Annotated in this window: 54 protein-coding genes and 1 riboswitch (1 of these 55 only partly in view); of the genes, 24 read left to right on the top strand and 30 right to left on the bottom strand. The window is 74.2% G+C overall.

The window, feature by feature from the left end; genetic code table 11:
• Positions 1-515, top strand: partial view of an IclR family transcriptional regulator gene (locus tag ACI79D_RS20765; RefSeq protein WP_456920386.1) — the 3' portion only. It extends 241 nt beyond the left edge of the window; the window shows 515 of its 756 coding nt (coding positions 242-756); its start codon lies beyond the left edge, outside the window; the stop codon is at positions 513-515.
• A gap of 114 nt (positions 516-629) precedes the next feature.
• On the opposite strand, the gene glnA is transcribed toward ACI79D_RS20765, so the two are convergent.
• Entirely contained in the window at positions 630-2,063 is a 1,434-nt protein-coding gene (gene glnA, locus ACI79D_RS20760) for a type I glutamate--ammonia ligase (RefSeq protein ID WP_456920385.1), read from the bottom strand.
• Between the two features lie 166 nt (positions 2,064-2,229).
• On the opposite strand from glnA, the gene ACI79D_RS20755 reads away from it, so the two are divergent.
• Entirely contained in the window at positions 2,230-2,829 is a 600-nt protein-coding gene (locus tag ACI79D_RS20755; protein WP_456920384.1) for an RDD family protein, read from the top strand.
• Here the strand turns inward: ACI79D_RS20755 and ACI79D_RS20750 are convergent.
• The 3 genes from ACI79D_RS20750 to ACI79D_RS20740 form a co-directional block, all read right to left on the bottom strand.
• On the bottom strand, positions 2,711-3,544 hold the full coding sequence (locus ACI79D_RS20750; RefSeq protein WP_456920383.1) for a DUF4191 domain-containing protein: 834 nt from the start codon (positions 3,542-3,544) through the stop codon (positions 2,711-2,713). The two genes, ACI79D_RS20755 and ACI79D_RS20750, sit on opposite strands and share 119 nt — an antisense overlap.
• A 58-nt stretch (positions 3,545-3,602) precedes the next feature.
• Entirely contained in the window at positions 3,603-4,577 is a 975-nt protein-coding gene (gene lipA, locus ACI79D_RS20745) for a lipoyl synthase (RefSeq protein ID WP_456920382.1), read from the bottom strand.
• Between the two features lie 75 nt (positions 4,578-4,652).
• On the bottom strand, positions 4,653-5,759 hold the full coding sequence (locus ACI79D_RS20740) for a hypothetical protein (protein ID WP_456920381.1): 1,107 nt from the start codon (positions 5,757-5,759) through the stop codon (positions 4,653-4,655).
• An 80-nt stretch (positions 5,760-5,839) separates the two neighbouring features.
• On the opposite strand from ACI79D_RS20740, the gene ACI79D_RS20735 reads away from it, so the two are divergent.
• Complete coding sequence (locus tag ACI79D_RS20735) at positions 5,840-6,769, top strand: LLM class F420-dependent oxidoreductase (RefSeq protein ID WP_456920380.1); 930 nt, start codon at positions 5,840-5,842, stop codon at positions 6,767-6,769.
• 190 nt (positions 6,770-6,959) lie between these two features.
• On the top strand, positions 6,960-8,618 hold the full coding sequence (locus tag ACI79D_RS20730; protein WP_456920379.1) for a glycoside hydrolase family 5 protein: 1,659 nt from the start codon (positions 6,960-6,962) through the stop codon (positions 8,616-8,618).
• A 15-nt stretch (positions 8,619-8,633) separates the two neighbouring features.
• On the opposite strand, the gene ACI79D_RS20725 is transcribed toward ACI79D_RS20730, so the two are convergent.
• Complete coding sequence (locus tag ACI79D_RS20725) at positions 8,634-9,149, bottom strand: diguanylate cyclase domain-containing protein (protein ID WP_456920378.1); 516 nt, start codon at positions 9,147-9,149, stop codon at positions 8,634-8,636.
• A 520-nt stretch (positions 9,150-9,669) separates the two neighbouring features.
• Between ACI79D_RS20725 and leuS the strand changes: the two genes are divergently transcribed.
• Positions 9,670-12,561 carry a leucine--tRNA ligase gene (gene leuS / locus ACI79D_RS20720; RefSeq protein ID WP_456920377.1) on the top strand — a complete coding sequence of 964 codons (2,892 nt, stop codon included), beginning with the start codon at positions 9,670-9,672 and terminating at the stop codon, positions 12,559-12,561.
• A gap of 97 nt (positions 12,562-12,658) precedes the next feature.
• Complete coding sequence (locus ACI79D_RS20715; RefSeq protein WP_456920376.1) at positions 12,659-13,687, top strand: GNAT family N-acetyltransferase; 1,029 nt, start codon at positions 12,659-12,661, stop codon at positions 13,685-13,687.
• 94 nt (positions 13,688-13,781) lie between these two features.
• Here ACI79D_RS20715 and lipB read toward each other — a convergent pair whose 3' ends face one another.
• A complete protein-coding gene (gene lipB / locus ACI79D_RS20710) occupies positions 13,782-14,429 on the bottom strand; it encodes a lipoyl(octanoyl) transferase LipB (RefSeq protein ID WP_456920375.1) in 648 nt (215 codons plus the stop codon).
• A 78-nt stretch (positions 14,430-14,507) separates the two neighbouring features.
• Positions 14,508-15,242 (bottom strand): Type 1 glutamine amidotransferase-like domain-containing protein, encoded by a 735-nt coding sequence (locus ACI79D_RS20705; RefSeq protein WP_456920374.1) that lies wholly within the window; start codon positions 15,240-15,242, stop codon positions 14,508-14,510.
• 158 nt (positions 15,243-15,400) lie between these two features.
• On the opposite strand from ACI79D_RS20705, the gene ACI79D_RS20700 reads away from it, so the two are divergent.
• Positions 15,401-17,023 carry a protein kinase domain-containing protein gene (locus ACI79D_RS20700; protein ID WP_456920372.1) on the top strand — a complete coding sequence of 541 codons (1,623 nt, stop codon included), beginning with the start codon at positions 15,401-15,403 and terminating at the stop codon, positions 17,021-17,023.
• A gap of 2 nt (positions 17,024-17,025) precedes the next feature.
• Here ACI79D_RS20700 and ACI79D_RS20695 read toward each other — a convergent pair whose 3' ends face one another.
• The 3 genes from ACI79D_RS20695 to lpdA all read right to left on the bottom strand — a co-directional run bounded on the left by ACI79D_RS20695 (position 17,026) and on the right by lpdA (position 21,270).
• Positions 17,026-17,934, bottom strand: a complete 909-nt coding sequence (locus tag ACI79D_RS20695; protein WP_456920371.1) for a TIGR01777 family oxidoreductase — start codon at positions 17,932-17,934, stop codon at positions 17,026-17,028.
• Positions 17,935-18,006: 72 nt separating this feature from the next.
• Entirely contained in the window at positions 18,007-19,842 is a 1,836-nt protein-coding gene (gene sucB, locus ACI79D_RS20690; RefSeq protein ID WP_456920370.1) for a 2-oxoglutarate dehydrogenase, E2 component, dihydrolipoamide succinyltransferase, read from the bottom strand.
• Between the two features lie 48 nt (positions 19,843-19,890).
• On the bottom strand, positions 19,891-21,270 hold the full coding sequence (gene lpdA, locus ACI79D_RS20685) for a dihydrolipoyl dehydrogenase (RefSeq protein ID WP_456920369.1): 1,380 nt from the start codon (positions 21,268-21,270) through the stop codon (positions 19,891-19,893).
• A gap of 155 nt (positions 21,271-21,425) precedes the next feature.
• Here lpdA and ACI79D_RS20680 point away from each other — a divergent pair, with 155 nt between their 5' ends.
• The gene (locus tag ACI79D_RS20680; RefSeq protein ID WP_456920368.1) at positions 21,426-21,770 is read left to right on the top strand and encodes an oxidoreductase; all 345 of its coding nucleotides are present in this window, start codon (positions 21,426-21,428) and stop codon (positions 21,768-21,770) included.
• Between the two features lie 64 nt (positions 21,771-21,834).
• Here ACI79D_RS20680 and ACI79D_RS20675 read toward each other — a convergent pair whose 3' ends face one another.
• Positions 21,835-23,343 (bottom strand): leucyl aminopeptidase, encoded by a 1,509-nt coding sequence (locus tag ACI79D_RS20675; protein WP_456920366.1) that lies wholly within the window; start codon positions 23,341-23,343, stop codon positions 21,835-21,837.
• Between the two features lie 205 nt (positions 23,344-23,548).
• On the opposite strand from ACI79D_RS20675, the gene gcvT reads away from it, so the two are divergent.
• The gene (gene gcvT / locus ACI79D_RS20670) at positions 23,549-24,667 is read left to right on the top strand and encodes a glycine cleavage system aminomethyltransferase GcvT (RefSeq protein ID WP_456920365.1); all 1,119 of its coding nucleotides are present in this window, start codon (positions 23,549-23,551) and stop codon (positions 24,665-24,667) included.
• Positions 24,668-24,705: 38 nt separating this feature from the next.
• On the opposite strand, the gene ACI79D_RS20665 is transcribed toward gcvT, so the two are convergent.
• From ACI79D_RS20665 to ACI79D_RS20650, 4 genes are read right to left on the bottom strand one after another with little or no spacing between them, the layout of a single operon-like run.
• Positions 24,706-25,860 carry a YihY/virulence factor BrkB family protein gene (locus ACI79D_RS20665; RefSeq protein ID WP_456920364.1) on the bottom strand — a complete coding sequence of 385 codons (1,155 nt, stop codon included), beginning with the start codon at positions 25,858-25,860 and terminating at the stop codon, positions 24,706-24,708.
• A gap of 1 nt (position 25,861) precedes the next feature.
• Positions 25,862-26,137 carry a DUF4235 domain-containing protein gene (locus ACI79D_RS20660; RefSeq protein ID WP_456920363.1) on the bottom strand — a complete coding sequence of 92 codons (276 nt, stop codon included), beginning with the start codon at positions 26,135-26,137 and terminating at the stop codon, positions 25,862-25,864.
• The gene (locus ACI79D_RS20655; protein ID WP_456920362.1) at positions 26,134-26,601 is read right to left on the bottom strand and encodes a DUF3618 domain-containing protein; all 468 of its coding nucleotides are present in this window, start codon (positions 26,599-26,601) and stop codon (positions 26,134-26,136) included. The genes ACI79D_RS20660 and ACI79D_RS20655 overlap by 4 nt, the downstream gene beginning before the upstream one ends.
• Positions 26,598-27,035, bottom strand: coding sequence for a phage holin family protein (locus ACI79D_RS20650; protein ID WP_456920361.1), 438 nt, complete (start codon positions 27,033-27,035; stop codon positions 26,598-26,600). Before ACI79D_RS20650 ends, ACI79D_RS20655 begins: the two co-directional genes overlap by 4 nt.
• Positions 27,036-27,154: 119 nt before the next feature.
• Between ACI79D_RS20650 and ACI79D_RS20645 the strand changes: the two genes are divergently transcribed.
• Positions 27,155-27,367 (top strand): hypothetical protein, encoded by a 213-nt coding sequence (locus ACI79D_RS20645; RefSeq protein WP_456920360.1) that lies wholly within the window; start codon positions 27,155-27,157, stop codon positions 27,365-27,367.
• A gap of 50 nt (positions 27,368-27,417) precedes the next feature.
• Here the strand turns inward: ACI79D_RS20645 and ACI79D_RS20640 are convergent, their stop codons facing one another.
• Both ACI79D_RS20640 and ACI79D_RS20635 read right to left on the bottom strand, forming a co-directional pair.
• Positions 27,418-28,401: an aldo/keto reductase family protein gene (locus ACI79D_RS20640; RefSeq protein WP_456920359.1), complete on the bottom strand. Its 984-nt coding sequence runs from the start codon at positions 28,399-28,401 to the stop codon at positions 27,418-27,420.
• Positions 28,402-28,472: 71 nt separating this feature from the next.
• Entirely contained in the window at positions 28,473-29,081 is a 609-nt protein-coding gene (locus tag ACI79D_RS20635; RefSeq protein ID WP_456920358.1) for a DUF3043 domain-containing protein, read from the bottom strand.
• A gap of 145 nt (positions 29,082-29,226) precedes the next feature.
• Between ACI79D_RS20635 and ACI79D_RS20630 the strand changes: the two genes are divergently transcribed.
• Positions 29,227-29,574 carry a HesB/IscA family protein gene (locus ACI79D_RS20630; protein WP_456920357.1) on the top strand — a complete coding sequence of 116 codons (348 nt, stop codon included), beginning with the start codon at positions 29,227-29,229 and terminating at the stop codon, positions 29,572-29,574.
• Between the two features lie 59 nt (positions 29,575-29,633).
• Here the strand turns inward: ACI79D_RS20630 and asnB are convergent, their stop codons facing one another.
• From asnB to ACI79D_RS20615, 3 genes are read right to left on the bottom strand one after another with little or no spacing between them, the layout of a single operon-like run.
• Positions 29,634-31,583 carry an asparagine synthase (glutamine-hydrolyzing) gene (asnB, locus tag ACI79D_RS20625; protein ID WP_456920356.1) on the bottom strand — a complete coding sequence of 650 codons (1,950 nt, stop codon included), beginning with the start codon at positions 31,581-31,583 and terminating at the stop codon, positions 29,634-29,636.
• A gap of 55 nt (positions 31,584-31,638) precedes the next feature.
• Positions 31,639-32,013, bottom strand: coding sequence for a DUF3817 domain-containing protein (locus ACI79D_RS20620; RefSeq protein ID WP_456920355.1), 375 nt, complete (start codon positions 32,011-32,013; stop codon positions 31,639-31,641).
• Positions 32,003-32,368, bottom strand: coding sequence for a metalloprotease (locus tag ACI79D_RS20615; RefSeq protein WP_456920353.1), 366 nt, complete (start codon positions 32,366-32,368; stop codon positions 32,003-32,005). Before ACI79D_RS20615 ends, ACI79D_RS20620 begins: the two co-directional genes overlap by 11 nt.
• A 281-nt stretch (positions 32,369-32,649) precedes the next feature.
• Here ACI79D_RS20615 and ctaC point away from each other — a divergent pair, with 281 nt between their 5' ends.
• Together ctaC and ACI79D_RS20605 are read left to right on the top strand one after the other, a co-directional pair.
• Positions 32,650-33,519, top strand: coding sequence for an aa3-type cytochrome oxidase subunit II (gene ctaC, locus ACI79D_RS20610; RefSeq protein ID WP_456920352.1), 870 nt, complete (start codon positions 32,650-32,652; stop codon positions 33,517-33,519).
• 45 nt (positions 33,520-33,564) lie between these two features.
• Positions 33,565-33,966: a cytochrome c oxidase subunit 4 gene (locus ACI79D_RS20605; RefSeq protein ID WP_456920351.1), complete on the top strand. Its 402-nt coding sequence runs from the start codon at positions 33,565-33,567 to the stop codon at positions 33,964-33,966.
• 610 nt (positions 33,967-34,576) lie between these two features.
• Here ACI79D_RS20605 and qcrB read toward each other — a convergent pair.
• The 4 genes from qcrB to ctaE all read right to left on the bottom strand — a co-directional run bounded on the left by qcrB (position 34,577) and on the right by ctaE (position 38,957).
• Positions 34,577-36,241, bottom strand: coding sequence for a cytochrome bc1 complex cytochrome b subunit (qcrB, locus tag ACI79D_RS20600; RefSeq protein ID WP_456920350.1), 1,665 nt, complete (start codon positions 36,239-36,241; stop codon positions 34,577-34,579).
• Complete coding sequence (qcrA, locus tag ACI79D_RS20595; RefSeq protein WP_456920348.1) at positions 36,241-37,353, bottom strand: cytochrome bc1 complex Rieske iron-sulfur subunit; 1,113 nt, start codon at positions 37,351-37,353, stop codon at positions 36,241-36,243. The genes qcrB and qcrA overlap by 1 nt, the downstream gene beginning before the upstream one ends.
• A gap of 94 nt (positions 37,354-37,447) precedes the next feature.
• Entirely contained in the window at positions 37,448-38,335 is an 888-nt protein-coding gene (gene qcrC, locus ACI79D_RS20590) for a cytochrome bc1 complex diheme cytochrome c subunit (RefSeq protein WP_456920347.1), read from the bottom strand.
• Positions 38,336-38,342: 7 nt separating this feature from the next.
• Positions 38,343-38,957 carry an aa3-type cytochrome oxidase subunit III gene (ctaE, locus tag ACI79D_RS20585; protein ID WP_456920346.1) on the bottom strand — a complete coding sequence of 205 codons (615 nt, stop codon included), beginning with the start codon at positions 38,955-38,957 and terminating at the stop codon, positions 38,343-38,345.
• Positions 38,958-39,086: 129 nt separating this feature from the next.
• On the opposite strand from ctaE, the gene ACI79D_RS20580 reads away from it, so the two are divergent.
• Entirely contained in the window at positions 39,087-39,503 is a 417-nt protein-coding gene (locus tag ACI79D_RS20580; RefSeq protein ID WP_456920345.1) for a hypothetical protein, read from the top strand.
• Positions 39,500-40,546 (top strand): anthranilate phosphoribosyltransferase, encoded by a 1,047-nt coding sequence (trpD, locus tag ACI79D_RS20575; RefSeq protein WP_456920344.1) that lies wholly within the window; start codon positions 39,500-39,502, stop codon positions 40,544-40,546. The genes ACI79D_RS20580 and trpD overlap by 4 nt, the downstream gene beginning before the upstream one ends.
• A 5-nt stretch (positions 40,547-40,551) precedes the next feature.
• Here trpD and ACI79D_RS20570 read toward each other — a convergent pair whose 3' ends face one another.
• Both ACI79D_RS20570 and ACI79D_RS20565 read right to left on the bottom strand, forming a co-directional pair.
• Positions 40,552-40,839 carry an Lrp/AsnC family transcriptional regulator gene (locus ACI79D_RS20570; RefSeq protein WP_456920343.1) on the bottom strand — a complete coding sequence of 96 codons (288 nt, stop codon included), beginning with the start codon at positions 40,837-40,839 and terminating at the stop codon, positions 40,552-40,554.
• Positions 40,836-42,722: a DEDD exonuclease domain-containing protein gene (locus ACI79D_RS20565; RefSeq protein WP_456920342.1), complete on the bottom strand. Its 1,887-nt coding sequence runs from the start codon at positions 42,720-42,722 to the stop codon at positions 40,836-40,838. Before ACI79D_RS20565 ends, ACI79D_RS20570 begins: the two co-directional genes overlap by 4 nt.
• Positions 42,723-42,928: 206 nt before the next feature.
• Here ACI79D_RS20565 and ACI79D_RS20560 point away from each other — a divergent pair, with 206 nt between their 5' ends.
• The 4 genes from ACI79D_RS20560 to ACI79D_RS20545 all read left to right on the top strand — a co-directional run bounded on the left by ACI79D_RS20560 (position 42,929) and on the right by ACI79D_RS20545 (position 47,343).
• Complete coding sequence (locus ACI79D_RS20560; RefSeq protein ID WP_456920341.1) at positions 42,929-43,243, top strand: hypothetical protein; 315 nt, start codon at positions 42,929-42,931, stop codon at positions 43,241-43,243.
• Between the two features lie 209 nt (positions 43,244-43,452).
• Positions 43,453-43,623: riboswitch (cyclic di-AMP (ydaO/yuaA leader) on the top strand.
• A gap of 16 nt (positions 43,624-43,639) precedes the next feature.
• Positions 43,640-44,725: a C40 family peptidase gene (locus tag ACI79D_RS20555; protein ID WP_456920339.1), complete on the top strand. Its 1,086-nt coding sequence runs from the start codon at positions 43,640-43,642 to the stop codon at positions 44,723-44,725.
• Between the two features lie 222 nt (positions 44,726-44,947).
• Positions 44,948-46,216 carry a M48 family metallopeptidase gene (locus ACI79D_RS20550; protein WP_456920338.1) on the top strand — a complete coding sequence of 423 codons (1,269 nt, stop codon included), beginning with the start codon at positions 44,948-44,950 and terminating at the stop codon, positions 46,214-46,216.
• Positions 46,213-47,343 (top strand): glycosyltransferase family 4 protein, encoded by a 1,131-nt coding sequence (locus ACI79D_RS20545; RefSeq protein ID WP_456920337.1) that lies wholly within the window; start codon positions 46,213-46,215, stop codon positions 47,341-47,343. Before ACI79D_RS20550 ends, ACI79D_RS20545 begins: the two co-directional genes overlap by 4 nt.
• 39 nt (positions 47,344-47,382) lie before the next feature.
• On the opposite strand, the gene ACI79D_RS20540 is transcribed toward ACI79D_RS20545, so the two are convergent.
• Positions 47,383-49,176 (bottom strand): AMP-dependent synthetase/ligase, encoded by a 1,794-nt coding sequence (locus ACI79D_RS20540; RefSeq protein ID WP_456920336.1) that lies wholly within the window; start codon positions 49,174-49,176, stop codon positions 47,383-47,385.
• A gap of 153 nt (positions 49,177-49,329) precedes the next feature.
• On the opposite strand from ACI79D_RS20540, the gene ACI79D_RS20535 reads away from it, so the two are divergent.
• From ACI79D_RS20535 to ACI79D_RS20520, 4 genes are read left to right on the top strand one after another with little or no spacing between them, the layout of a single operon-like run.
• Positions 49,330-49,761 carry an SRPBCC family protein gene (locus tag ACI79D_RS20535; protein WP_456920334.1) on the top strand — a complete coding sequence of 144 codons (432 nt, stop codon included), beginning with the start codon at positions 49,330-49,332 and terminating at the stop codon, positions 49,759-49,761.
• Between the two features lie 7 nt (positions 49,762-49,768).
• Complete coding sequence (locus tag ACI79D_RS20530) at positions 49,769-50,929, top strand: ArsA-related P-loop ATPase (RefSeq protein ID WP_456920333.1); 1,161 nt, start codon at positions 49,769-49,771, stop codon at positions 50,927-50,929.
• Positions 50,926-51,384, top strand: coding sequence for a hypothetical protein (locus ACI79D_RS20525; RefSeq protein ID WP_456920332.1), 459 nt, complete (start codon positions 50,926-50,928; stop codon positions 51,382-51,384). The genes ACI79D_RS20530 and ACI79D_RS20525 overlap by 4 nt, the downstream gene beginning before the upstream one ends.
• Complete coding sequence (locus tag ACI79D_RS20520; RefSeq protein ID WP_456920331.1) at positions 51,385-52,392, top strand: ROK family glucokinase; 1,008 nt, start codon at positions 51,385-51,387, stop codon at positions 52,390-52,392. It begins immediately after the preceding gene.
• Positions 52,393-52,439: 47 nt separating this feature from the next.
• Here ACI79D_RS20520 and ACI79D_RS20515 read toward each other — a convergent pair whose 3' ends face one another.
• The 3 genes from ACI79D_RS20515 to ACI79D_RS20505 all read right to left on the bottom strand — a co-directional run bounded on the left by ACI79D_RS20515 (position 52,440) and on the right by ACI79D_RS20505 (position 55,221).
• Complete coding sequence (locus ACI79D_RS20515) at positions 52,440-53,675, bottom strand: ornithine cyclodeaminase, nickel-pincer nucleotide-dependent (RefSeq protein ID WP_456920330.1); 1,236 nt, start codon at positions 53,673-53,675, stop codon at positions 52,440-52,442.
• 74 nt (positions 53,676-53,749) lie between these two features.
• Complete coding sequence (locus ACI79D_RS20510) at positions 53,750-54,427, bottom strand: hypothetical protein (protein WP_456920329.1); 678 nt, start codon at positions 54,425-54,427, stop codon at positions 53,750-53,752.
• Entirely contained in the window at positions 54,424-55,221 is a 798-nt protein-coding gene (locus ACI79D_RS20505) for an alpha/beta hydrolase (RefSeq protein ID WP_456920328.1), read from the bottom strand. Before ACI79D_RS20505 ends, ACI79D_RS20510 begins: the two co-directional genes overlap by 4 nt.
• A gap of 129 nt (positions 55,222-55,350) precedes the next feature.
• Here ACI79D_RS20505 and ACI79D_RS20500 point away from each other — a divergent pair, with 129 nt between their 5' ends.
• Positions 55,351-56,115, top strand: coding sequence for a lysophospholipid acyltransferase family protein (locus tag ACI79D_RS20500; RefSeq protein WP_456920327.1), 765 nt, complete (start codon positions 55,351-55,353; stop codon positions 56,113-56,115).
• The last annotated feature ends 111 nt before the right edge of the window (positions 56,116-56,226 follow it).

Genomic DNA, 56,226 nt, shown 5'->3' with positions numbered 1-56,226 from the left:
TGGCCGGCGGCGCCACCCCGCCACAGCTGCCCACGGCCGCGCGGGACGTCGTCGGCGAGCTGCGCCGGCAGGTGCGCTTCGGCGTGCACCTGGTCCTCTACGTCGGGCCGGTGCTGCGCTGCGCGGACGTCGACCCCGACCACCCGCTGCGCTCCACCGAGGAGGTGGAGCGGCACCTGCACGCCACCGCCGTCGGCAAGCTGCTGCTCGCCGAGCAGCCCGACTGGCGCGACGTCGTCCACCCCCGGCGGCTGCTGGCGCTCACCCCGCGCACCGTCACCCGACAGGCCGAGCTGGAGGCCGAGCTGCGCGGGATCGCCGAGCGGGGGACGGCGGCGCAGGCCGGCCAGTTGCACGAGGGCGTCTCCTGCGCGGCGGTACCGGTGCGGGCCCCGTCCGGTGTGCTCGTGGGGGCTATCGCGGTGACCGGCGCCGGTGAGGACGAGGCGGTGGCCGCCGGCCGCGCCGCGCTCGCCGTCCCGTACGCCGACCGGCTGGGCCCGTTGCTCGGCTGAGCTCCCGCAACCGGGCGCCCGCCGCTGAGCCGCACGCCCGACGCGGGCGACCCCGGGTGCACCGCGGCCCCCGACCTCGGCTGAGGTCGGGGGCCGCAGGTCTCGCGGGGTGGATCAGATGTCGTAGTACATCGCGAACTCGTGCGGGTGCGGGCGCAGGCGGATCGGGTCGATCTCGTGCTCCCGCTTGTACTCGACCCACGTCTCGATCAGGTCGGGGGTGAACACCCCGCCGTCGATCAGGTACTCGTGGTCGGACTCGAGGCTGTCGAGGACGGCGTCCAGCGAGGCCGGGACCTTCTCGATGCCCAGGGCCTCCTCGGGCGGCAGCTCGTAGAGGTCCTTGTCGACCGGCGCCGGCGGCTCGATCTTGTTCTTGATGCCGTCGAGGCCGGCCATGAGCATCGCCGAGAAGGCGAGGTAGGGGTTGGCCGACGGGTCGGGCACGCGGAACTCGATGCGCTTGGCCTTCGGGCTGTCACCGGAGATCGGGATGCGGCAGCAGGCCGAACGGTTGCGCGCCGAGTAGACGAGGTTGATCGGGGCCTCGTAGCCGGGCACCAGGCGGTGGTAGCTGTTGACCGTCGGGTTGGTGAAGGCCAGCAGCGACGGGGCGTGGGCCAGCAGGCCGCCGATGTAGTGGCGGGCGGTGTCGGACAGCCCCGCGTAACCGGTCTCGGCGTGGAAGAGCGGCTCGCCGTCCTTCCAGAGGCTCTGGTGGCAGTGCATGCCCGAGCCGTTGTCGCCGAACAGCGGCTTGGGCATGAAGGTCGCGGTCTTGCCGGCCTGCCAGGCGGTGTTCTTGATGATGTACTTGAACAACATCAGGCTGTCGGCCGCGCGCAGCAGCGTGTCGAACTTGTAGTTGATCTCGGCCTGGCCGCCGGTGCCCACCTCGTGGTGGCCCCGCTCGAGCTCGAGGCCCGCCTGGGTCAGGTTGAGCATCATCTCGGCGCGCAGGTCGCTGTAGTGGTCGTAGGGCTCCACCGGGAAGTAGCCGCCCTTGGCGCGGGTCTTGTAGCCCAGGTTGGGGCCGCCGTTCTCGCCGGTCAGCGCGCCGGAGTTCCAGGACCCCTCGACCGAGTCGATGTGGTAGTAGCCCTCGTTGATGCCGGTGGAGTGCCGGATCGAGTCGAAGATGTAGAACTCCGCCTCGGGGCCGAAGTACGCGGTGTCGGCGATGCCGCTGCTGGCCAGGTACGCCTCGGCCTTCTTCGCCACGTTGCGCGGGTCGCGGCTGTAGGCCTCCCGCGTGATCGGGTCGTGGATGAAGAAGTTGACGTTGAGCGTCTTGTGCTTGCGGAACGGGTCCACGAAGGCGCTGTTGGCGTCGGGCAGCAGCAGCATGTCCGACTCGTTGATGGCCTGGAAGCCGCGGATCGAGGAACCGTCGAAGCCGAGCCCCTCGGAAAAGGTGTCCTCGCCGAAGGTCGACGCCGGGATGGTGAAGTGCTGCATGACGCCGGGCAGGTCGCAGAAACGGACGTCGACGAACTCGACGTCGTTGTCGCGGATGTAGGCGGCGACCTCGTCGGGACTGGTGAACATCGATCCTCCGGGATTGGGCGGATTGCTGAACCGCAAGCTACGAGCCGGGAGTTGCCCGGCAGTGTCTCCGGTGTTTCAGACCGGTAACAACGCCCCTGGGCGTGTCGCGGGAGCGCCTGACCGGTGTCGGAGAGGGGTGCGGCGGGCGGGTCCTACGCTGGCGGTCATGGTCAGGGACGCACGACAACCCTCTCAGGAGCGTCCCCGGGGCGCCGCGCTGGGGCTGCCCGCCGAGGGCCCCGGTTCGCTGGCGACCTTCACCAGCCGGGCCGGCGCGTTCGTCGTCGACGCGATCGCCGCCGCCCTGGTCGCCGGGCTGTTCACCGCGCCGGACCTGCCCGGCAACTGGAGCCTGCTGTCCTTCGGCCTGGTCACGGTGATCACCCTGGTGCTGTTCGGGCAGACGCCGGGGATGCGGCTGCTCGGGCTCCGGCTGGCCCACCCGCGCCCCGGAGCGAGGCTCGCGCTGTGGCGGGCCGTCGTCCGGACGGCGCTGCTCGTGCTGCTGCTGCCCGCCCTGGTGGTCGACGCCGACGGCCGCGGCCTGCACGACCGGCTCACCGACACCGCCGTGGGCCCCACCTGCGGGGCCCGCACCCCCGCGACCCCCGGGCCGGAGGGGCGGGGGGGCTCGCTGCGTCTCCGGGCTACCTCCGGCGGACCTGCCGCTGGCTCACCGACATCTGCCGGCCACCGGGCAGCGGGCCGCCGGGGACCGGCATGCGCCCACCGCCGAGGGCCGCCAGCCGCTTGCGGAGTGCGTTGAGCTGGCCGCCGTCGAGGTTGCGGGGCAGCTTCATGACGTGCGCGCTGAGCTTGCGCAGGGGGACCTGCCCCTCCTCGTCGCCCACGAGGACGTCGTAGATGGGGGCGTCGCCCGCGACCCGCGCGATCTTCTTCTTCTCCTGCGCCAGCAGCGGGCGCACGCGGGAGGCAGCGCCCTCGCCGACCAGGATCACGCCGGGGCGGCCGAGCACCCGGTGGACGGCGTCGAGCTGGGTGGTGCCGGCGACGCCCGCGCTGACCTGCCAGTCGCCGCGCATGCCCTCCAGCACCCAGGCCGCCGCACCGGGCTGGCCCTCCACCTGCCGGTAGGCCGAGCCCTGGGCGCGCCGGCCGAAGACGATCAGCGCGGTCAGCGCGCCGAGGATGAGCGCCAGCGGGATGAAGAGGAACGGGGAGCCGAACAGGATGCCGATCAGCTCGACCACCGCGGCGACCGCCACGAAGGCGATCAGCATCACCCAGGGCAGCTTGGGGTCGTTCTTGCGGGTCAGCGAGTAGGCCTGCTTGATCATGCGGGCCTGGTTGCCGACCTTCTTGAGCCGGCCGACCTTCGGCTGCCCGTCCTTGCCGAGCTTCGGGGCCTTCCCGCCCGACGCCGACGCACCGGAGGCGCTCGCCCCCCGGTCGCGTCCGGAGGGACCCCGCCCGGCCTTGCCGGTGGGTGCGGGGGAGTCGGTGGACCTGCTGCGCGCCATGCCCTAGAGGATAGGGGCGTGCCGGGCCGGTCCCGGTGGACCGGCCCGGGCGACTCCCTCAGACGGTGCGGGTGAGACCGCGCGCCTCGACGGCCTGCTGGTAGAGCCGGCCGGCCCGGTAGGAGCTGCGGACCAGCGGACCGGCGAGCACCCCCGGGAAGCCGATCTCCTCGGCGGTCTTCTGGAACTCGACGAACTCGTCGGGCTTGACCCAGCGGATGACCGGGTGGTGCCGGGGCGAGGGGCGCAGGTACTGCGTGATGGTCAGCAGGTCGCAGCCGGCCTCGTGCAGGGCGTGCATCGTCTCGACGACCTCGTGCGGCTCCTCGCCCATGCCCAGGATCAGGTTGGACTTGGTGACCAGCCCGGCCTCGCGGGCGGCGGTGATGACCGACAGCGAGCGCTCGAAGCGGAAGCCGGGCCGGATCCGCTTGAAGATGCGCGGCACGGTCTCGACGTTGTGCGCGAGCACCTCGGGGCGGGCGGAGAACACCTCGGCCAGCTGGCCGGGGTCGGCGTTGAAGTCGGGGATGAGCAGCTCGACACCGCACCCGGGGACGGCGGCGTGGATCTGCCGCACGGTCTCGGCGTAGAGCCAGGCGCCGCCGTCGGGCAGGTCGTCGCGGGCGACGCCGGTCACCGTCGCGTACTTCAGCTGCATGGTGGCGACGCTCTCGGCCACCCGGCGCGGCTCGTCGGCGTCGAACTCGGCCGGCTTGCCGGTGTCGATCTGGCAGAAGTCGCACCGCCGGGTGCACTGGTCCCCGCCGATGAGGAAGGTGGCCTCGCGGTCCTCCCAGCACTCGTAGATGTTGGGGCAGCCGGCCTCTTCGCAGACGGTGTGCAGGCCCTCGCGGCGGACCAGCGACTTCAGCTCGGTGTACTCGGGGCCGGTCTTCAGCCGGGTCTTGATCCACTCGGGCTTGCGCTCGATCGGCACCTGGCTGTTGCGGACCTCCAGTCGCAGCAGCTTGCGGCCGGAGGGGGCGATCGGGGAGTCCGAGGAGGGGGTCGGGGCCACCGTCTCACTCATGATCGGCCACGGTACTCCGGACGCGCACCGCCCCCGTCGCCGGAGCGACGGGGGCGGTGCGATCGGTGACGGGGGTCAGGGCTGCTGGTCGCGCGGGCCCGCGGTCGGGCCCTGGCCCTGGGCGCCGCCGCCGGAGGTGTAGGGCTCCGGCGTGGTCTCCTCGGGCGGGGTCGGCAGGTCCGGGCCGTCGCCCTTGACGAGCTGGGCGTCGCGCATGCCCAGGTCGGACTCCTCGGGGGAGGCGTCGCCCGGCGCGCCCTGGGCGTCGGACACGGTCTTGCCGGAGTTGCTCGGTGAACTGGGCACGGGGTCCTCTCGGTAGCTGGGCACCGGACCGTCGCCGGTCGGCGCAGGGGTCCACAGGTCGTCGTTCTTCTGGCGCCGCAGGACGGCGAAGGCCACCCCGCCGATCGCGAGCACGGCGAGCAGCCACGGCCAGCGGCGCGGCGCGGGCTCCAGGCCGACCGTCCGCTTGGCCTTCGTCATCGACCTGGCCGCCTTCTTCTCCAGGGCGCGCCGCCTCTTGGCCGCCTGCTTCTTCGCCTTCGCCGTGCTGGCGGTGAGCTCCTCCCGCCGGGCGTCGAGCTGCTCGAGGGCGTTGTGCAGGCCGGCGGCGATGGACTCACGGGTGTGCTCCAGCGCCGGGGTGACCGACTCGCGGGCGGCCAGCACCTTCGGGGCGGCGTAGGCCAGCGCGGCCGCCTGGGCGGCGGTCAGCCGCGTGACGACGTCCTTCTCGAGCGTCTTCTGCGCGGCCTCGCGGGCCGCCTCCACCCGCGGGCCGAGGTCCGCCGCGGCCTTGGTCGCGGCCGCCTGCGCGGCAGCCACCGCCGAGGCGACGTGGGGGACGGCGGCCTCGTAGCGCGGCGCGAGGGCGTCGCGCGCGGCCTCGACGCGGGGCGCGATGGCCTCGCGGGCGTTGAGCACGGCCGGTGCGGCGGCGGCCACGGCGGCGGCCACCTTGGGTGCGACGGCGAGCTTCGCGGCGTCCAGGGCCGGACCGGTCGCCTCCCGGGCGGCCTCGACGCGCGGTGCGAGCTGCTCCGCCGCCGCCCGGCCCGCCTCCGCCACCGCCGTCCCGATGTGGCTGAAGCCCTCCTGGAGCTCCTCGCCGATGATCTGGCCGTGCGTCTTCTTGCGGAACACGAGATGCACCTCCGGGTTGATCGTCTCGGCGGCCATCCTGCCCGCTCACCGCTCCGGGCACACCCCGGAGCGACCTCCGGGCGGCGCCCCGGGAGTGGCGCCGATAGCGTCGCCGGGTGCAGTTGCGCATCTTCACCGAGCCCCAGCAGGGAGCCACCTACGACGACCTGCTGGCCGTCACCCGGCGGACCGAGGAGACCGGCTTCGACGCCTTCTTCCGCTCCGACCACTACCTGACGATGGGCGGGGACGGCCTGCCCGGCCCCACCGACGCCTGGGTGACCCTGGCCGGGCTCGCCCGCGAGACCAGCCGCATCCGGCTGGGCACGCTGATGTCGGCGGCGACCTTCCGCCTCCCCGGGCCCCTGGCCATCGCCGTGGCCCAGGTCGACCAGATGAGCGGCGGCCGGGTGGAGCTGGGCATCGGCGCCGGGTGGTACGAGGCCGAGCACCGCGCCTACGGCATCCCGTTCCCGGAGCTGGGGGAGCGGTTCGACCGGTACGAGGAGCAGCTCGCCGTCATCACCGGGCTGTGGGGGACGCCGGTGGGGCAGACCTTCGACTTCGCCGGGCAGCACTACCAGGTCAGCGACTCGCCGGCGCTGCCCAAGCCCGTGCAGGACGGCGGCGTCCCGATCCTGGTCGGCGGGCGGGGCAGGCGGCGCACGCCGCGGCTGGCGGCCCGGTACGCCGCGGAGTTCAACGTGCCCTTCTCGTCGGTGGAGGAGAACGCCCAGCTGTTCGCCGGGGTCCGCGAGGCCTGCGAGGAGAGCGGGCGGGACCCCGCCTCCGTGGTCTTCAGCTCGGCGCTGGTCCTGTGCGTCGGCCGGGACGAGGCCGAGCTGGCCCGCCGCGCGGCCGCCATCGGCCGCGGGGTGGAGGAGCTGCGCGCGCAGGGCGCGGCCGGCACCCCGGCGGAGGTCGTCGACGTCCTGGGGCGCTACGCCGAGGCCGGCGCGAGCCGGTGCTACCTGCAGGTCCTCGACCTCGCCGACCTCGACCACCTGGACCTGGTGGCCGCGGAGGTGGCGCCGCAGCTGCGCTGACAGGTCAGCCGCCTCAGGGCTCGACCTCAGGTGGAGATGGAGCCTCTGTGTGACGGGTTCCCCCAGCTCAGGGACTCCCGGGCGGCCCCGGCGGCGGCTAGCGTCGGGCGCGGCACCGGCCGAGAACTGAGGAGGTCCGTCTGTGCGGAGCACGACCCGACGCCGTCCCGGCCGTCGCAGGGCGGGGTTGGTGATCGTCCCGCTGCTGTTCGCCGGCGCCTGCACCGCGGAGCGGGAGCGCGAGGCGGACCCGGGCTCGTTCGTGCGGGCCGAGGGCAGCGGACTGGTCCTGGACGGCGAACCGGTGCGGCTGCAGGCGGTCAACTTCTCCAACGACTACCACCGCGACCTCGACGCCTGGGACCTGCTGGACTCCCCGCACCACGCGGAGGAGGACTTCGCCCGCGTGGCGGAGATGGGCTTCACCGACGTGCGCTTCGCCTTCGACGGCGACTGGTACGCCCAGGACCGCGACGTCTTCTTCCAGTGGCTGGACCGCAACCTCGACTGGGCGAGCGGGCACGGCGTGCGGCTGGTGCTCGACCTGCACACCCCCATCGGCGGGTTCTGGCTCGACCCCACCAGCGACGCGGTGAGCTTCGACGTCTGGACCGACCCCGAGCTGCGCGAGCAGAACGTCGAGATGTGGCGGGACATCGCCCAGCGGTACGCCGACGACCCCGCCGTCGCCGCCTACGACCTGTTCAACGAGCCGGTCACCGTCGACTCCGACGGGCAGCAGTGGCGGGACCTCGCGGCCGACCTGGTCAGCGCCGTCCGCTCGGTCGACCCCAACCACCTGCTCGTGGTCAGCTCGCTGTACGGCGTCGACGGCCGCTACGGCACCGAGGGGATCGAGCCGCACTTCCTCGTCGACGACGACAACGTCGCCTACGACTTCCACTTCTACGAGCCCATCGACTACACCCACCAGTACGCCGCGTGGGTGGAGGGGCCGATCCAGGACGGCGGCGCCTACCCCGAGCCCGAGACGATCCTGCCGACCGGCGACCGGGTGCTGCTGCCCGACAGCGGCCTGACCACGCCGCCGCTGGCCGCGGGCACGACGGACTGGCGGGTGTACGACAGCGGCGTCGTGACCATCGACGACCCGGCGGCCGTGGCGGCGATGCCCCTGGTGCTCACCAGCGGGAGCCTCACCGGCACCGCGGTGTTCGACGCGATCACCGTCACCGAGCACGGGCCGGACGGGGCGGTGCTGCGCGAGGTGGTGACCGACCCGCTCGACCCCGACGGCACGCTGGACTGGTACTCGTGGTCGGACGGCGGGGACGGGACGGCGCAGACCCGCTTCGAGCGGCTGCCCGCCGGGGTGGACGACGGCGCCAGCCTCGCGGTGGCCGACCCGCCGGTCGGAGAGGACGCCGTCGCGGGCTGGAGCAACGACGGCCACCTGTTCCCGGTCACCCCGGGAAACAGCTACCGCGTGCAGGGCTGGATGCGCGGCGAGGGCGTCGGCGGGGACGGCACGGCGACCATCCGGCTGGACGTGTACGGGGCCTCGCCGGGCGCGGCCGGTGGGGGGTTCCTCGGCCGCGACCGGGCCTACCTGGAGCACGCGATGGAGCAGCACCTGCAGTTCGGCCGCGACAACGGCGTCCCGATGTCGGTGATGGAGTTCGGCGTGGTGCGCCAGGCCTTCGAGATGCCGGGCAAGGGCGGGGACCGCTGGGTCACCGACATGCTGGCGCTGCTCGAGGAGAACGACCTGAGCTTCGCCTACTGGGAGTACCACGGCAGCCAGATGGGGATCCACCTGAGCCCGGAGGGGCCGCCCGGTGAGCTCAACACCGCGCTGCGGGACGTGCTGGAGCGCGAGCTGGCCTGACCGGGCGGGCCCCGCTCAGCCGGCGACAGCCGCAGGCCCAGGTCGTGGGCCAGCGCGACGGTGTGCCGGACGATCGCGGCCGCCCGCGGGTGCCGGTCGCAGTCCACGGTGAGGGACGCGCAGCCGAGGCCCCACGAGGGTGAGCAGCTGGTCACCGGCGTGGTGGCCGAGGCTGTCGTTGACCTCCTCGAAGCCGTCGAGGTCGGGCAGCAGCAGCGCCACGGGGTGGCGGGCGGGCGTCCGGACGAGGACGGTCTCGAGCTCCTCGAACCGCGCCCGGCGGCTGGGCAGGCCGGTCAGCTCGTCGGTGCGCGCCTGCTCGCGCACCTCGTTGAACGCGCGGACCTCCCCGAAGGTGATCAGGGTCCGGGTCAGGGCCGCGACGACGCAGCCGATCGCCGCCCTGGCCGCCACCCGCGGCATCCGGTCGCCCCACCCGGAGGCGAGCACCAGGAGGCCGGCCGCGTTGCAGGCCAGCGGGAGGGCCACGACCCGCCAGCCCACCCGGGTGCCGCCGCCGGCGACGACCACGGCGGGCGTCCGCGCCCGGGAGGCGGCGAGCGCGCCCCGAGGGCCACCCCGGTCAGCCAGGTGAGGTCCAGCGGCCCGCCGGGGACGTACCGGTCCTCGGCGCTCAGGTGCAGCAGGACGACGTCCCCGGCGAACGTGCACGCCATCGCCGCGGTGACGGTGACCAGCGTCCGGTCGAGGCGGACGCCGAGGATGGAGCCGACCGCCACCAGCAGGGCGACCAGGAGGACGTCGGCCGTCGGCCAGACCAGGACAGCACGGACCGGTCACCGGCCGCCGGTCCGGTCGGCTGCAGGCGGCGCGGACCGCCCCCGTCCGAAGGGATGAGGCGCACACCGCCGTCCGCCCCGTGCACGGCTCCGGTCCTGCGCGGACGCGCGGTAGGATCGGAGTCGTGACCGGCCGGCTCCTCCTTCTCCGGCCGTGCTGACCTGACCGTCTCGAGTCAGCACGGCGACCCCTCCTGTGTGAGGGGTTTTTTCATGTCCGCCGCCGGTACGAGCCCCCAGGAGCACGAACGATGAGCCAGACGGCCAGCCAGCCTGCGACCGACCCCGCCGGCGAGGGCGTCCCGCCGCACCGGTACACCCCGGCGCTGGCGCAGCAGATCGAGCTCGCCTGGCAGGACCGCTGGGAGGCCGAGGGGACGTTCCACACCCCGAACCCGACCGGCCGGCTCTCCGCGGGCTTCGAGCGGGTCGCCGACCGGCCCAAGTACTTCGTGATGGACATGTTCCCGTACCCCTCGGGCGCCGGCCTGCACGTCGGCCACCCCCTGGGCTACCTGGGCACCGACGTCACCAGCCGGTTCCGCCGCATGGACGGCGACAACGTGCTGCACCCCATGGGCTACGACGCCTTCGGCCTGCCCGCCGAGCAGTACGCCGTCCAGACCGGGCAGCACCCGCGGGTCACCACCGAGGCCAACATCGCCGCGATCAAGGCGCAGCTGCGCCGGCTGGGCGTCGACCACGACGACCGTCGCAGCTTCGCCACGATCGACCCGGGCTACTACAAGTGGACCCAGTGGATCTTCCTGCAGATCTTCGGGTCCTGGTTCGACGAGTCGGCCGGGAAGGCGCGGCGGATCGAGGAGCTCGTCGCCGAGCTGGACGCCGGCACGCGGGAGCCTTCCCCGGGGACGAACCCCTCCGGCCGCCCGTGGGCCCAGCTGGACGAGATCGAGAAGCGCAAGGTCGTCGACGCCCACCGGCTGGCGTACCTGCACGAGGCACCGGTGAACTGGTGTCCGGGTCTGGGCACGGTGCTGTCCAACGAGGAGGTCACCCCCGACGGTCGGTCCGAGCGGGGCAACTTCCCGGTGTTCCGGCGTCCGCTCACCCAGTGGATGATGCGGATCACCGCCTACGCAGAGCGGCTGCTGGCCGACCTGGACCGGCTGGACTGGTCGGACTCGCTCAAGCAGATGCAGCGCAACTGGATCGGCCGCTCGACCGGCGCGCGGATCGGCTTCAGCTGCGGGGACGAGACCATCGAGGTCTTCACCACCCGCCCGGACACCCTGTTCGGCGCCACCTACATGGTGCTGGCGCCGGAGCACCCGCTGGTCGAGTCGCTGACCGCCGCCGCGTGGCCGGCCGGCACGGACCCGCGGTGGACCGCGGGCGGCGCGACCCCGCGCGAGGCGGTGCGGGAGTACCAGCGGCAGGCCTCCCGCCGCTCGGAGCTCGACCGGCAGAACGAGGCCCGGGAGAAGACCGGTGTGTGGCTGGGTGTCACCGCGGTGAACCCGGTCAACGGCCGCGAGCTGCCGGTGTTCATCGCCGACTACGTGCTGACCGGGTACGGCACCGGCGCGATCATGGCGGTGCCCGGTGAGGACGCCCGCGACTTCGAGTTCGCGCAGGTGTTCGGGCTGCCGGTGGTGCGGACCGTGCAGCCGCCGGAGGACTTCGAGGGCGGGGCGTACACCGGCGCCGGCCCGATGATCAACTCGGCCAACGACGAGATCTCGCTGAACGGCCTGGACAAGGCCACCGCGATCGCCCGGATCACCGGGTGGCTGGTCGAGCACGGGCACGGCGAGGCGACGACGACCTACAAGCTGCGCGACTGGCTGTTCAGCCGGCAGCGGTACTGGGGTGAGCCCTTCCCGATCGTCTACGACGAGAACGACCTGCCGGTCGCCGTCCCGACGTCGATGCTGCCGGTGCTGCTGCCCGAGGTCGACGACTACTCGCCGAAGACGTTCGACGACGACGACGCCGACTCCGCGCCGGAGCCACCGCTGTCGCGCGCCACCGACTGGACGACGGTCGAGCTGGACCTCGGGGACGGGCCGCGGAAGTACCGCCGGGAGACCAACACGATGCCCAACTGGGCCGGGTCGTGCTGGTACTACCTGCGCTACCTGGACCCGGCCGACGACGAGCGCATGGTCGACCCGGAGAACGAGCGCTACTGGCTGGGCCCGCGCCAGGCGGGGGACGTCGGCGGGGTGGACCTGTACGTCGGCGGCGTGGAGCACGCGGTGCTGCACCTGCTGTACGCCCGGTTCTGGCACAAGGTGCTCTTCGACCTGGGCTACGTGTCGAGCGAGGAGCCGTTCCGCCGGCTGGTCAACCAGGGCTACATCTCCGCCTACGCCTACACCGACGAGCGCGGCTTCTACGTGCCCGCCGCCGAGGTGGTGGAGCAGGACGGGCAGTTCCTCTTCGAGGGCAAGCCGGTCAACCGCGAGTACGGGAAGATCGGCAAGAGCCTGAAGAACATGGTCACGCCGGACGAGATGATCGGTCAGTACGGGGCCGACACCTTCCGGGTCTACGAGATGTCGACCGGCCCGCTCGAGCAGTCCCGGCCGTGGGAGACCAAGGCCGTGGTCGGCTCCCAGCGGCTGCTGCAGCGCATCTGGCGGGTGGTCGTCGACGAGGAGACCGGCGCGGTGCGGGCCGCCGACGACCTGGCGCCCACGGAGGAGACCCTCCGGGCGCTGCACCGGGCGATCGCCGGCGTGCGGGACGGCATGTCGACGCTGCGGTTCAACATCGCCATCGCCCGCATCACCGAGCTGACCAACCACCTGACGCAGGCCTACGGCGCCTCCTCGCCGGTGCCGCGCACGGTGGTCGAGCCGCTCGTGCTGATGGCGGCCCCGCTGGCGCCGCACATCGCCGAGGAGCTGTGGTCGCGGCTGGGCCACGACGAGTCGCTGGCGTGGGCGCCGTTCCCGGTGGCCGACGAGCGCTGGCTGGTCGAGGACACCGTCCAGGTCGCGGTCCAGGTGAACGGCAAGGTGCGCGCGCAGGTGACGGTGCCGGCCGACGCCGACGCCGCGGCGCTGGAGGCCGCCGCGCGGGACGACGAGAAGGTCGCCGGGCACCTGGCGGGCAAGACGGTGCGCCGGGTGATCGCCGTCCCCGGGCGGCTGGTCAACTTCGTCGTGGCGTGAACGGGGTCGCCGGGTGACGGGCTCACCCGGCGACGCCGTTCGGCCGGGCCGGGCCGCCGCGGCCGAAAGCGGTTGCCGCGGCCGGTAGAACCAGCAGGTGACCTCGACGTGCGCACACCTGGTGGAGCTGGACCCGGACGACGCCCGATTTCCCGCGTGGTGCGCCGTCTGGGCGGCCGCCGAGAGCGCCGACCGTCCCGGGGAGTTGCCCCGGCCGGCGGTCGAGCACGTCGCCCTCGGCCGGCAGTTGGTCGCCCCCGGTGGCTCGCGCGACGGCACGCACCGGGCCGCGGTGGCCGGCGGGGACGTCGTCGGGGCGCTCCGGCTGCTCTTCCCGCTCCGCGAGAACACCACGGTCGCCGTGGTGGACCTCGCGGTGCACCCGGAACACCGGAGGCAGGGCTTCGGCGCCGCGCTGCTGGCCGAGGCCCTGCGGCTGGCCGCCGCACACGGCCGGACCGAGCTGATCACCGAGATCGACGAGCCACGCCCCGGCACGCCCGGACGGCGGTTCGCGCTCCGGCACGGCTGGACGTGCGACCTGGTCGAGACCCGCCGCGACCTGCCCCTGCCTCCGGACGAGACCCGGCTGTCCGCCGTCGAGGCACAGGCGCGGCAGGCCGCCCGGGGCTACGAGGTCGTCACCTGGCGCGACCGGGTCCCGGACGACCTGGTCGAGGACCGGGCGCTGCTCGAGGAACGGATGAGCACCGACGCCCCGCACGGCGAACTGCCGGTGGGGGAGGAGCGGTGGGACGCCGAGCGGGTCCGCGAGCACGAGGCCGCGCAGGTGGCGCGCGGGCGGACGGTGCTCTCGGCGGGCGCGGTGGCCGACGGCCGGCTGGTGGCCTTCACCGATCTGCAGGTCCTGCTGTCGCGGCCGCAGCGCGCCCAGCAGGCGGGGACGCTGGTGCTGCGGGAGCACCGCGGCCACCGGCTCGGTGCCCTGCTGAAGACGGCCGTGCTCCGGGAGCTGGCGGTGGCCTTCCCACAGGTGGAGCGGATCAGCACGTACAACTCCGACGGCAACCTGCCGATGGTCGCCGTCAACCAGGCGCTGGGCTTCGAACCGGCCGGGCAGCTGTCCACCTGGTCGCGGCACCTCGCGCCAGGCTCGCCGAGCTGAGCCCGGGCGAAGGCGAGTGGTCCGGTGACCGACCGTGGCCGGGTGGCCGGGACACCGTGCAGGTCGCGATCCGGGCGCACGGCGAGGTACGCGCTCAGGCCGCGGGGACCTCGGCGGGGGTCAGTACCTGCCGCATCGCGGCCTCGACGGGGTCGATTATCTCGGCGACGGTGACGTCGCGGCCCAGTTCGGCGCTCAGCGACGTGGCGCCGGCGTCGACGATCCCGCACGGGATCATGTTCCCGAACGCCGCCATGTCCGGATCGCAGTTGAGGGCGAACCCGTGCATCGTCACGCCGCGCGCCACCCGGACGCCGATCGCCGCCACCTTGCGGTCGGGGCCACGCTCGTCGGCACGCACCCACACGCCACTGCGCCCCTCGACCCGCTCGGTGGCCAGGCCCAGGCCGGCGCAGACCTCGATGAGGGCCGCCTCCAGGCGCCGGACGTGGGCCACCACGTCGACCGGGTCGGCCAGCCGGACGATGGGGTAGCCGACCAGCTGACCGGGACCGTGCCAGGTGATCTTGCCGCCGCGGTCCACGTCGATGACCGGCGTGCCGTCGAACGGCCGCTCGTGCGGCAACGTGCGCTTACCGGCGGTGTAGACCGGCGGGTGCTCCAGCAGCAGCAGGGTGTCGGCGGCGGTGCCCTCCACGACGCGGGCGTGCAGCTCCCGCTGCTGCGCCCACGCCTCCTCGTAGTCGATCAGACCCAGCCGGAGGACCTCGAGCGCGCTCACGGCTCCCAGGGTAGTTGGCGGACCCTCCGGCCCCTCACCGCTCGCCAGCCCGCGGCGGCCCCTGCGGGAGGGCCGTTCCTAGCGCAGCCGCCGGGGCTCGATGCGGGTCTCGACGGCGGCGCCGTCCGGCCCTCGGTCCACCCGGTAGGCGGCCTTACCCGGACGGTCGGCGACCGCCTCCACCAGCTCGGTGCCCCGGTAGACCAGCCCCACCCCGTCGTCGGTCGCGTGGCCGGGCGGGAGCGTGCCGTCGGCCACCAGTCGGTGGTAGAGCGGCCGACGCTGCTCCTCGGTGTCGTAGTGCACCCCGTTGGAGGTGGGGATCAACCCCAGCCCGTTGGTGACCGGGCGCAGGTCGGGGCCGAAGGAGTCGGTGGTCCCGCCCACGTGCCAGCACAGCGACCCGGCCGACACCCCGCCCAGGACGACGCCGGCCTCCCACACCTCGCGGAACACTTCGTCCAGGCCGTGCACCCGCCACACCGCCAGCAGGTTGGCCACGCTGCCCCCGCCGACCCAGACGACGTCCTGGGAGAGGAGGTGGGCGCGCACGTCGGGCACCGTCGGCATGGTGAACAGGCTGAGGTGGCTGACCTCGACGCCGCTGCCCGCGAAGGCGCCGTAGACGCCGGCCAGCCGCACCGGGTCGTCCCCGGTGGCGGTGCCCAGGTAGCAGAGCCTCGGCCGCTCCGGCGCCCCGGCGAGCTCTACGGCGAGGTCGAAGACCGGTCCGGGTGCCCAGTCGTAGGGCCCCCGCCCGCGGGAGTCGAACCCGATGCTGGTGGCGAGGATGGTCGGCGCGGCGGCGGGCACGGTCGGGCAGCTCCTCGCGGGGACGGACGGCAGGGGGCGCCTGTCGAACCTAGGCCGTTCCGCCGTGGGCCACTCGGCGGGACCGGTGGCTGTGGAGGGCCCACGGGCCTGTGGACAAGGCCGGCGGGCACCGTGTCCGGCCGCCTACGGTGCCCGCCATGCCGACCCCCTCGCCCCTCCCCGCGCGCGGACCAGCGGACGCCCCGATCGTCCCCGGGTACCGGCTCGAGCAGCTGCTGGGCCGCGGCGGGTCCGGCGAGGTGTGGCAGGCCGTACCGCGCAGCGGAGGCGACCCGGTCGCGGTGAAGGTCCTCGTCGCAGGCGACCCCGAGCGCCAGGCGCGCGAGGCCACCCTCCTGGGCGAGCTCGACCACCCGCACCTGGTCCGGCTGGTGGAGGTGGTGCACCAACCCCGGCGCGGCGGCCAGCCCCGCGTGGCGCTCGTGCTCGATCTGCTCGCCGGGGGCAGCCTCGCCGCGCTCCTCGCCCGGCGGGGTCGGTTGCGCCCGGGGGAGGTGGTCACCGCGATCGCGCCGGTGGCGGCCGCGCTCGCGCACGCACACGACCGCGGGGTCGTGCACGGCGACCTGTCACCCGGCAACATCGTCTTCACCGGTGAGGGCCGCCCGGTGCTGACCGACCTCGGGGTGGCTCGGGTCCTGGGAGAGGACGCCGCGGCCGAGGTGACACCCGCCTACGTCGACCCCACCGTCGCCCGCGGTGGTGCACCGGGCCCGGCGTCGGACGTCTTCGGCGTGGCCGCGGCGGCGTTCCACGCGCTGACCGGCGTCGCCCCGTGGAACGCCGCCACCCCGGCCGACACGCTGCGGGTGGCCGCGACCGGCCGGCTGCCCGACCTCGACGAGCTGGCACCGGAGGCCCCGCCGGAGCTGCGGGCGGTGATCGCGCGAGGGCTGTCGGCCGAGCCGCACGAGCGCGGTTCGGCGGCGGCGTTCGCTCTCGACCTGCGGCACGCCTGCCGGCCGGAGCCGGTGCGGCTGCCGGCTCCCGGGGTCGCCGACGCGGACCTGGGACGGACCGGCCGGGGTCCGCGGACGGAGCTGACCCACCAGGTCCCCGGCCGGCACCGCCGTCCTCCCGAGCCGGAGGGGCAGTCGGGCCGGACGCGCCGCGTTCCGGGTGCCGCCGTCCGTGCACGGCTGCGAGCCGGCGGCGCGACGGCACGCACGGCCGGGGGCGTGGCCGTCGTCGTCGCCGTCCTGGGCCTGGTGCTGTGGCTCGGCGGGTCGTGGGGCGAGCCCTCGGGTCCCTCGCCCGCGGCGGCCCCGGCCCAGCTCGCCGGCCGGGCGGCGACCTCGAACCCGACGGCCGGGACCCCGACCGAGGGGACCGCACCGGACCAGGGGACGGCGCACCCGACGTCGGACGAGGAGTGGACCGAGGTGCTGGGCGGCCTCTACGCCGCCCGGGCAGCGGCGTTCCGGACGGGGTCGGCCGAGCTGCTCGACCGGGTCCACGTCGCCGGCAGCGCGCTGCTCACCACCGACCGGGACACCGTCACGGCCCTGGACGCCGCGGGGGAGCGGCTGCGCGGCTTCGCCCCCGTGGTGGTGCGGGCCTCGCTGGCGGATGAGCCGGCCAAGGGCGCGGTGACGCTGGACGTCGTCGACCGGTGGCCGGCCTACGAGGTGGTCGCGGCCGCGGAGCAGGAGGGCCCGGCGCTGCGGACGGTGGAGGGCCGCGGTGAGGCGAGCGTGCGGATGGTCCTGCGGGAGACCGACCGGGGCTGGCGGATCGAGCGGGCGGAGCGGACCGCGTGAGCTCAGCCCCGGTCGAGGGCCGCGCGCAGCGCCGACTCGAGATCGAGGTGGGTCCACCGGAACCCGGCGGCCGTGAGCTTCGCGGGGACGGCCCGTTGGCCGGCCAGCACGCCGGTGCGGCCGAACTCGCCCAGCGCGAGGGAGAGCGCCAGGCGGGGGACAGGGAGCACCGCCGGTCGGTGGACCACGCTCGCCAGCTCCCGCACGAACTCGGCGTTGGTCACGGGAGTGGGGCCGGTGAGGTTGACCGGACCGGAGACGTCCGCCGTCAGCAGGAACCGGATGGCCGCGACCTCGTCGGTCAGGCCGATCCACGGCCAGTACTGCCGACCCGAGCCCATCCGGCCGCCCAGACCTGCCCGGAAGACCGTGCCGAGGATCCGCACCAGTGGAGCACCCCGGCCGACGACCAGGCCCGTGCGCAGCTGCGCCACGCGGACCCCGGCCTCGGCCGCGGGCGCCGTCGCCGCTTCCCACTCGACGCAGAGCCGGGCCAGGAAGTCGCTGCCCGCGGGCGCGTCCTCGTCGACGGTGCGGTCGCCGGTGTCGCCGTAGTAGCCCACCCCGGACGCCGACAGCAACACCCGCGGTCGGCCCGGGTCGGCCGCGACGGCGTCGGCGAGGGCCCGGCTGACCGTGCTCGTGCTGTCCAGCCGGCTGGTCCGCAGCTGCTCCTTGTAGCCCGAGGTCCAGGGCCGGGGGCGGATCGGGGTGCCGGCGAGGTTCACCACCGCGTCGACGTCGGAGAGCAGCGCCGGGTCGATCCGCCGGTGCTGGGGGTCCCACCGGTGCTCGTCGGCGGTCCGTGGCGTGCGCCGGACCAGCCGCAGGACGTCGTGCCCGTCAGCGCGCAGGAGCGTGACCAGCTGGGAGCCGATCAGCCCGGAGGAGCCGGTGACCGCGACCTTCATCTGTCTCCTCCGCACACGGTGCCGGAACGCGATCGGGGCCCCGGCGGTCGCCGGGGCCCCGATCGGGATGGATCAGGCGAGGCCGAGCTCGCCGTGGAACTGACCGGCCTCCAGCCGCTCCTTCACGGTGCCGAGGAAGCGGGCGGCGTCGGCGCCGTCGACGATCCGGTGGTCGTAGGTCAGCGCGAGGTAGACCATCGACCGGACCGCGATGACCTCACCGAGGTCGGGGTCCTGGACGACGACCGGGCGCTTCACCACGGTGCCGGTGCCGAGGATGGCGACCTGCGGCTGGTTGATGATCGGCGTGTCGAACAGCGCGCCCCGGCTACCGGTGTTGGTCAGCGTGAACGTGCCGCCACCGAGCTCGTCCGGGGTGACCTTGTTGGTGCGGGTCCGCTCGGCCAGGTCGGCGATCTTGCGGGACAGGCCGCCGAGGCTGAGGTCACCGGCGTCCTTGATGACCGGCACCAGCAGGCCGCGCTCGGTGTCCACCGCGATGCCGAGGTTCTCGGAGTCGTGGTAGGTCACCGTGCCGGCCTCGAGGTCGATCGAGGAGTTCACGGCCGGGTGGGCCTTGAGCGCCTCGACCGCCGCCTTGGCGAAGAACGGCAGGAAGGACAGCTTGACGCCCTCGCGGGCCTCGAAGTCCCGCTTGGCCCGGTCCCGCAGCCGCGCGATGGCGGTGACGTCGGCCTCGACCACCGTGGTCAGCTGGGCGCTGACCGCCAGGGACTCGACCATCCGCCGGGCGATGACCGACCGCAGCCGGGAGAGCTTCTCGGTGCGGCCGCGCAGCGAGGTGTCCGGCATGGCCGCGGGCGACGGCTTGGGCGCGGCCCGGCCGGCCTCGGCCGGAGCGGCCTCGGGAGCCGGGGCGGCGGCCTGCTCGGCCGCGGCGAGGACGTCCTGCTTGCGGATCCGGCCGCCCACGCCCGTCCCCGAGACCGAGGACAGGTCCACGCCACGCTCGGCGGCCAGGCGGCGCACCAGCGGGGTGACGTACTGACCGCCACCGTCGCCACCGGCCGCCGGGGCTGCCGGCGCGGAGGCCGGGGCCTGGGGAGCGACCGCGGCCGCGGGGGAGGGAGCCGACGTCGGCGACTGCGCAGGCAGGGCACCGCTGGAGCCGTAGTCCGCACCGGGGGTCTCGGTGGCGGGCTTCGCCGTCTCGGGCTCCTGGGCCCGAGGCTGCGGCTGCTGGGGCTCCGGCTGCTGGGCGGGGGCCGCGGGCGCCGGGGCGGGAGCCCCGCCGCCGGAGGCGCCGGCCGACCCGATCACCGCCAGCTGGGCGCCGACCTCGACGGTCTCGTCCTCGTTGACCGAGATCGACAGCAGCGTGCCGGAGGCCGGGGCCGGGATCTCGGTGTCGACCTTGTCGGTCGACACCTCGAGCAGCGGCTCGTCCGCGGTGACCTCGTCACCGACGGACTTCAGCCAGCGGGTGACCGTGCCCTCGGTGACGCTCTCGCCGAGCGCCGGCATGGTCACCGGGGTGCCCTCACCGCCACCCTGACCGCCGTCGCCGGCGGGCTGCGCGGGCGCCGGCTCGGCCGGCTGGGCCTCCGGCTCGGCAGCCGGGCCCGCGTCCTGGACCTGCTCGACGGGGGTCTGCGGCGTCGTGTCGGCGTCCTCGGCCGAGGCCGGGCCACCGGACGCGGCACCGTCGCCGTCCCCGCCGATGATGGCCAGTTCGGCGCCGACCTCCACGGTCTCGTCCTCGGCGACCAGGATCTTGCTCAGCACGCCGGCGGCCGGCGACGGGATCTCGGTGTCGACCTTGTCGGTCGACACCTCGAGGAGGGGCTCGTCGGCCTCGACCTGCTCACCCTCCTGCTTGAGCCATCGAGTGACCGTGCCCTCGGTGACGCTCTCGCCCAGGGCGGGCATGGTGACGGACGTCGGCATCGGGGGAGGGCTCCTTCTCGCGCTGGGTGGGTGGGGTGTGGAACAGGGTCAGCCGTGCACGTGCAGGGGCTTGCCGGCCAGCGCGAGGTGCGCCTCGCCGAGGGCCTCGCTCTGCGTCGGGTGCGGGTGGATGAGGCTGGCGACGTCGTCGGCCTCTGCCTCCCAGTTGTAGATCAGCTGGGCCTCGGCGATGAGCTCGCCCACCCGGCTGCCGACCATGTGCACGCCGAGGACCGGGCCGTCGACGGCCGCGACGAGCTTGACGGCACCGGCGGTCTTGAGGATCTGGCTGCGGCCGTTGCCGCCGAGGTCGTAGTTGAGGACCTTGACCTCGCCGTACTTCTCCTTCGCCTGCGCCTCGGTGAGGCCGACGGAGGCCACCTCCGGGTCGGAGTAGGTGATCCGCGGGACGCCGGCGTAGTCGATCGGCGCGGGGTTGAGCCCGGCCAGCCGCTCGGCGACGAGGATGCCCTCGGCGAAGCCGACGTGGGCCAGCTGGAGGGTCGGGATCAGGTCGCCGACGGCGGAGATCGTGGGCACGTTGGTGCGGCAGTACTCGTCGACGAGGACGTAGCCGCGCTCCATGGCCACCCCGGCCTCCTCGTAACCGAGGCCCTGGCTGACCGGGCCGCGGCCGACGGCGACGAGCAGCAGCTCGGCCTCGAACTCCTTGCCGTTCTCCAGGGAGACCTTGACGCCGTTCTCGGTGTTCTGGACGCCGGAGAAGCGGCTGCCCAGCTCGAACCCGATCTTGCGGCGGCGGAAGGCACGCTCCAGCAGCTTGGAGGAGGCCTCGTCCTCGAGCGGGACCAGGTGGGGGAGGGCCTCGATGATGGTGACGTCGACGCCGAAGGACTTCCAGGCGCTGGCGAACTCGCAGCCGATGACGCCGCCGCCCAGGATGATCGCCGAGGCGGGCACCCGGTCCATGTTCAGGGCGTGGTCGCTGGTGATGACCCGGTTGCCGTCGATCTCGAGGCCGGGCAGCGAGCGCGCGTAGGAGCCGGTGGCGAGCAGGACGTGCTTGCCCTCGTAGCGCTGCCCGTTGGCCTCGACGGCGGTCGGCGAGACCAGCCGGCCCTCGCCCTCGACGTAGGTGATCTTGCGGCTCTTGATCAGGCCCTGCAGCCCCTTGTACAGCCGGGAGATGACCCCGTCCTTGTAGCTGTTGACGCCGTCCATGTCGATGCCGGCCAGGGACGTCTTCACGCCGAACTGCTCGCCCTCGCGGGCCAGGTCGGCGACCTCACCGGCGTGCAGCAGCGCCTTCGTGGGGATGCAGCCCCGGTGGAGGCAGGTGCCGCCGACCTTGTCGCGCTCGATGAGGACGACGGACATGCCGAGCTCGGCCGCACGCAACGCGGCGGCGTAGCCACCCGAGCCACCACCGAGGATGACCAGGTCGGCGGGCGAGGTGGGTGCGCTCACGAGATCTCCTCGAATGCTGGTGTCCCGGCCGTACACACGGACGGGGGATGGTCCATGGCTCATCCTGCCACTCCGGGAACGCGGAGGCCGAGAGCACCGTTGCCAGCGCGGACGTCGCGGCGCGAGGCGGGCGCCTCGGGGCACGAGGAGGACGGATGGGGCTGTTCGGGCGGAAGCGCAACCGGGCACGGCGCAGCGACGGAGGCCGGCCCGCCACCCTGGACCGCGGCGCCGCGCGGGCGGACCTCGCCCACCTGGAGCAGTTCGTCGCCACCCGCCGCGGCGTGGAGGGCTACGTGGAGCCCCGCACCGCGGTCACCGAGACGACGATCGTGCTGGTCGCCGCCGACGGTGAGTGGACCCGGCGGCGGATCGACGGCCCCGACACCGCGCGCCGGCTGTCCCGCGACCTCGGCGTCCCGGTGTACGACGCCCAGGTCACCGGCTACCCCCAGCGCATGCGCGACTGGTCGTCCCGCCAGCGCGACGGCCGCGGTTGAGCGGCGGCACGGGCGGGGAGCGGGACCGGCCGCGGCCCGGGATCTCGGACCGCGGCCGGCGTCGTCACTCGGCGATGAGGTCCTCGATCGTCGCCAGCAGCGTGCGCACGGGGACGCCGGTGCCGCCCTTGGGCGTGTAGCCCCACGGCGCGCCGGTGTTGTAGCTGGGCCCGGCGATGTCGATGTGCGCCCACGGCAGCCCGGCCGGCACGAACTCGGCCAGGAAGTGGGCGCCGACCAGCATGCCGCCCATCCGGTCGAGGTTGGCGTTGACGAAGTCTGCGACGGGGGAGTCGATGCCCTTGCGCAGCTCGGCCGGCATCGGCATCGGCCACATCGGCTCACCGCTGCGGCGGCTGGCGGCCACGACGGCGTCGCGGAGGTCGTCGCTGCCCATGACGCCCGCGGTGCGGGTGCCGAGCGCGACCAGCTGCGCCCCGGTGAGGGTCGAGGTCTCCAGCAGGTGGTCGGGGGAGTCCTCGGCGGCGCGCGCGATCGCGTCGGCCAGGACGACGCGGCCCTCGGCGTCGGTGTTGGTGATCTCCGCCTTCTTGCCGTTGCGGAAGGTCACCACGTCGGCCGGGCGGTAGGCCGTGCCGCTGGGCAGGTTCTCCGCGATCGGCACGGTGGCGGTGACCTCGACCGGCAGGCCGAGCTCCGCGACCAGGCAGACGGTGGCGATCACGGCGGCGGCGCCGGCCATGTCGCTGGTCATGTGGTGCATGTTCAGCGCCGGCTTGATCGACAGGCCGCCGCTGTCGAAGGTGATGCCCTTGCCGATGAGGGCGATCTTCTTGCGCGCCTTCTTGCCGGAGTAGGTCAGCCGCAGCAGGCGGGGCTTGCGCACCGAGCCGCCACCGACGGCGAGGATGCCCCCGTAGCCCCCGGCCGCGAGGGCCTGCTCGTCGAGCACCTCGACCTTGAGCCCCGCCTTCTTCCCGGCGGCCGCGCCGCGGTCGGCGAGCTCGGCCGGGAAGAGGTCGTTCGGTGGGGTGTTGACCAGGTCGCGGACCAGGGTCACCGCGTCGGCGACGGCGCGGGCGCGGGCCAGCGCGGCCCGGGCCTCACCGGCGGCGGGCACGACGACGGCGAACTCCCGCGGCGGGGTGGGCCGGCCGTCGAGGGCGGACTTGTAGGCGGTGAACTCGTAGGCCCCGAGGAGGTGGCCCTCCCCGACGGCGTGCAGGCGCAGCTCGTCCGGCGTCCCCCCGACGGCCGCGAGCAGGCTGACGACCGAACCGCGGCCGGACAGGGCGCGGCTGGCCGCGCCCGCGGCCCGACGGACCGCCTCGGCGGGGTAGCCCCCCGCGGCCTCGGGTGCGCCCAGGCCCACCGCGGCGACGACGGGGAACGAGCCCTGCCCGAGGGCGGCCACGCGGGTCACCTCGTCCTCCCCGCCCCGGGCCCCGAGGTCGGCCAGCGCCGGCAGCAGCCGGCCACCGAGCAACCGGTCCACGGCCTCCGCACCGGGGGTGGGCAGCGGGCCGTCGGGGCCCTTGCCGACGCCGACGACGACGGCGTCGGCAGAGAGCTTCTCGAGCGGGCGGTCGGTGGCGGTGATCGTCGGCGGCACCGCTCGATCCTAGAAGGACCCCCGTGCTCCCCACGCCTCGCAGGCTCGGCGCGGGCCCCTGCACAGGGGCCGCGTGCCCTCCACGCCTCGCAGGCTCGGCGCGGGCCCCTGCACGGGGCCGCCGTGCCCCCCCGCCTCGCAGGCTCGGCGCGGGCCCTGCGACAGGGGCCGCCCGGTACCCGTGACGGGCGCTAGCGTGCCGAGCGTGACCCCGCGGACCTCCCCTCTGCACGAACGGCACCTCGCGGCCGGCGCCAAGATGGCCGACTTCGGTGGCTGGACCATGCCGATCGAGTACGCCGGCGGCGGTGTGCTGGCCGAGCACGAGGCGGTCCGGACCGGGGTCGGGCTGTTCGACGTCTCGCACCTGGGGACGGTCACCGTGCGCGGGCCGGGCGCGGCCGCCTTCGTGGACTCGTGCCTGACCAACGACCTGTCCCGCATCGGCCGGGGACAGGCGCAGTACACGATGTGCTGCCTGCCGGACGGCGACCCGCGGGCCGGCGGCGTCGTCGACGACCTGATCGCCTACCTGCACGGGCCCGACGACGTCCTGCTGGTGCCGAACGCCGCCAACGCCGCCGAGGTGGTGGCCCGGCTGACCGACGCCGCGCCCGCCGGGGTGACCGTCACCGACCGGCACACCGAGGTCGCCGTCCTGGCGGTGCAGGGTCCGAAGTCGGCGCAGGTGCTGTCCTTCCTCGGCCTGCCCGGCGAGCTGGCGTACATGTCCTTCGTGACCGGCACCGGTGGGGGGAAGGCCGAGGTGACCGTGTGCCGGACCGGCTACACCGGCGAGCACGGGTACGAGCTGCTGGTCTCCGCCGAGCGGGCCGGCGAGCTGTGGGACGTGCTGGTCGACGTCGGCCGGGACGAGGGCCTGCGGTTGTGCGGCCTCGGTGCCCGCGACACGTTGCGCACCGAGATGGGCTACCCGCTGCACGGGCACGAGCTCTCGCCCGACATCACGCCCAGCCAGGCCCGCGCGGGCTGGGCGGTCGGGTGGCACAAGCCGGCGTTCTGGGGTCGCGAGGCGCTGGTGGCGGAGAAGGAGCGCGGCCCGGCGCGGCTGCTGTGGGGACTGCGCGCCACCGGCCGGGGGATCCCGCGGCCGGGGATGGCGGTCCTCGACGCCGGTGGCTCGCGGGTCGGCGAGGTCACCAGCGGCACGTTCTCCCCGACGCTGCGGACCGGCATCGCCCTCGCCCTGCTGGACGCCGCCGCCGGGGTCGCCGAGGGCGCCGAGTTGGCCGTGGACGTGCGCGGGCGGCCGCAGGCCGTGGAGGTCGTGCGGCCGCCCTTCGTGCCCTCGCACGTGCGTTGAGCCAGGCTCCCCGTCCAGAGGCGGGACGGGGGCGCCGGCTACCTGCGCGTCGGGTCCTTGTCCTCCTTGGTCGGCTCGGGCCGCTCGGGGAGGGTGTCGGCGACCACCGCGTCGCGCTCGCCCATCGGCCGCGGCTCCCCGGAGGTGGTGTCCTGCGCCGTCTGGTGCTCGGCCTCGGAGTTGATCTCCGCACCGAGCAGGACCAGGTAACAGGTGAGGTACAGCCACAGCATCAACACGATGACGCCGGCGATCGCACCGTAGGTCTTGTTGTAGGACCCGAAGTTGTCGACGTAGAAGCTGAACCCCACGCTGACGATCGCCCACACGATGGTGACGAAGATCGACCCCAGGCTCACCCAGCGCAGCCGAGGCGCGTCGCGGTCGGGCGCGACCCGGTACACCACGGCCAGCCCGCCGGCGAAGACGGCGAGCAGCAGCACCCACCGGACCACCTGGGCGAGGATGGTCCCCACCACCCCCAGGGGCAGCGCCTCGAGCACCGCCGGGACGACGGCGAGCAGCGCGAACGCGACCAGGACGAAGACGATGGCGCCGAAGGTCAGCAGGAGCGAAACCGCCTTCTGCTTGACGAAGCCGCGGGTCTCCACCTCGTCGTAGGCCAGGTTCACCGCCGTCATCAGGTTGCCGACACCGCCGGAGGCGCTCCACAGCGCCGCGAGGATGGACACGATCAGCCCGACGGTCAGCGCGCCGCCGCTGTTCTGGACGACGGCGTTGAGCTGGGTCCCGATGGTGTCCGAGGCGCTCTCCGGCAACTGCGCCGAGAGGTCCTCGACCTGCTGGGCCACCGTCTCCGGAGAGGCGACCAGGCCGTACAGCGAGATCGCGGCGATCAGCGCGGGGAAGATCGCCAGGAAGCCGAAGAAGGCGACGCCGCCGGCGATGATCGGCATGTTGTCGGCCTTGTTCTCCGCCCAGGCCCGCTTGACGACCTGCTTCCAGCCGCGCAGCGGGATCTGGGTCGGCTTCTCCGCGTTGATCCCCGGCAGCGACCGCTCGTCGAGGCCACCGTGTGCCCCGGGAGCGGGGTCGGGGCGGCCGCGCTCCCCGCTGCCCTGTCCGGTGCCCTGACGGGCGGCCTCGGCCGCGGCCGCTCGCCGGGCCGCCTTCTCCTCGACCCGCTGGCGGATGCGGTCGACCGCGCTGTCGTGTGATCGGGTGCCGGACACGTCAGTCGCCCGGCCAGCTGCCGGTCAGCTTGGTGAACCCGCGGGCACCGAGCCGGTCGATGGCGGCCTTGGTCGCTGCGAAGATCGCGCCCTGCAGGGCGGCGGCGAGCACGACCTCCCGCATCCGGTACTCGCTCTGCAGGGCGTCGGGTGCGTCCTCCTCGTGGGAGACCCGCTTCCACACCTGCTTGAAGATCGCGCCGGACACGACGCCGGCGAGGATGCCGCCGAGCAGGCCGATCGGGCGGTAGACGAGCTTGGCTCCCTTGCTGCTCACTTCGTCCTCCTCGCGGCCCGGCGGGCCTTCTTCACCTTGGCGGCCCGGCGGGCCTGCTTGGCCTTGGCGGCCCGGCGGGCCTCCTTCGACCTCTTCGCCGCTGCCTTGCGGGCGGCCTTCTGAGCGGCGGCGCGGCGTGCGGCCACGGCCTTGACCTCACGCCTGGCCGCTCGCGCCGCCTTCCGGCGGTCCTTGGTCCTACTGCGCCAGAGGACCAGCCCGACGAGGGAGGCCAGGCCGGCGCCGGCGCCGATGACGGTGGGCGGGCTCTCGCGGTAGGTCTCGACGGCGGTGTCCCGGGCGCGGAAGGCGCCCTCCCGGGCGCGGGCCGGGACGTCGAGGCGGTGCGAGAGCTCGTCGACGGTGCGGCTGAGCTGCTCGCGGGTGGCCTCGATGTCGGCCTTGATGGCGTCGGGGTCGCGCGGGGCGGTGTCGTCCGCCCCGGAGCTGGTCGGGGTGCTCACCGGCGTGCACTCTCCTTCACCGTCGCGATGTCGGCCTTGGTGCTCGCGATCGCCTGGGTCGGCACCGGCGGCGTGGCCTTCTGCACGTCCTTCTTGCCGACCAGGGCCAGGACGCCGGCGACCAGGAACAGCACCACCGTGACGATCAGCGCCGCCGCCCAGGCCGGCAGCGCGAGGTCCAGCAGGAGGATCGCGGTGGCCACCATGGCGGCGGCGCCGAGGAAGGCGAACAGCCCCGCGCCGCCGAACAGGCCCGCGCCGACACCCAGCCGCTTGGCCTTCTGCGTGACCTCGGCCTGTGCGAGCCGGGCCTCGTCGCGGACCAGCCGGGAGATCTGCTCGGTGAGCTGGCCGATGAGCTGGCCGGTCGAGGCGTCCTCGGGGGTGGGTGGGGGTGCGGTCGCGCGGGTCGCACCCGTGGCGGGCTGGGTCATCGGTCCTCCGGTCCTGGTCTGGACGGTCGATGACTCCACATGCCCGCGACGCTGGCCGGGGTAACCCGGGGTCGGGTCGCACTCCGGCAACGGCCGGCCGGGTCACTAGCCTCGGCGGCATGGGTTGGTACTGGCGGCTGGAGGACCCCTCGGGGGCGGAGGTCGACGCGGAGTCGGTGGGTGTCGTCGTCCCGGACTCGGAGAACCAGGGCGATGCGGAGTCGTGGCTCGGCGAGCACTGGCGGGTGCTGCTCGAGCGCGGCGTGGCCACGGTCACGCTCTTCGACGGCGACCAGGAGGTCTACGGCCCGATGGGGCTGGCCGCCACCTGATGCGGAGTGGGAGGGACGCGTGATCCGCGCCCTCCCACTCCGCAGCGGCGTCAGCCGCGGGCGGTCTTGGCGGGATCGCGCTCGACGACGTCGCTGAGCACCTCGTCGATCCGCGCCAGGACGTCGGCGTCCAGCCGCACCCCGGCCGCCTGGACGTTGTCCTGCACCTGCTCCGGCCGCGTGGCGCCGATGATCGCGGCGGCCACGTTCTCGTTCTGCAGCACCCAGGCCACTGCGAGCTGGGCCATGGACAGGCCCAGGCCCTCGGCGATCGGCCGCAGCTCCTGCACGCGGGTCAGGACGTCGTCCCGGAGGAACCGCTGCATCGACCCGCCGGCCTCCGCGTGCCCGCCGCGGCTGTCGCTCGGGGGCTGCTGACCGGGCAGGTACTTGCCGGTGAGCACACCCTGCGCCAGCGGCGACCACACGATCTGCGACAGTCCCTCCTTCTCGGAGGTGGGGACGACCTCGTCCTCGATGACCCGCCACAGCATCGAGTACTGCGGCTGGTTGCTGATCAGCTGGACGCCAAGGTCGCGCGCCAGGGCGGCACCCGCGGCGATCTCGTCGGCGCGCCACTCGGAGACGCCGATGTAGAGGACCTTGCCCGCCCGCACGAGGTCGGCGAAGGCGGTCATCGTCTCCTCCAGGGGCACCGTGGGGTCGTACCGGTGCGCCTGGTAGAGGTCCACGTAGTCGGTCTGCAGCCGGCGCAGCGACGCGTGGCAGCTCTCGACGATGTGCTTGCGGCTCAGCCCGCGGTCGTTCTGTCCGGGGCCGGTGGGCCAGTAGACCTTGGTGAAGACCTCCAGGCCCTCGCGGCGCTGACCGGCCAGCGCCCGGCCGAGCACCGACTCGGCGCGGGTGCCGGCGTAGACGTCGGCGGTGTCGAACGTGGTGATGCCGGCGTCGAGGGCGGCCCGCACGCAGGCGTGTGCGGCGTCCTCCTCGACCTGGCCGCCGTGCGTGAGCCAGTTGCCGTAGGCGATCGCGGAGATGGTCAGGCCGGAACGGCCCAGTCGTCGGAATTCCACGGATCCCGACGCTATAAGGACCCGTCCTCCTCACGCCTCGCGGGCTCGGCGCGAGCCTCCGGACGGGGCCGTCAGACGTCGGCGCCGAGTGCCACCTCGGGCTTGGGGAAGCGCCAGCGGCGGACCATCGTGGCCCGGCTGACGCCGTACCAGATCAGCCCCCGCATCTTGTGGTCCTGGCCCGGGAAGCGCTCGAGCACCTTCTTCTTGATCCGCCGGCCGAGGAAGACCGAGTCGACGATGATCACCAGGAAGAAGAGGAACCACACGAAGACCGTGTAGCTCTGCACCGCGGGGTTGGGGATGAAGTAGCCCGCCAGCACGAGCGCGGCCACGACGAGGAAGAAGCTGCCGGCGTTGCGCCGGGCGTCGACGACGTCGCGCACGAGCTTGCGCACCGGACCGCGGTCGCGGACGGGCAGGTAGCTGTCATCGCCGCGCAGCGCCCCGGAGCGGGCGGCGGTGCGCTGGGCGGCCTGCTGCTCGCGCATCCGCTTGTAGGCCTCCTTGCGCGTGGTGGGAGGCGGCGGGGGAGGCCCGGGACGGCGACCCTGGGCCTCGCTGCGCTTGGGTGTGGGCCGGCCCTTGCCGGAGGCCTTCACCAGCTGGGTGGCGAGGTCGTCGTCGGCGGCGGGCGCGGTCTCGGCGCGGTCCTTGCGCCCGGGCAGGCGGAGCTTCACGCCCCGAGTCTACGTGTGACCTCCGTCGTCCCCGGTTCCTGCGGGCATCCGCGCCGTACAGTGGGAAGACGCTCCGCTCCGGCGGTGTTGACGTGCTGCAGGACGTGCCGCAGCAGGCACCCTCGAACGTGGGAGGACAACCAACATGACGGTGCAGGACACCGCAGCGACCGGCGTGATCCTGAGCGACCCCGCCGCCTCGAAGGTCAAGGCGCTGCTCGACCAGGAGGGCCGCGACGACCTGCGGCTGCGCATCGCCGTCCAGCCCGGCGGCTGCTCCGGCCTGCGTTACCAGCTCTTCTTCGACGAGCGATTCCTCGACGGCGACCAGACCTACGAGTTCGGTGGCGTCGAGGTCATCGTCGACCGGATGAGCGGCCCCTACCTCGGTGGCGCCGTGATCGACTTCGTCGACACGATCGAGAAGCAGGGCTTCACGATCGACAACCCGAACGCGCAGGGCTCCTGCGCCTGCGGCGACTCCTTCCACTGAGCCGCCACGACTGAACGACACAGTGCCCGGTCCCTCTCGGGGACCGGGCACTGTCGTGTTCAGAGCCTGACCGGGTAGACGGTCTCGGGGATCTCCGGGCGGATCCGCTCCTCGACGAAGATCCCGTGCCAGACCATGAAGACCAGCACCTCCCACACCTGGCGGGCGATGCGCTTGCTGGGCACCTCCGCCTGGCGCAGCCGGTCGAGCAGCCCGAGGACGTGCGCGCGGTCGAGCCACTCGTCGGTCTGGCTGGCGACGACCATCTCGCGCGCCCACTCGTGCAGGGGGCCGGCGAGGAAGTCCGCCGTCGGCACGGGGAAGCCGAGCTTGCGCCGGTGCAGGATCGACGGCGGGACGATCTGCTCCATCGCGCGGCGCAGCGCGTACTTGGTGGCCCCCGCCCGGTCCCCGGAGCCGCCCCGCGGGACGCGCTCGTCGAGCGGGATGGTGCTGGCCAGCGCGAACACCTCGGGGTCGAGGAAGGGCACCCGCAGCTCGAGGGAGTTGGCCATGGTCATCTTGTCGGCCTTGACCAGGATGTCCCCGCGCAACCAGGTGAACAGGTCGACGTACTGCATGGCCGTCACGTCGTCGTAGCCGGCCTCGCGGGTCTGCCGGTAGAGGTCCTCGGTGACCGTGACGTGGGACAGGTCCGCGTCGTGGCCGCGCATGAGTGCGGCCAGCTCGGCGGGGGAGAAGTTCCGCGCGTTGCCGTAGTAGCGCTCCTCCAGCGGGATCGACGCCCGGCGCAGCAGGTCCTTGCCGCGCATCCCCTCGGGCAGCCGCCCGGAGACGCCGGCCATCGCACGCTTGGCGAACTGCGGGAGCCGCTCGGCCCAGGCCAGGCTCAGCGGCTCCCGGTAGATCGTGTAGCCGCCGAAGAGCTCGTCGGCGCCCTCGCCGGAGAGCACCACCTTGACGTGCTTGCGGGCCTCGCGGGCCACGAAGTACAGCGGCACGAGCGCCGGGTCGGCGACCGGGTCGTCGAGGTACCAGACCACCTCGGGGATGGCCGCGGCGAACTGCTCGGCGTCGATGACCACCGGCACGTGCTTCACCCCGAGGGTGGCCGCGGACTCCGCGGCGATGTCCACCTCGGACGTCGACTCCCGCTCGAAGCCCACCGTGAAGGTGAGCAGGTCGGGGTTGTACCGGTGGGCCAGCGCCGCGATCGCGGTGGAGTCGATGCCGCTGGAAAGGAACGAGCCCACGGTGACGTCGGCGCGCATGTGCTTGGCGACCGACTCGTCGAGGGCCGCGGCGATGCGGTCGTAGAGGTCCTGCTCCCGGCCCTTGGTCACCGGCTGCGGGCGGAAGGCCGGGTGGAAGTAGCGGCTGGTGTGCAGCTCGCCGTCCACCACGGTGAAGCTGGTGCCGCTCTCGATGCGGCGGATGCCCCGGTGCAGCGTCGCCGGCTCGGGGACGTACTGCAGTGTCAGGTAGTGCTGGAGCGACGCCGGGTCCACCCCGCCGGCCGCCTCGCTGCCGCCCAGCATCTCCAGCACGGCCTTCTTCTCCGAGCTGAAGACCAGCCCGCCGTCGGCGAGCCGGGCGGTGAACAGCGGCTTGATGCCGAAGGGGTCGCGGGCACCGAACGCCGTCCGGGTGGAGGTGTCCCAGATGACGAAGGAGAACATGCCGCGCAGCCTGCGGACGACGTCCTGACCCCACAGGTGGTAGCCGGCGACGATGGTCTCGGTGTCGCCGTGCGTGGTGAGCTCCGCGCCGGCGGCGGCCAGTTCCTCGCGCAGCTCGAGGTAGTTGTAGATCTCGCCGTTGAACAGGATCCGGTAGCGGTCCCCGGCGTAGGGGAGCGGCTGCGGGCTGCCCTCGAGGTCGATGATCGACAGCCGGTTGAAGCCGAGCACCACGCGGGAGTCCGACCACACCGCGGTGTCGTCGGGCCCGCGGTGGTGCAGGCAGTGCAGGGCGTCCTGGACGCCCGTCACGTGGGAGTCGCCGACCCGGTCGGCGTCGGTGGACAGGTAGGCCAGCAGGCCGCACATGAGGCGCAGGTCTCCGGGGGTCGGCTCGAGTCCCGGCCGCGGGGCCGGGACGGGGTCAGACGCGCTCGCCGGCGCGGGTCTTGCGGGTCGCGATCCGCTCGGCGACGAAGGACAGGATCGGGATGGTGCCCGCGACCAGCACGAGCACCGAGCCCTTGAGCGTCCAGCGGGCGCGGAGGGCCAGGTCGCAGGCGGTCACGAAGAAGATGGCGTAGAGCCAGCCGTGCAGCGTCCCGATGACGGCTACCGGCTCGTCGACGCCGCCGAGGTACTTGATGGGCACCGCGACGAGGATCAGGGCGATCAGCAGCAGACCGACGATCCAGGCCATGACGCGGTACCGGAGGAGGGCTGCGGGGACGCCCTGCCCGACGCGGCGGGCCAGAGCGCGGGGGAGTGGGCTGGGTGAACGGGTCTGCTCAGCGGCCATCGGTGCTCCGCTGGCCCAGCGCCTTCGCGTTCAGCTCCGCGAGGTAGGCGTTGTACGCCGCCAGCTCCGGATCGCCGGTCGTGTCGATCCGGGGCCGCTGGTACAGGACCAAGGCGTTGCCCGGCTCGTCCTCGTCCGGGTCGCGCCGCAGCTCGTCCCGGACCATGCGGATGTAGAAGAACAGCCCCATGAACCCGTACAGCGGCCACTGCAGGGCGTAGCTCCAGTTCACCGCGCCGCCGCCCGCCTCGGCCTTGGTCAGCTGCCAGTAGCCGAGGAAGAAGGTGGCCACGAACAGTGCGGCCACCAGCAGGTGCAGCAACACCCACCTGGGGGTCAGCAGCCGGGTCCACACGGCCTCGACTGTAACCGCCGCGACCCTGCCCGCGGGGTCGGCGGTGAGGGGGCTCACCACGGTGTCGTCGGCGTCGGGAGGAGCCCCGCGGCACCGCCGTCCGGCCCCCGGGCGGCGCGACCCGCCGGGACCCCGTCTCCGGTGGTCGGCCGCGCTGCGGGGTCGGATAGTCTCGCCGCAGACTGTGGTCGGCACAGGAGTCGTCCGCCGCGTACCGGTGGACGGCGGGCCGGGAGAGACCGTCCCGGGAGTCGGGGCGGGGAACGAGGAGGCAGCGAGCAGTGGCTCGAGGCAGCAGGCTCGCGCGGGGCTCCGCGCTCGGTCTCCTGGGGGTGGCCACCCTCACCGGGTGCACGCCCAACAACGAGTTCTGGCGCTGGGGGTGGCCCAACGGGATCACCGACGAGGCCTTCGCGATGCGTGACCTGTGGATCTGGTCGGTCATCGCGGCGCTCGTCATCGGCATCCTGGTGTGGGCGCTCATCCTCTGGTCGGTCGTCGCCCACCGGAAGCGCAGCGACGAGCTCCCCAAGCAGACGGCGTACAACCTGCCGCTGGAGATCGTCTACACGATCATCCCGTTCCTCATCATCGCCGGGCTGTTCTTCTTCACCGTCGTGACGCAGAACCGGGTCCAGGAGCGCAGTGACGACCCCGACGTGACCGTCGCGGTGAACGCCTTCAAGTGGAACTGGCAGTTCGTCTACCCCGAGACCACCGGGCAGGACGGCGAGCCGGTCAACACGGTGGGCAGCACCGACGAGATCCCCATCCTCGTCCTGCCGACCGACGAGACCATCCGGTTCGAGGTCGCCTCGGCCGACGTCATCCACTCGTTCTGGGTGCCGGAGTTCCTCTTCAAGCTCGACGTCATCCCGGGCAACGAGAACGGCCGCGACAACGTCTTCGAGGTGACCATCCGCGAGGAGGGCGCCTTCGTCGGGCGCTGCGCCGAGCTGTGCGGCACGTACCACGCGTACATGAACTTCGAGGTGCGCGCCGTCTCGCCGACGGACTACGACGCGTACCTCGCCGCCCGCGAGTCGGGGCTGAGCACCTTCGACGCGCTGGAGAGCATCGGCCAGCCCGGTGAGGCCCAGACGACCTCGGCTTGGGACACCGTCAGCGACCCCCAGCGGGCCGATGGCTGACCGGCGCTCCCGCCAGGGCTCCACCACGCACCAGGAGGGACGGCCGTGAAGGTCGAAGCGCTCATCTTCAACGTCATCGGGGTCTTCTGCATCGCGATGGCGGTGGTCTACGGGTTCTGGGCCCGCGAGCCGATCGGCACCACGGCGCTCGTGCTCTCCGGTGGCCTGACGTTCCTCATCGGCGGGTTCTTCTGGTTCGTGTCGCGCCGCATCGACGCCCGCCCGGAGGACCGCAAGGACGCCGACATCGCCGACGGCGCCGGTGAGCTCGGCTTCTTCAGCCCCAGCAGCTACTGGCCCTTCGGCATCGCGCTGTCGGCCGGCCTGATGGGTGTCGCCCTGGCCTTCTTCTACGCCTGGCTCATCGCGATCGCGGCCGCAGCGCTGCTGATCACCATCGGCGGGCTGCTGTTCGAGTACTACGTCGGGCAGAACGCGCACGGCTGACGCTCCCCGCGCCTTCCACGAGGGCCCCTCTCCGTTCCGGCGGGGAGGGGCCCTCGTCGTTTCCCGCGCGGCCCGTCCCCGGGATGGGGAGGACACCGCCCTCACCGGCGCGGTCACGCCACGGGACCGGCTGTGTCCGCGCCGACGACCGCGACAGGGGCGTGGGCACGCCCCTGTCGTGCGCTCCACCGCGTCCGGACCCGGGAGCCGCCGGAGGGGCCGCGGCACTGCGCGGGTGGCCCAGGACCGACGGGCGGGGCGGTGGGCTCCGCCCGGGCCGGGCGACCGGCGCCACAGACGGGCTAGGGGACCGGCTGCACCGACAGCGGAGCGTCGGTGTACGCGGCGGCGCGGGATGTCCGTGGGCCGGCGCGGGGTGGGAAGCGGCTCACTGGGGCTCTCGGCGCGCGCGGACGGTCAGGGAGACCGAGAGCCCGGCCACGGCGGTCCCAGGCGGCAGGAGCGCTCCCAGCCGGTGCGACGGCGGTCGAGGGGCGGGTCGGGAGCGGGTCCTGACCGGGGCCGGAGCCGGTCCGCCCACCCGGTACCCGGCAACGCGAAGGGCCCCGGCGGAAGATCCGTCGGGGCCCTTCGTGGTGGTGCGCTGCGGTCAGTCGCGCGGCTCCTGCGGCCGGCCGCCCTCGGAGGGACGCCCGGAAGCGGTGAGCTCCCGGTCGGCCTCGGCCGCGGCCAGGCCGTGTTCCTCGTGCTGCTGCTCGAGCTCGACCCGCGCCGGCTCCTCGATGGGGCGGAAGAAGCCGCGGATGGCCCGGCGGGCGCCACCGACCTGGTTCATCCGCTTGGGCACCGGAGCGCCGCCGTAGGCCAGCAGGCCGTGGCCGTGGTCGTCGACCGGACCGAGGGGCTGGTGCACCTCGATGAACTCACCGTGCGGCAGCCGCCGGATGACGCCCGTCTCGATGCCGTGCTCGAGCACCTCGCGGTCGTGCTGCTGCAGGCCGAGGCAGATCCTGTAGGTCAGCACGTACGCGATGGGCGGCAGGATGATGATGCCGATGCGGCCGGCCCAGGTCATCGCGTTCAGGCTGATGTCGAACTTGTCGGCGATGACGTCGTTGCCGCCCGAGAGCAGCAGCACCACGTAGAACGTGAGGGCCATGACGCCCAGCGACGTCCGCACGGGCACGTCGCGGGGGCGCTGGAGCAGGTGGTGCGACGCGGTGTCCTTGGTGAGCGCGCGCTCGATCATCGGGTAGAGCGCAAGGACCGTGAAGATGATGCCCGCGACGACGACCGTCGGCCAGAACAGCGCCGGGATCGTGTAGTTCCCGGGGAGGTTGAGGTCCCAGGCCGGGAACAGCCGCGACGTCCCGTCGAGGAACATGACGTACCAGTCGGGCTGGGACGCCGAGGAGACCTGCGCCGGGTTGTACGGGCCCCACAGCCACACCGGGTTGATCTGCACGAGACCGCCGAGCGCGGCGCAGACACCGAACACGATGAAGAACAGGCCGGTCGCCTTGCCCGCGAAGGTCGGGAAGAGCCGGTTGCCCACGACGTTGTGCTCGGTCCGGCCCGGGCCGGGGAACTGGGTGTGCTTCTGCTTGACCAGCACCAGCAGGTGGACGGCGATGAGCGCGAGCATGATCGCCGGGATGAGCAGGACGTGGGCGATGTAGAGCCGCCCGACGATGAACTCGCCGACGTAGTCGCCGTTGAAGACCGCCCAGTGCGCCCAGGTGCCGATCACCGGGATGGACAGGATGATCGCCGACATGATCCGCAGGCCGGTGCCGGACAGCAGGTCGTCGGGGATCGAGTAGCCGGCGAAGCCCTCGGCGATGGCCAGGATCAGCAGCACGACGCCGATCAGCCAGTTGGTCTCGCGCGGCCGGCGGAAGGCGCCGGTGAAGAAGATGCGCAGCAGGTGCACGACGATCGCGGCGACGAAGAGCAGCGCCGCCCAGTGGTGCACCTGGCGGATGAAGAGCCCACCGCGGACGTCGAAGGACAGCCCCAGCGTCGACTCGTAGGCCGCCGACATCTCCACGCCCCGCAGCGGCGCGTAGCTGCCCTCGTAGACGACCTCGCGCATGGAGGCGTCGAAGAAGAAGGTCAGGTAGGTGCCGGTCAGGAGCAGGATGACGAACGCGTAGAGCGCGATCTCCCCGAGCAGGAACGACCAGTGGTCCGGGAAGACCTTGTTCAGGGTCCGGCGCAGCGGACCGGCGACGATCAGGCGGTCGTCGAACTCGACGGCGGCCTTGCCGATCCGCGACGTGGGGAGACCCGGCGCGGTGGCGGTGCGAGCCATCAGATGCGCTCCCGGTTCCAGTAGGTGGGGCCTACAGCCTCAATGTAGTCACTGCGTGCCACGAAGAAGCCCTCGTCGTCGACCGTGATCGGCAGCTGGGGCAGCGGGCGGGTGGCCGGGCCGAAGACCGGCTTGGCGCCCTGCGTGATGTCGAACTGCGACTGGTGGCAGGGGCAGAGGATCCGGCTGGTCTCCTGCTCGTACAGGGACACCGGGCAGCCGGCGTGGGTGCAGATCTTGGAGTAGGCGACGTAGTCGCCGTAGCCGAAGTCGTCCTGCCCGGCACGCGGCCGGTCGACGGCCACCTGCTCCGGCCGGAGCCGGAAGAGCATCGTCGCGGCGTCGGACTCCCGGTTGCCGCCGGGGACCGCCGGGAAGACGGTCTCCATCGAGCCGGGCTCCTGGTCGCCGGGACGGATCGGGGTGCCGTCGTCGCGGACGAGGCGGACGCCCTGCGCCCAGCTCGTGGTGCCCAGCGGGTTGCCCTTGTTCGGGTTCTTGATCAGGCCGCCCAGGGGCATGAGCAGCATCAGGCCGAGACCGCCGCCCATGAACAGCAGCGAGCGGCTGATCAGCTTGCGGCGGGCCAGGCCGCTGTTGTGCAGGCCGCCGACGAGGGTGGCCGCGGTGGTGACCCGGTCGAAGTGGGAGCCGTCGTGCTTGTCCTGCACCGCCGTCTCGTGCGGCAGCAGCTTCTTGGTGTAGAGGACGAGCCCGACCCCGACCAGCGCCAGAGACAGCCCCATGAGGGCCCCCAGCAGCGGCGTGAACAGGGCGCTCCAGCCGCGCTCGGTGATGTCCCAGTGCCAGTCGGGGAGGAACCACCCGGAGCCGACGTAGACGACCACGAAGAGGAGGGCGGCCACGCCGGCCAGGGCGAACGCGAGGCCGACCTGACGGACGGCGCGCCGCTCCACCGGCGAGCCGGGCTCGGGGCCCGGGTCGACGTGGAGCACCTGGACGTCGTCGTAGCTGGCGCCGAGGCGGTCGAGCTCCTCCCGCGGCATCGCCGCGAGCTGCTCGGGGGTGTAGTCGTCGTCCGGACCGCCGACGTGCGGCCCGGGGGCGTCCGCGCCGCCGGTGGATCCGGGGCGGGTCTCGCGCGTGGTCACGCTTCCTCCTCGCCGTCCCCCGCAAGCGGGAGGTGCCCCCAGCAGGGGGTCAGCGTTGGTTGGGTTGTGTTCGCTCGGGAGCGGGCGGGTCCGGTCACGCCTTGCTCCCCATCCAGAAGATCCCGAAGAGCAGGACGCTGATGCCGACGACCCAGATGACCACGCCCTCGGCCGCCGGGCCGAGCCGGCCGATGCCCGCACCACCGGGGTCGGCCTGGGCCTTGATGGTCTGGACGTAGTTGATGATCGACCGCTTCTCCTCCGGGGTCAGCTGGTTGTCCCCGAAGACCGGCATGTTCTCCGGCCCGGTCAGCATCGCCGTGTAGAGCTCCATGTCGGTCGTGTCGTTCAGGCTCGGCGCCCGCTTGCCGGACGAGAGTGCGCCGCCCTCGCCGACGAAGTTGTGACAGGACGAGCAGTTGAGCCGGAAGAGCTCGCCGCCCTGGGCCAGGTCGCCGTCGCGCAGGTCGCCGGAGGGGAGGGTCGGGCCGCCGCCGTTGGCCTGGACGTAGGCCATCAGCTGGTCGATCTCCTCGTCGGAGAAGACGGCCGGCTTGTCGGGGGCCTGCGCCTCCTGGCGCACCAGTGGCATGCGGCCGGTGTGCACCTGGAAGTAGACGGCCGCCTCGCCGACGCCGATCAGCGACGGACCGCGGTTCTCCACGCCCTCGAGGTTCTCGCCGTGGCAGGTGATGCAGCTGCGCTCGTACAGCTCGCGGCCGGCCGCCTCGGCCGAGGACTCACTGGCGGTGCCCTCGTCGCTCGCGTACGCCGGCGACAGCGCCGAGTACAGCGTGCCGGTCAGCACGAGGGCGGCCATGAGGCCGGCCACGTTGACCACGCGGCGGCGGTGCTTCGACCGACGGCGGGCGCGGGCGGCGGCAGCGGGGGTGCCGTCAGCGGGACGTCGCGACCAGCGGGCGCGGCTGCGCGGCGCCTCGGCGTCGGGCTGGGCGTCGGACTGCGGGTTCGTGGAAGACACCGGTTCCCTAGCGGATCAGGTAGATCGTGGCGAAGAGCCCGACCCACACGACGTCGACGAAGTGCCAGTAGTAGGAGACCACGATGGCCGAGGTCGCCTGTGCCGGCGTGAACCGGCCCATGGTGGACCGGATGAGCAAGTAGACGAAGGCGATGAGGCCGCCGATCACGTGCAGCGCGTGGAAGCCCGTCGTCAGGTAGAACACCGAGCCGTACGTCGAGCTGGAGATCGTCGTCGCGTGGTCGACGACCAGGACCCGGTACTCGTTGGCCTGGCCGAGCACGAAGACCAGGCCCATGACGAAGGTGATCGTGAACCAGCGGCGCAGGCCGTAGACGTTGCCGTTCTCCGCCGCGAACACGCCGAGCTGGCAGGTGACCGAGGACGCCACGAGGATGATCGTGAAGACCAGCGCGTAGGGCAGGTTCAACTCGGTCGGCTCCGGTGGCCACCCCTCGGTGGCCCGGGCGCGCGCGGTGAAGTACATGGCGAACAGTCCGGCGAAGAACATCAGCTCGCTCGAGAGCCAGATGATCGTGCCGACGCTGACCATGTTCGGTCGGGTCAGGGAGTGCACCCGGGAGGTGTCGAAGGTGCCGCTCGCCACGGGAGCCGTTGTCACGAGGTCATCATGGCATCGCCTCCGGCGACCCCACGACCGCGGGTGGCGGGTGTGGCGGCTCCGTGACCTCCCCGATACCTGCGCCGCGCGGTCCCCGGGAGCGGTGCGACCTGCCACTAGGCTGCGGCCGTGAGCGACGCACCGGCAACCGTCCTCGTCTACAGCTCCCGGCCCGAGGTCCGGGCCGCCGTCCGCACCGCGGTGGGACGGCGGCCGGCGGCCGATGTCGGCCCGTTGACGTGGGTGGAGTGCGCCACGGGCGAGGAGGTCGTCGAGGCCGTGGACGGCGGCGGCGTCGACCTGTGCATCCTCGACGGCGAGGCGCAGCCGACCGGGGGACTGGCGCTGAGCCGTCAGTTGACCGTCGAGGTGGCCGACCGGCCCGCCGTCTGCGTGCTCATCGCCCGGCAGCCCGACCGCTGGCTGGCGCACTGGTCGCTGGCCGACGCGACGCTGCCGTTCCCGATCGACCCGCTGACCGCGCCGTCCGTCGTCGCCGACCTGCTGCGGGACCGGGTGGGACGCCGGCCGGCGACGCGCCGGTGACCGTCGGCACGCCCACCTGGCCCGCGCTGCTCACCCGGCTGCTGGCGGGCGAGGACCTCGGCGTCGACGAGGCGGCCTGGGCCATGCGCGAGGTCATGGCCGGTGAGGCCACCCCGGCGCAGATCGCTGCGTTCGCCATCGCGCTGCGCGCCAAGGGTGAGTCGCCCGAGGAGGTGGCCGGGCTGTCGGCCACCATGCTGGAGCGGGCCACGCCGGTGGACCTCCCGCTGGCGTGCGTGGACATCGTCGGCACCGGCGGGGACCAGGCGCACACCGTCAACATCTCCACGATGGCCGCGGTGGTGACGGCGGCGGCCGGGGTGCCGGTCGCCAAGCACGGCAACCGGGCGGCGTCGTCGTCGTCCGGGGCGGCGGACGTCCTCGAGGCGCTCGGGGTGGTGATCGACCTCCCGGCGGAGGCGGTGGCCGCCTGCGTGCGGGAGGCCGGGATCGGCTTCTTCTTCGCCCCCGTCTTCCACCCGGGGTTCCGGCACACCGCGGTCCCGCGCCGGGAGATGGGCGTCGGGACGGTCTTCAACTTCCTGGGCCCGCTGGCCAACCCGGCGCGGCCGGTGGCCGCCGCCATCGGCTGTGCCGACGCCCGGATGGCGCCGGTGCTGGCCGCCGTCCTGGCCGGGCGGGGGATGCGGGGCCTGGTGTTCCGGGGGGACGACGGCCTCGACGAGCTCACGACCACCACCACCTCGTCGGTGTGGGTGGTCCGCGACGGGCAGGTCGAGCCCGACCGGCTCGACCCCACGGCGCTGGGCATCGAGACCCCTCCGCCCGGGGCGCTGCGCGGCGGGGACCCGGCGTTCAACGCCGACGTCTTCCGGCGGGTGGTGGCCGGGGAGCGAGGGCCGGTCCGCGACGCGGTGCTGCTCAACGCCGCCGCCGCGCTCGCCTCGTTCGACGAGCGGGCCGGGCGGCTGCACGACGTCCTCGCGACCGGGGTGGAGCGGGCCGCGGCGGCGGTCGACGACGGGCGCGCGCAGGAGCAGCTCGAGCGCTGGGTGAGCGTCAGCCGGTCACTGCGCGGCTGAAGGAGCTAGTCGGCGGAGTCGAAGCCGATGGAGAAGGCCGCCTCGAGGTCGTGCCGGCTGTACGCGCGGAACGCGATGTGCGTGCCGGTCTCCAGGACGCCGGGGACCTTGTTGATGCGGCCGGCCACGACGTCGGCCACCTGCTCGAACTCGCGGACCCGCACCACCGCGATGAGGTCGACGTCCCCCGCGACCGAGTAGACCTCGCTGACGCCCTCGAGGTCGGCGACGGCCTCGGCCACCTCGGGGATCGAGTCGGTGGCCGCGTCGATCATGACGATGGCGGTGATCACGCCGGGGATGCTAGCCGGGCCCCGGTCCGCCCGACGGCGGCGCGCGAGCCGGGGGAGACCCGGTCGGGGCGGGCCCGCGTGCCCAGTGGCCGGCTGTCGGCGAACGGGTCGCGGTCGGCGTGGCCGGCCTCCACGCGGTCGAGGAACGCGGTGTAGCTCCCGGTGCCCGGGGCGGCGCAGGCGAGGGTGCCTGTGACCTGCACCAGCCGGGTGCCCGGCTTCTCCATCCAGCGCAGCACCAGTTCGGTCTCGTCGACGGAGGCGGCCAGCTCGTCGTCCGGACCCAGCGGTGTCTCGGCCGTGGCCAGCAGTCCGGCCAGGGTGGCCCGAACGGAGGCGCCCCGCGGCGCGCAGCCCGCGGCCACCAGGCGGCCCCGGCGGACGACGGACAGCTGCCAGCCGCCCTCGCCGTCCGGGCGGGCGAGGACCAGCTCGGCGACCGCGGCCAGCGACTCCAGCCGCTGGCGCCGGCGCACCGCCCGCACCAGCACCGCCACGCGGTCGCGGAGCACGGCGGCGTCCTCGTAGCGCTCCTGGGCGGCGAGCCTGTCGACGCGGGCCAGCAGCGGTGCGAGCAGGGCCTCGGGGTCGGCGGCGACCGCGGCGCGCAGCACGCCGGCGATCTCGGCGTACTCGTCGACCGACTGGGCGCCGGTGCAGGGCGCGCCGCAGCGGCCCATCCCGGCCAGCGCGCAGGCGGTGCCGAGCACCTTGAGCGACAGCCGGCCGGTGCACTGGCGCAGCGGCAGCGACTCGTGGACGGCGGCGACGGCGGCGTCCGCGGCCCGCCGGTCGGGGAAGGGGCCGAGGAACACCCCGGCGCCGGGGCGCACCCGGCGGACCACCGACAGGCGCGGGAAGGGCTCGTCGGTGAGCCGCACCCACAGCGCCCGTTCGGGGAACCGGGAGCGCCGGTTGTAGCGCGGCTTGTGCTCGGCGATGAGCCGCAGCTCCCGGACGGCGGCCTCGAGGTCGTGCGCGCAGGGGATCGCGTCGACCCGCCGGGCCAGCGCGACCATCTCGGTGATCCGGCTGCGCTGCTCGGCGGCGGTGAAGTAGCTGCGCACCCGGCTGCGCAGGTCGTTCGACGTCCCGACGTAGAGCGGCTCGTCCCGCGGGCCGCGGAACACGTAGACCCCCGGGCCGGTCGGGACGGCGTCGGCCAGGTGGCGCTTGCGCAGCCGCTCCGGGTCGACCTGGCGGCTGAGGGTGGTGAGCTCCTCCAGCGTGGTGATGCCGAGGGGACCCAGCCGCTCGAAGAGGCCGTGCAGCACGTCGACCGTGGCGCGGGCGTCGGCCAGGGCGCGGTGGCACGGTTCGGCGTCGGCGCGGAAGAACGGCGCGAGGGTGGCCAGCTTGCAGTTGGGCACCTCGTCGCGGGTGAGCAGCCGGCGGGCCAGGACGGCGGTGTCGACCGAGGCCGCCGCGGGCCAGGGGATGCCGTTCTCCGCGCAGGCCGCCTTGAGGAAGCCCAGGTCGAACGGGGCGTTGTGGGCGACGAGGACGGCACCCCGGGCGAACTCCAGGAAGCTGGGCAGCACCGCGCCGATGCGGGGGGCGGCCGCGACCATCGTCGTGGTGATGCCGGTCAGCACGCTGATGTAGGGCGGGATCGCGCAGCCCGGGTCGACGAGGGTCTGGAACTCTCCGAGGACCCGGCCGCCGCGGACCTTCACCGCGCCGATCTCGGTTATCGCGCTGTCCTTCGGGGAGCCCCCGGTGGTCTCCAGGTCGACGACGACGAACGTCACCTCCGCGAGCGGGGTGCCCAGCTCGTCGATGGTGGCCTGCTCGTAGCGGGGGAGGCCCGCCGCGGCTCGCGCGGCCGTCCCGGCCAGGTGGGCGGGGGAGAGCGGCACCTGCCGGGGAAGGGAGGACGGCACGGGGCGGACGGTAGGTCGGGCCAGTGACAGTCCCGGGGACGCGCGCCGGGTCCCGGCCGGATCGCGACCGCCCCGGGACGCCGCGCGGACGGCGGGCACCGCGCGGGCGCACGGAACTGTCGGTGGCCGTCCCTACCGTGCCAGCCGGACCGACCGAGGCCATGGAGGGCCTCCACGACCGGGGTCGGCCGGGTGAGGAGTGGGCCATGTTGATCGACTGCGAGACCTGCACCGTGCGGGGCACCGGCTGTGCCGACTGCGTCGTCACCGTGCTGCTGGGGGCGCCGCCGGGCTGGCGGACCGAGGACCCGACCGTCGTGCCGATGACCGCGCGGCGCGGCGCGGACGCGACCGGGGACGGCGTCGTCCCGGGCCCGGGCGTCGTCGTGGAGTTCGACGAGGTGGAGCGTCGCGCCGTGAGGGCCCTGGCCGAGGGTGGTCTCGTGCCGCCGCTGCGGCACCAGGCCGAGCCGGAAGAGCGGTCGGGTGGGGCCGGGCGGGGCCGGCGGCGCACCGGGTGACCCGGCCCGTGCGGCCGGGTCACCCGCAGGCGGGCGCGGGGTCCATCCCGGCGGCGTGTCGGGCCGGGCGATCCTGTGGATGTCCCCACAGTTCCCGCTGGCCCCATTTGTCACAACTTCATCACGCCCGTACGGTGAGCCGGTCCGACCGGGTGGTCGTCGCCCGCAGAGAGGTGACCTCGGCCGGGCACCGCCGAATCGCCCGACGCGTCCCCGTGGCGCCGAGGGGGAACCGGGGACCCACCGCAGCACTGGGGTGAGTTCTCGCGTGCGCCGGTCCGCCGGGGCACACGCGCCGGCCCGCCGGCGCGCAGAGATAGGGCACGTCTTCCCAGCCCGAACCCGTCAGCTAACTCGGTAGGCGGTTGCTGAGGAAGAAACGGAGAGCCGCCGACCGTGGCGACCCCCCGCCCTGCCCTGGGGCATGCGCTCGACCAGATCCACTCCGACCTCCCGGTGGCCTTCCGCCGCCCGACGCTGCCCCGCCGCCTCGGCCGCGGGCTCGTCGTGGGCGCCACCGCGACCCTCGCCCTCACCCTCCTGCCGGGGACCGCCGCCGCGGATCCGGAGCGCGCCGCGAGCGCCGCCCAGGCGGCCCAGCTCGTCGCACAGGCCGGACACGACCTCGAGGTCGTCACCGAGCAGGTCAACGACGCCCGCGAGGCGCTGGCCCAGCAGCAGGCCGCGGTCGAGGCCGCTGACCAGGCAGCCGCGGCGGCCCGCGAGCAGCTCGGCGCCCTCGACGGCCAGATCCGCCAGGTCGCCCGCACCGCGTTCACCAGCGGTGACGGGATGCACGAGCTGGACCTGCTGTTGACCAGCGACTCGCCCGAGGACTTCGTGTCGTCGCTGGCCACCCTCGACGCGATCGCCGGCCACACCAACGACGTCCTGGCCGACGTGGCCGAGAGCGCCGCCGCGGCCGAGCGGGCCCAGCAGGAGGCCGACGCCGCCCGGGTCCAGGCGCAGGCGACCCTGGACGACGTCACCGCCCGCCAGGCGCAGCTCGAGGCGGACATCGCCGACTACCAGGCGCAGTACGCGGCGCTGTCGGCTCCGCAGCAGCAGGAGGTCGTCACGGCCCACGCCGGCCAGGCCGTGGCCGCGCCCGCGCCGGCGCCCGCCGCCAGCGGTTCGGCCCAGGCCGCCGTCGACACCGCGCTCGCCCAGGTCGGGGACCCCTACGTCTGGGGCGCCGGTGGGCCGAACGCCTTCGACTGCTCCGGCCTGACCCAGTACGCGTACGCCGCGGCGGGGATCAGCCTGCCGCACTCCAGCCGCATGCAGTCGACGATGGGCCGCGCGGTGTCCCGCGCCGACCTGCAGCCGGGCGACCTGATCTTCTACTACAGCCCGGTCAGCCACGTGGCGATGTACATCGGCAACGGCCAGATGGTGCACGCCTCCACGTCGGGCCAGCCGGTCAAGGTGGTCGGCGTGGACTCGATGGGCGGCATCACCGCCATGCGCCGCATCGCCTAGCGACCGGCGGCAGGGCAGCGGGCCGGTGACCTCCCGGAGGTCACCGGCCCGACGCGCGTCCGGCCCCCTGTCGGGGCCAGCTGGCGCCCCGCCCCGGACCCCCGCGGCCCCCTGCCGGGCCGCCGCCGGCCCCGTCCCGGGTCCCGCCCTGAGCTGGCGAAGGGTGAGGAGGACGGGGTCCTTACACGGTGGGGGGCAGGTGGTCCTCCTAGGATCGGCCGGGTGAGCGCCCGCCGGGCCGCGCTGCTGGTCGCGGTGGTCCTCGGGGTGGCGCTCGTCGTCGTCATCGTCGTCCGGACGCCGTGGACGCTGCTGCCCGACCCGCCCGGGGGACGCACACCGGTCCGCCCGGGGGCGGGCCTGCCGCCGGGGGTCGCCGAGCGGGCGGAGTCCTTCGCCGCGTCCCTCCGGCCGGCCTCCCTCGCCTCCCTGGTGCTGAGCCTCGTGGCGTCCGCGGTCCTGGCGCTGACCCCGCTGGGCCGCGGGCTGGTGACCGCGGTCGCCCGGCCGCTGGGCGGCGGCTGGGCCTGGCAGGTGCTGCTCGGCACGGTCGCCCTCGTGGTGGCCGGCCGCCTGGTCACCCTCGCGTTCGCCGCGTACGGGGAGACGGTGCGGCACCGGTACGGGCTGTCCACCCGCAGCTGGGCGCTGTGGTTCCGCGACGTCGCCGTCTCCACCGCGATCTCGGCCGCGGTCACCGCAGGGGTCCTGCTCGCGCTGGTGTGGCTGGCCCGGCACGCCCCCGGCACCTGGTGGGCCTGGGCGGCGCTGGTCGCGGCCGGGTTCGTCGTCGTCGGGTCCTTCCTCTACCCGGTGCTCATCGAGCCGGCGTTCAACCGGTTCGACCCGCTCCCGGCCGGGCAGCTGCGCACCGACCTGCTCGAGCTGGCGGAGGAGAACGGCACCCCGGTCGCGGACGTGCTCGTCGCCGACGCCTCCCGGCGGACCACGGCGCTCAACGCCTACGTCTCCGGCTTCGGCTCGACCCGGCGGATCGTCGTGTACGACACGGTGCTCGACCAGCTCCCCGACGCCGAGATCGAGTCGATCGTGGCCCACGAGCTCGGCCACGTCAGCGCCGACGACGTCCTCACCGGCACGCTGATGGGCGCGCTCGGCGCGGCCGCCTCGGTCGCGGCGCTGGGCTGGCTGCTGTCGTGGACCCCGCTGCTGCGCCTGGCGGGGGTGGACGGCCCCGGCGACCCGCGGGTGGTCCCGCTGGCCCTGCTGCTGGTGGCCGTGGGCTCGCTGGTCGCCACGCCGGTGCAGAACCTGGTCTCCCGGCACGTCGAGGCCCGCGCCGACCTGCACGCGCTCGACCTCACCGGGGACGCCGACGCCTTCGTCGCCATGCAGGACCGGCTCGCCGCCAGCAACCTCTCCGACCCCGACCCGCCCGCGGCCTGGCAGTGGTTCTTCGGCTCGCACCCCACCGGGCCGCAGCGGGTGGCGTTCGCCGAGGACTGGCAGCGCCTGCAGGAGGCCGGGTGAGGACGCTCGTCGTCACCAACGACTTCCCCCCGCGGCAGGGCGGCATCCAGACCTTCGTCGCGTCGCTGCTGGCCCGGCGGCCGCCGGACTCCCTGGTCGTGCTCGCCTCCCGGTCGCCGGGGTGGGAGCAGTACGACGCCGCGCTGCCCTACCCGGTGGTCCGCCGGCCGACCGGGATGCTGCTGCCGACCCCCGGCGCGGCGCGGGCCGCGACCGACCTGGCCCGGCGGTACGGCTGCGACACGGCCTTCTTCGGGGCCGCGGCGCCGCTCGGACTGCTGGCCCCCGCGCTGCGGGCCGCCGGTGTCGGGCACCTGGTGGGGGCCACCCACGGCCACGAGACCGGCTGGGTCGCCCTGCCGGGGGCGCGGCAGGTGATGCGGCGGATCGCCGGCGGGCTCGACGTCCTCACCTACATCAGCGAGTACACCCACCAGCGGCTGGCGCCGGCGCTGGGTGGTGCGGTCCGCATGGCCCAGCTGTCGCCAGGGGTGGACGTCGACCTGTTCACCCCCGGCGCCGACGGCGCGGCGGTGCGGGAGCGGTACGGGCTGGGCGCGGCGCCCGTCGTCGTCTGCGTCTCCCGGCTGGTCGCCCGCAAGGGGCAGGACGTGCTGGTCGCCGGGTGGCCCCGGGTGCTGCAGCGCCACCCCGACGCCCGGCTGCTGCTCGTCGGCGGCGGGCCGCTGGAGGCCTCGCTGCGCCGGGCCGTCGCCGCGCGGGGACTCGGGGACTCCGTCGTCCTCACCGGGCCGGTGCCGCCGGACCGGCTGCCCGCGCACTACGCGGCCGGTGACGTGTTCGCCATGCCCTGCCGCACCCGCCGCGGCGGCCTGGACGTCGAGGGGCTGGGCATGGTCTACCTGGAGGCGGCCGCGTGCGGGCGGCCGGTCGTGGCCGGGACGTCCGGGGGCGCGCCGGAGACGGTGCGGGAGGGCGTGACCGGCCACGTGGTCGCCGACCCCCGGTCGCCGGAGGGGGTGGCGGCGACGATCGCCGGTCTGCTCGACGACCCCGACCGGGCCCGCCGGATGGGCGCGGCCGGCCGCGCGTGGGTGGAGCAGCGGTGGTCGTGGAAGACGATCGCCGACACGTTCGCCGCCCTGCTCGAGCCCGGACGGCGCTGAGCCCCGCCCCACGCACGGCGGGACGGGGCTCAGCGGCGCTCAGCTCTGGTAGAGGGCCTCGACCTCGTCGTCGAACTCCTTCATGACCACGGCCCGCTTGAGCTTCAGGCTCGGGGTCAGCATCCCGTTGGCCTCGGTGAAGTCCGACGCGAGCACCCGGAACTTCTTGATCGACTCGGCCCTCGACACCGCCTTGTTGGCCTCGGCCACGGCGGTCTCGATCTCGGCGAGGACGTCGGCGTCCTGGGTGAGCGCCTCGGGCCTGGTGTCGGCCGGCTTGCCCTTGGACTCCAGCCAGCCGGGCAGCGCCTCCTCGTCGAGGGTGATCAGCGCGCCGATGAACGGCCGCTGGTCACCGACGACGATGCACTGGCTGATCAGCCGGTGGGCGCGCATCCGGTCCTCGAGCACCGCCGGGGCGACGTTCTTGCCGCCCGCGGTCACCAGGATCTCCTTCTTGCGCCCGGTGATCCGGATGAAGCCGTCGCCGTCGATGTCGCCGAGGTCGCCGGAGTGGAACCAGCCGTCGGCGTCGATCGCCTCGGCGGTGGCCTGCTCGTTCTGCCAGTAGCCGCGCATCACGATCCCGCCGCGGATGAGGATCTCCCCGTCGTCGGCGATCGCGGCCTCGACGCCGGGCAGCGGGCGCCCCACGGTGCCGATGCGGAACGCGGCGTCGTGGTTGACGGCGGCGGCCGCGGTGGTCTCGGTGAGGCCGTAGCCCTCGTAGACGGTGACGCCGATGCCGCGGAAGAAGTGGCCCAGCCGCTCGCCCAGCGGAGCACCGCCGGAGACGGCCCCCATGCACCGGCCGCCGAGCGCCGCCCGCAGCTTGCCGTAGACCAGCTTGTCGAACACCGCGTGCTGGGCGCGCAGCGCCAGGCCCGGGCCGCCGGTGTCCTGGGCGCGGGACCAGGCGATGGCCACCTGGGCGGCCTTGTCGAACACCTTGCCCTTGCCGTCGCCCTCCGCCTTGGCCTTGGCCTGGTTGTAGACCTTCTCGAACACCCGCGGGACGGCGAGCACGAAGGTCGGCCGGAAGGCGCCGAGGTCCTCGACGAGGTGGGACACGTCGGGGGTGTGGCCGATGACCGTGCGGGTCTTGACCGCCCCGACCTCCAGCACGCGGGCGAGCACGTGCGCCAGGGGGATGAACAGCAGCAGCGAGCCCTCCGCGTTGAGGAACCGGCTCAGCAGCGACATGCCGTTGCCGATCTCGAACAGGAAGTTCGCGTGGGTCAGCTCGCAGCCCTTGGGCCGGCCGGTGGTGCCGCTGGTGTAGATGATCGTGGCCAGGCTGGACGAGCGCAGCGTCGCCCGCCGGGCACCGAGCTCGGCGTCGGGGACGTCGGCGCCGGCGGCGGTCAGGGCGCCCAGGGCGTCGTCGTCGATGACGAACACCGGGCCGAGCTCCGGGGCCTGGTCGCGGACCGACTCGACGGCCGCGGCGTGCTCGGGGCGCTCCACGACCGCGGCCCGGGCCCCGGAGTCGGCGAGGATCCAGGCGACCTGGTCGGCGCTGGAGGTCTCGTAGACCGGGACGACGACGGCGCCGGCGGCCCAGATGGCGAAGTCGAGGACGGTCCACTCGTAGCGGGTCTTGGCCTGCAGCGCGACGCGGTCGCCGGCCTGCACGCCGGAGGCCACGAGGCCCTTGGCGACGGCGGTCACCTCGGCGCCGAACTGGCGCCACGTGACGTCGTGCCAGCGGCCCTCGCGGCGAACCCGGAGACCCACCTCGTCGCCGTGCTCGGCCACGTTGGTGGCGAGCAGGTCGGGGAGGGCCTCGTCGGGGCCCACCTCGGTCGTTGCCGGGACGCTGAACTCGCGCACGCCTGGTCCTCTCCTCCCGCCCGGCCACGGCACCGTCGCCTGCGGTCCGGGTCGCGGACGTGCGCCAAATCTATCCGCTGCCCGCTACCGGTGAGTAGCAGGCGCCCGTGCTCGGGACGGGCCGCCGGAACCGGACCGGTTAGCCTGCTGCGCATGGCCGAGCAGTCCACCCAGTCGATCTCCGTCGACGCCCCGGCGTCGGACGTCATGGCCGTCATCGCCGACTTCCCGGCCTATCCCCAGTGGGTGGCGGCGGCCAAGCAGGTCGAGGTGGTCGAGACCGGGCCCGACGGCCGTGCCCGGCGCGTGCGCTTCGTGCTCGACGCGGGGATGGTCAAGGACGACTACGTCCTCGAGTACGAGTGGGACGACGACCGCCGGGTGTCCTGGCAGCTGGTGACCGGCCAGATGCAGAAGCGCCAGGAGGGCTCCTACAGCCTCGACGAGCGTGGCGGCCGGACCGAGGTCACCTACCGGATCACCATCGACACCCACCTGCCGCTGCTGGGCATGTTCAAGCGCAAGGCGGAGAAGGTCATCCTCGACACGGCTCTCAAGGAGCTCAAGAAGCGCGTCGAGGGCTGACCGGACCGTGCGGACGCTGCTCCTCACCGGTCCCGGTGGGGCCGGTACCTCCACCCTCGCCGCGGCGGCCGCGGTGCGGGCCGCCCGCTCGGGGCGGCGCACCCTGCTGCTGTCCCGTCCCGGCGCCCGCCCGGTCGCTCCCGACGCCGTCCCCGGCCTCACCGTCGACCCGGTGGAGCCGCTGGGTGCGCTGGAGGGCCTGTGGTCGACGGTGGCCGCGCAGGTCGGCGACGCCGTCCCCGGGGTGGCGCTGCCCCCGCCCAGCTCCGTGGTGCCCCTCCCGGGCGCCGGTGAGCTGGCCCTGCTGGCCCGCCTCGGCCGGGCCGTCCGCGCGGCCGAGGCCGACACCGTCGTCGTCGACGCCGGTCCGCTGCCCTCGGGCGCCGGGCTGGTCGCGCTCCCCGGCGTGCTGCGCTGGTGGCTGGACCAGGCGCTGCCGACGCGGCTGCGCGTGCTGGGCGCCGTCCGCACCGCCGCCGTCCGATCGGGAGCGGTCAAGCGGGGGCCGGTGGACGCCGCCCTCGACGCGGTGCCGGTCCTGGAGGAGCTGCTCGCCGGGCTGGAGCTGACCGATCCGGCCGTCACCGAGGTCCGCCTGGTGGCCACGGCGCGGCCCGCGGCCGTGTCAGCGCTGCGGTCGGCCGTGACGGCGCTGGCCCTGCACGGCCAGCGGCCGACCGCCGTCCTGGCCCGCGTGCTGCCCGGCGGCGGGGCGGGGGAGTGGTGGGCGCGCCGCGCCGCCGAGCAGGACGCCGCGCTCGCCGCTCTCGCAGAGCTCGCGCCCGTGCGGCGGATCGAGGAGGCCGCCGAGGCGCCGCGGGAGCCCGCCGCGCTCGCCGGTCTCCTCCCCGAGGACCACGACGCCGGACCGGCCGACCCGGTGACCTCCGTGACCGAGCGGGGGGAGGACGGCCGCAGGCTGGTGCTGCCGCTGCCCTTCGCCGAGCGCGCGGGCCTGGAACTGACCCGCTGGGAGGACGACCTCGTGGTCACCGTGGCGGGGGCGCGCCGGTCGATCCGGCTCGACGCCCTGCTGCGCCGCTGCCTGGTCACTGCCGCCACCCTGGAAGACGCCGGCACCGCGCGGGCGCGGCTCGCGGTCACCTTCACACCCGATCCACAGCAGTGGCCGGCCTCGCTGCTGGCCGCCGAGGGGAGCACGACATGAGCGACGGACCCGCCTGGGTCGAGCAGGCCCGACGGCTGGTGTCCGGCCTGGGCGAGACCCTGGGCTCGACGCTGCGGGAGGGCGCCGGTGGCGCGGCGGACGGCGGCCACCCGGCCGACTGCCGGTGGTGCCCGGTGTGCCAGGTCGCGGCCGTGGTGCGCGGCGAGCGGCCGGAGGTCACCGCCGCGCTGGCCGACGTCCTCGGGGCGGCGGCCGCCGCCCTGCGGTCGTTCAGCGAGGGCGGGCGGGAGGCTCCCGCGGAGGGCCCCGACGCGCAGCCGGGCACCGGGACGGCGGCGGAGACCGCGGCCGGGGCGCAGACGGGCACGGAGACGGTGGCGGAGACCGCGGCCGGCGCGGAGACGGGCACGGAGACGGCGGCTGGGACAGCGGCGGCACCGCCCCCGCCGCCCGCGGGGACCGCCTCACCGGTCCAGCGCGTCGAGATCGCCTGAGTGACCGCGCCTCGGACCCCGCGCGACCCGGCCGCCGCCGGCCTGCCCGCGCTGGGCATCGACATCGGCGGCACCAAGGTGGCCGGCGGTGTGGTGGCGCCCGACGGCACCGTCCTCGCCACCGCGCGCCGGGCGACCCCGGGGGCGTCGGTCAGCGAGACCGAGGACGCGATCGTCGCCGTGGTAGAGGAGCTCGCGCTGTGGCACGGCGGGCCGATCGTCGGCGTCGGCGTGGGGGCGGCCGGCTGGTTCGACCGCACCGGCGACACCGTGCTGTTCAGCCCGCACCTGGCCTGGCGGAACTCCACCCTGCGCAAGGACCTCGCCACGCGGCTGCAGCGGCCCATGTGGGTCGGCAACGACGCCGACGCCGCGGCCTGGGCCGAGTACCGCTTCGGCGCGGCCGCCGGCGCCGACCTCGCGCTGATGATCACCCTCGGCACCGGCATCGGCGGCGGGATCGTGATGGGCGGCCGGCTGCAGCGCGGCTCGCACGGGGTCGCGGGGGAGTGGGGGCACATGCGCGTGGTCCCCGACGGCCGGCTGTGCGCCTGCGGCAACCGCGGCTGCTGGGAGCAGTACGCCAGCGGGACCGCGCTCGGCCACACCGCGCGGGAGGTGGCCCGCAGCTCCCCGGCCGCGGCGGCGCTGCTGCTGGAGCGGGTGGACGGCGACGCCGACCGGCTGACCGGCGAGGACGTCGCCCGCGCCGCCGCCGAGGGGGACCCGCTGGCGCTCGAGCTGCTCGCCGAGGTGGGGCACTGGCTCGGGCAGGGGATCGCCGACCTGGCCGCCGTCCTGGACCCCGAGGTGGTGGTCATCGGCGGCGGGGTGAGCGTGCTGGGCGAGATGGTGCTCGGCCCGGCGCGCGAGCGGCTGGATCGGGCGCTGCCGGGCCGCGGTTTCCGCCCCGGGCCGCAGGTGGTCGCCGCCCGGCTGGGCGCCCAGGCCGGGCTGGTCGGCGCCGCCGACCTGGTGCGCCGCGCCGTCTCCGAGGGCGACGACTGACGTCGGCGGAGTGCCACGGCGCGGTTCCCGCGCCCGTGGCACTCCGCTCAGGTGAGCTCGCGGGCGAGCTGCTCGAGGAACAGGCCGATGTCGGTGACGATCCCCATCGCCTGGGCGCTTCCGCGGTCGGCCAGCTTGGTCACCGTCGCCGGGTTGATGTCCACGCACACCAGCGGCACCGACGCCGGCAGGATGTTCCCGGTCGCGATCGCGTGCAGCATCGTCGCCACCATGATCGCGAAGCCGACGTCGGGCAGCTCGGCGCGCATCGCCCGCTGACCCTCGACGACGTCGGTGTACACGTCGGGCAGCGGGCCGTCGTCGCGGACCGAGCCGACCAGCACGAACGGCTTGCCGGCCCGCACCATCGCGTGCATCACCCCGCCGGTCAGGACGCCGGACTCCACGGCCGCCGCGATCGAGCCGGCCCGCCGGACGGTGTTGATGGCCCGGATGTGGTGCTCGTGCCCGTGCGGCACCCCGGACCCCTTGGCCAGGTCGACGCCCAGGGATGTGCCGTAGAGCGCGGACTCGATGTCGTGGGTGGCCAGCGCGTTGCCGGCGAACAGGACGTCGACGTAGCCGGCCTCCACCAGGCGGACCATCGCCGGCGCGGCACCGGTGTGGACGACGGCCGGCCCGCCGACCCACAGCACCTTGCGCCCGGCCGCCTTCACCTCGCGCATCCGCTCCGCGATCTGCCGCACCAGCACCACCTGCGGCTTCTCGCTCGACGCGATCGAGGACATGAAGCCGAAGGCCTCCTCGTCCCCGCGCGCCACGGCCGGGGGCATCTCCACCCGCACCCCGTGCGCCCCGCACACGACGGCGTCCCCCGCCCGCACGTCGCTCACCGGCACGGTGCGGACGACCGTGCGCCCGCCGGCCTCGCTGACCACCAGCCCGCAGTCCATCTCGGCGCGGTCCACCGGCAGCCACTCGCGGTCCAGCCGGACGAAGGTGTCCAGGTTGGTCGTCGAGTAGAAGTCCTCGGGGAAGACGCCGTCGGCCGGAGCCGGGCGCAGGGTCGCCGTCCCGGGGTCGACGGTGTTGGCCCCGTGGGTCTGCAGCCGCATGACGATGCGCTCGAGCAGGTCGGGGTCGGCGGCCTTGATCTCGACGGTGGCGCGGGACTCGTCCTCGTGCTGGCGGCCGAGGTCGAGGGCCTCGATGCGGTAGTCCCCGCCGTACTCGAGGACGTCGTCGAGGACCCGGGCCAGGATGCCGGTGTCCATCAGGTGGCCGGTCAGCCGGACGGTGGTGGAGTGCGGTGCGGCGCCCACCTGTCGCAGGCTAGCGAAAGGACCCCCTCCTCCCCGCCCCTCGCAAGCTCGGCGCGGGACCCGGGAGGGGGCCGCTAGACGACGGCGCCGTCGTCCCCGTCGTCGGTCGTGCGGTCCCGCATCCGCGACACCAGCACCCCGACGCCGCCCACGACGGCGGCCACGCCGAGCACCAGGCCGACGTCGACCGACAGCCCGAGGGCCCGCGGCGCCACGATGAGCACCGCGCCCGCGGCGATCAGCAGCACGGCGTACAGCGAGGCGGGCGCCGGAGCCGGCACCGGCGGGGGCGGCGGCGGCTCGAAGTGCTCGTCGGGCCGGTCGAGGACCTCCGGCTCGGCCGGTGCCGGCGGCGGGGCCGACGACGGCTCCTCGTCGACCACCGTGCGGCCGTGCTCGGCCTCGAACGCGGCCACGATCCGGGCCCACTCGGCGTCCTCGTCGATGTCGCGCCGGGGAGCCCGCTGCGCGTGGGTCCGCTCCTGCACGTGCTCGTCGACGTGCTCCTCGACCAGGGCGCGGCCCTCGGCCGAGCGCGCCCGGTCCACGAAGATGCGGTCGGTGGGCGGGCTGGGCAGGGAGACCGAGCGCGTGTAGGGCTCGACGTCGGCCGAGGGCTCCAGGTAGGCGGCGATGCCGGCGACCCTCAGCACGTCCAGCAGGTGCTCACCGACCCGCGGGTCGACGTCGCGCACCGGGGTCCACAGCGCGGCGTCCAGCCCGTTGTCGCGCCGTCCCCGCCGGCCGGTCACGCCCCGGCCTCCAGCGCGGGCGTCCGCTCCCGGATCCAGTCCACCGAGCCGGCGAAGATGCGCGGCGCGTCGTTGTCGAGGGTGGCCACGTGGTAGCTGTCCTCGAGCAGCACCTCGGTGGTGTCGGGACTGGCCACGCCGGCGAGCAGCACCCGCACCGAGGCCGGCTCCACCACGTGGTCGGTGACGCTGCGGAACACCAGCAGGGGCGCGGTGACCCGGCCCAGGTCGGCGCGGGTCGCCGTCCACAGCCGCCGCAGCCCGAGCACCGCGCGGGTCGGCAGCTTCGGGTAGGCCCGCTCGTCGACCCCGGGCTTCTTGATGTCGTTGGCGATCGCCTTCCAGCTCGGCGTGAGCCGGGCCAGCACCGGGAGCAGCTTGGCGTCGAGGCGCTCGGTCAGCAGCGAGGGGTTGACCAGCACCAGGCCGGCCACCTCCTGCGGGCGCAGCTCGGCCAGCCGGATCGCCAGCGTCCCGCCCATGGACAGCCCCGCGACCACCACCCGGTCGCACTCGGCGGCCAGCTCGTCGAACGCCGTGGAGACGGCGGCCATCCACTCCTGCTCGGTGGTGAGGTTGCAGTCCTGCCAGCGGGTGCCGTGGCCGGGCAGCAGCGGCGCCCGGACGGGGAAGCCCTCCGCGGCCAGGTGCTCGCCCCAGGGCCGCATGCTGAACGGCGAGCCGGTGAAGCCGTGCACCAGCAGCACGCCCGTGCCGGCACCGCCCGGCCCGCCGGGGAGGGCGAACGGCTCGGCGCCGGGCCGCACCGCGGCGGGTGCCTCGTCAGTGGGCACGGCTGGTCCTCCTGGGGGCGTCGGCGGCACGGACCGACCGGCGGGGCGGGCAGAGCTGCACCGGCCAGGCGGACCTGCGATTGTCCATCCGCCACCGGGCTCCCTAGTCTGGCAGCCCCAGAGGGAGGCGTGTTGTTCTACTGGTTCCTCAAGTTCGTGGCGATCGGCCCGGTCGTGAAGCTGGTGTTCCGGCCGCAGGCCCGGGGGGTGGACAACGTCCCGCGCACGGGTGCGGCGATCCTCGCGAGCAACCACCTGTCGGCGGCGGACTGGGTGTTCATGCCGCTGTCGCTGCGCCGCCGGGTCACCTTCCTGGCCAAGTCCGAGTACTTCACCGGCACGGGGGTGAAGGGCTTCCTCCAGCGGGCCTTCTTCACCGGGGCCGGCCAGGTGCCGATCGACCGCACCAACGCCTCGGCCGCGGAGAACGCCATCCGCACCGGCCTGCGGATCCTGCGCGAGGGCAAGCTGCTGGGCATCTACCCGGAGGGCACCCGCTCGCCCGACGGGCGGCTGTTCCGCGGCAAGACCGGGGTGGCCCGGATGGCGCTGGAGACCGGGGTCCCGGTCGTGCCGGTGGCGATGGTCTACCGGCCGCGGTCCCTGCCCCTGGTGGGCAAACGGCTGCCCAAGGTCTGCGTCACCTTCGGCGCGCCGCTGGACTTCTCCCGCTACGAGGGGCTGGCCGGCGACCGGTTCGTCGAGCGGTCGATCACCGACGAGATCATGTACGAGATCATGACGCTGTCGGCGCAGGAGTACGTCGACGTCTACGGCGCCAAGGTCAAGAAGACGATGGACGCCACCGGGGCCAGCGCCTCGGAGGTGTTGCGCCGGATGGAGCCGCCCACCGACGAGGTCGGCGACCGCGAACCGGAGTCGCTGGCCGGCTGACGCGGGGTCCGGGGCCGCGCAGGCCCGGGGGAGCCGACCGGGCCGGCTCCCGGGCGTCGTGGGCACGACTGCTGTCCTCGGCGTGCTCGTGCTCTGCCCACGTGCGTGGGC

The organism is Geodermatophilus sp. SYSU D00708 (genome assembly GCF_054050115.1).
The sequence above is the reverse complement of the archived record's forward strand: the minus strand, read 5'-3'. Positions and strand labels throughout refer to the sequence as shown.

What these genes read in the sequence shown, in the direction of transcription:
- glnA (WP_456920385.1), bottom strand. Translation starts at nt 2,063, where the DNA reads ATGTTCACCAGTCCCGACGAGGTCGCCGCCTACATCCGCGACAACGAC.
- ACI79D_RS20755 (WP_456920384.1), top strand. Translation starts at nt 2,230, where the DNA reads ATGGTCAGGGACGCACGACAACCCTCTCAGGAGCGTCCCCGGGGCGCC.
- ACI79D_RS20750 (WP_456920383.1), bottom strand. Translation starts at nt 3,544, where the DNA reads ATGGCGCGCAGCAGGTCCACCGACTCCCCCGCACCCACCGGCAAGGCC.
- lipA (WP_456920382.1), bottom strand. Translation starts at nt 4,577, where the DNA reads ATGAGTGAGACGGTGGCCCCGACCCCCTCCTCGGACTCCCCGATCGCC.
- ACI79D_RS20740 (WP_456920381.1), bottom strand. Translation starts at nt 5,759, where the DNA reads ATGGCCGCCGAGACGATCAACCCGGAGGTGCATCTCGTGTTCCGCAAG.
- leuS (WP_456920377.1), top strand. Translation starts at nt 9,670, where the DNA reads ATGAGCCAGACGGCCAGCCAGCCTGCGACCGACCCCGCCGGCGAGGGC.
- ACI79D_RS20700 (WP_456920372.1), top strand. Translation starts at nt 15,401, where the DNA reads ATGCCGACCCCCTCGCCCCTCCCCGCGCGCGGACCAGCGGACGCCCCG.
- ACI79D_RS20695 (WP_456920371.1), bottom strand. Translation starts at nt 17,934, where the DNA reads ATGAAGGTCGCGGTCACCGGCTCCTCCGGGCTGATCGGCTCCCAGCTG.
- sucB (WP_456920370.1), bottom strand. Translation starts at nt 19,842, where the DNA reads ATGCCGACGTCCGTCACCATGCCCGCCCTGGGCGAGAGCGTCACCGAG.
- ACI79D_RS20680 (WP_456920368.1), top strand. Translation starts at nt 21,426, where the DNA reads ATGGGGCTGTTCGGGCGGAAGCGCAACCGGGCACGGCGCAGCGACGGA.
- ACI79D_RS20650 (WP_456920361.1), bottom strand. Translation starts at nt 27,035, where the DNA reads ATGACCCAGCCCGCCACGGGTGCGACCCGCGCGACCGCACCCCCACCC.
- ACI79D_RS20645 (WP_456920360.1), top strand. Translation starts at nt 27,155, where the DNA reads ATGGGTTGGTACTGGCGGCTGGAGGACCCCTCGGGGGCGGAGGTCGAC.
- ACI79D_RS20630 (WP_456920357.1), top strand. Translation starts at nt 29,227, where the DNA reads ATGACGGTGCAGGACACCGCAGCGACCGGCGTGATCCTGAGCGACCCC.
- asnB (WP_456920356.1), bottom strand. Translation starts at nt 31,583, where the DNA reads ATGTGCGGCCTGCTGGCCTACCTGTCCACCGACGCCGACCGGGTCGGC.
- ACI79D_RS20620 (WP_456920355.1), bottom strand. Translation starts at nt 32,013, where the DNA reads ATGGCCGCTGAGCAGACCCGTTCACCCAGCCCACTCCCCCGCGCTCTG.
- qcrB (WP_456920350.1), bottom strand. Translation starts at nt 36,241, where the DNA reads ATGGCTCGCACCGCCACCGCGCCGGGTCTCCCCACGTCGCGGATCGGC.
- ACI79D_RS20560 (WP_456920341.1), top strand. Translation starts at nt 42,929, where the DNA reads ATGTTGATCGACTGCGAGACCTGCACCGTGCGGGGCACCGGCTGTGCC.
- ACI79D_RS20535 (WP_456920334.1), top strand. Translation starts at nt 49,330, where the DNA reads ATGGCCGAGCAGTCCACCCAGTCGATCTCCGTCGACGCCCCGGCGTCG.
- ACI79D_RS20525 (WP_456920332.1), top strand. Translation starts at nt 50,926, where the DNA reads ATGAGCGACGGACCCGCCTGGGTCGAGCAGGCCCGACGGCTGGTGTCC.